Genomic DNA, 56,665 nt, shown 5'->3' on the forward strand with positions numbered 1-56,665 from the left:
TCCTGACGTACACCGGCTGGTCGTACTGGGTGTTCCGCGGCAAGGTGCGCGCCGGGGAGGGCTACCATTGAAATCGGACGCGCGGAAATCGAACGCGCCGGGCCCCTGGCTGCGCCGGCTGGCGTGGCTGCTGGCGCTGTGGGCCGGCGGCCTCGCCGCGTTCGCCGCGGCGGCCTGGCTGCTGCGCACGCTGGTGCGCGGGATCATGCCGCCATAATGGACAAGGGCTTACGACGTTTCCATCGTAAGCCCTTGATTTGTATGGCGCGGCTGGCAGGATTCGAACCCACGACCCCTTGGTTCGTAGCCAAGTACTCTATCCAACTGAGCTACAGCCGCTAAAGAAGCGAAATTATAACGTGCTTTTCAAGGCTTGTCATGCCGCTTCTTGCTGCGCTTTTCAGCGCATCTTTCAACGCGCTTTTCAGCGCATTTTCCAATCACCCCAGGCGGATCAGCGTGCCGGCATCCGGCGCCATCAGCCATGCCTGGACTGGAAAGCGCGAAATCATACCACGGATCGCGTCGGCGGGCATCTGGGCAAAGGCGGTGGACAGCGCGTCGGCGGTCGTCGCGTCGGCGGCGCGCACGGTGACGCTGCGCCAGCGCGGCGTCGCCGCGCCCGTGTGCGGGTCGAACAGGTGCGTGTAGCGTCCGGCGGGATCCAGCGGCGTGCCGTAGCCGCCCGAGGTGGCCAGCGCCAGGTCGCCCAGGTCGATGGTCTCCAGGACGCGGGAGGGTTCCCGGGGGTCGGCGATCCCGGCGCGCCAGGGGCGGTCCGGCGCGGGCGCGCCCAGGCCGCGGGCCTCGCCCAGGTCGATCATGGCGTGTTCCAGGCCGTTGGCCCGCAGTAGTTCGGTCACCCGGTCGGTGATGTAGCCCTGCGCGATGCCGTTCAGGGTCAGCGCCATGCCCGGGCGTTCCAGCACGATGGCGTCTTCCTCGAGGCGGATGGCGCGGTAGTCCACTTTGGCCAGCGCGGCGCGCAGTTCGGCGGGGTCCGGCGGCAGCGGCCGGCCGGCGAGCACGCGCGCGGCGTACAGGTCCCACAGCACCTGCACGCTGGGGTCGAAGAGCCCGCCGGTGCGTTCGCCGAAGGCGACGGCCTGCGACAGCAGGCGGCTCAGGTCCGGGGGCGGCGCGTCCAGGCGGCCGGCGCGGTTCAGGCGCGCCAGCGCGCTGTCCTCGCGGTACAGGCTGAAGACCTGTTCCAGGCGGTGGACTTCGGCGACGGCCATGCGCACCAGCCGTTCGGCGTGGGCGCGGTCGGGATGCAGCAGCTGCAGCTGCGCGTCGGCGCCCAGCGCGACGCCGTTCCAGACGACCGGCTCGGGCAGGGCGGCGGGATCGCGCAGGGCGGCGCGCAGGGGCCCCGGTCCGACCAGCGCGGCGCTGGCCGCCAGGATGCCGAGGAACCGCCGGCGGCGGGGAAGAAGAGGCGTGTTCATGAGGGGGCTCCGACGGGCTCCCGGCCCGTGGTGAGGGGAGAGAGTTCGGGGGCGCGCAGGACGTAGTCCTCCGGCATGTCCTTGAAGCCGACGATGCGGCCGCCGTAGCGCTCGGCGTAGGCGCGGGCGTCCTCCAGCCGGGCGAAGGGCAGGGCGTCGGGCGCGCCCATGCCGCCGACCGCGTTGCTTTCGATCAGGTAGTGGGCGGTGCGGGCGTCGATCCAGGCGTCGGCCGGCGGATTGCCGTCCGGGCCCGCGCGGCCCATGTCCTGCACGTAGAGGGCGAGGATGGCCTTGGGCTCCTCGGGCAGGATGGTGTAGGCGAAGAGCTCGCGGATGGTGGAGAACCAGACCGGGACGTCCCGGTCGCGCAGGAGGATCTGGCCCTTGGGGCCGATGTGTTCGTAGAGGTTCATGCCGCAATAGTGGCCCACGGCGTCGTCGGTCATGGCCACGGGTGAGGGAGGAAGGGAGGAGGTGACGCCGCCGTCGCCGCAGCCGGCCAGGGCGGCGGCCAGCAGGGCCGCGCCGAGCAGGCGCGCCGCGCGCGTCTTCATGGCGCTTCCCGGAAGCCGGGAATGGTCCGGCGCGTTCATAGCGACCTCCGGTTGAAGACCAGCGCCGCCAGGCCGAGGGGGACGGCGATCCAGAGGATCTGGGCGAGCAGCAGCACGCCGGTGGACAGCGAGGCCTGGTCGCTCAGGCCGGCCATGCCGGCGAACATGGCGATGTTCTCGTGGCCGGTCAGGTTCAGCAGGCGGTAGACGTCGGTCGGGTTGAACAGCAGGATGCCGTTGAGCAGCGGGGCCGTGATGATGCGGCCCTGGTCGGCCACCAGCACGCCCAGCAGCACCATGTCGTAGATCACCACCAGGAACAGCCAGACGCCGATGGCGACGCCGGCGGCCGTGGCGCGCTCCTGCACCAGGGCGCTGATCAGGTAGCCCAGCGACAGGAAGCTCGCGCCCAGCAGGATGCTGGCGGCGATCAGCAGGGCGAAGGGCGTCCAGGCCTCCAGGTCCAGCCCGCCATGCACCAGTTGCAGCGCCAGCCCGGCGATGCCGTAGCCCGCCACCGTGGCCAGCGCCAGGATGGCCAGGTGGCCGAGGAACTTGCCCGCCATGACCTGGCGCCGCGCGATGGGGTAGCTGAGCAGCAGGGCCATGGTGCCGCGGTCGATCTCGCCCACGATGGCGTCGTAGGACAGCAGCATGGCGATCAGCGGGATCAGGAAGATCGACAGGCTCGACAGGCTGACGACCGTGACGGTCAGGGGATCGACCTTGACGGTGCCGGTCGGCGCGCTGCCCAGGAAGCCCAGCGACAGGGCCAGCATGGCCAGCAGCGCGGTGATGGCCAGCACCCAGCGGTTGCGCAGGCCGTCGCGGATTTCCTTGCGGATCAGGATCAGGGTCGGATTCATGCGTCCTCCCGGCGCAGGAACTGCGCGTACATTTCGTCGAGGCCGGGGTGTTCCAGCTCGATGTCGCGGATGTCGGGCATGGCCTGGGCGTCGCGCAGCCGGCGCAGCTTGTCGGCCTCGGAGCAGGTCAGTTCGATGCGGCCGGCGCCGAGGCGCCGCCAGCCTTCGGGGACCTGGATGGGGTCCGTGTCCAGCGTCAGGCGGATGCGCACCGGCAGGTCGGCCTCGCGGCGCAGGTCGCCCAGGGTGCCGTCGGCGATCTTCTGGCCCTTGCACATGACGATGACGCGGTCGGCCAGGCCTTCGAGCTCGGCCAGGGCGTGGGTGGACAGCAGGATGGCGGCGCCGGCGTCGCGCAGTTCGCGGACGATGTCGTAGAACAGCAGCCGGGAGGCCGGATCCAGGCCGGTGGTGGGCTCGTCGAGCAGCAGCACCCGGGGCGAGCCGAGCAGCGCCTGGGCCAGGGCCAGGCGCTGGCGCATGCCCTTGGAATAGCCGCCCACCCGCCGCCGCGCGGCTTCGGCGATGCCCACGCGCGAGAGCAGGGCGGCGTTGCCGGCGGTGGACAGGCCCTTCAGGTGGGCGTAGAAGGCCAGCGTCTCGGTGCCCGTCAGCGAGGGGTGCAGGGCCACGGTTTCCGGCAGGTAGCCGATGTGGCGGCGGGCGCGGGCGGCGGCCGGCGTGCCGGCGATCTCGCCCAGCACGCGCACCGAGCCGGCCTCGGGGCGGATCAGGCCCAGGATCAGCTTGATCAGGGTGCTCTTGCCGGCGCCGTTGTGGCCGGCCAGGATCACGCATTCGCCCGGTTCGATGAACAGGCTGACGTTGTCCACGGCCCGCATCGCGGCGTAGCGTTTGGTGACGGATCGCAGTTCGATCGGGGGCGCTGTGACGGTCATTGCAGGGCCTCGAATTTTTTCAGGGTCGGCGTGGCCGGGATCGCCATGAGGGGGGCGCTGTCGATCACGCCGCCGGGCAGGATCGCGGGAAACTGGGACTGGGCCCAGCGGACGATGGTGACGGCCGGGCTGTTGAGCAGCAGCCGCGCGTTGGGCGCGCGCCAGACGACCTGGTCGATCAGGCCGTTGGGGCGGTAGGCGGTGTCGGCGATGCCGTCGCCGTCCAGGTCGAAGGCGGACAGGTCGGACCAGTAGTTGCCGCGTCCGGCCTGCGACCATTCCAGGTAGCGGGTGCCGACGTATTTCACCTGGTTCTGGTTGCCGACGAAGGCGTTGCCGTGGATGCGGTTGCCCTCGGAGCCCGTGTAGTGGACGCCGATGCCGCAGTCCTGGAAGTGGTTGTCGGCCAGCTCGTTCAGGTTGGCGTTGTAGACGAACACGCACTTCTCGGCCCGCACGATGACGTTGCCGTCGATGACGGAGTCGTCCGTGGCGTTGAGCATCAGGCCCTGGTGCGCGCTGTCGACGGCGATGTTGTCGCGCACGACCAGGCGGCGCGAGAACATGATGGCGTAGCCGATCTCGTTGCCGCGCGACACGTTGTCGCTGACCTCGCTGTCGTTGGTGTACATGTAGTGCACCGCGTAGCGCAGCTTGTGGAAGACGTTGCGGCTGAAGACGTTCTCGCGGCTGTTGTTGGAGAAGATGCCGTCGCGGCCTTCGGAGATGTCGTTGTCCAGCACCTTGGAGCCGGGGGCGTTCCAGACGGTCACGCCGTTGCCGCGCTCGTTCACGCGCAGCCCGGTGTTGCCGACGATGCGGTTGCGTTCCACCAGGGCGTCGCGCGCGCCCCACAGGTAGACGCCGACGGAATTGTCGATGATGTCGTTGTCCGCGACGTGGGCGCGGGTGGCGGTCTTGTCCAGGAAGATGCCCGCGTCCATGTCGGGCAGGCTCAGGCCCGAATGGCGGACGGTCAGGTGGCGCAGGACGACGTCCTCGGCCTGGACCCAGAGGGTGCGGCCGGTGCGTTCGCCCAGGATGCGGGCGCTGCGGTCGGCCGGCCCCTGGATCGTCAAGGGCTTGTCGATGACGAGGTTGCCGGGGTAGTCGCCCGGCGCCAGGTTCAGGATGTCGCCCGGCGCCGCCGCCGCGACGGCGGCCCGCAGGTCGGAACCCGCGGGCACGTCGATCACGGCGGCCGCCACCGTCCCGGGCATGGCGCACAGGACCGCCAGGGCGGCCAGGGCCGCCCGCAGGCCGGAGACGGTGAAGGAACGCATGGACATCAGGCCTTCTTCGGCTTGACGTACATCTGGCCGGACATTTCCATGTGCAGCGCGTGGCAGAACCACTGGCAGTAGTACCAGTGCACGCCGGGGCGCGAGGCCGTGAAGGTGACCGAGGAGGTCGCCTGCGGGCCGACTTCCATGGCGATGCCGTAGCCGCCCAGCGTGAAGCCGTGGGTCAGGTCCTCGATGCGCTCCATGTTGGTGACCACCACCGTGACTTCGTCGCCTTCGTTGACCTCGAAGTTCGACAGGCTGAACACCGGAGCGACCGCCGTCATGTAGACGCGCACCTTGTTGCCGTCGCGGATGACGTTCGCGGCGGATTCCAGGGTGACGCCATCCTTGGCGGCCATCTGGCGGGCCTCTTCCCACATCGGGTCGTTGCGGTCCCAGATGTGCTTGGGGCGCACCTTGGAGCGGTGCACCAGCAGCATGTCGTGCGGCTCGGCGAAGCTGGGGCCGTCGTGCACCAGCTTCATCTCGTCGCCGGAGATGTCGATCAGCTGGTCGTTTTCCGGCTTCAGGGGGCCGACGTTGAGGAAGCGGTCCTTGGAGAACTTGTTCAGCGACACCAGCCACTTGCCGTCGGCTTCCTTGGTCTCGCCCATCGTGGTGTGGTTGTGGCCGGGCTGGTAGTGCACGTCCAGCTTCTGGACGATGGGATCGACCTTCTCGCCCTGGTAGGCGCGCTTGGCCTTCTCGATGTTCCACTTGCACATCTGGCTGTCGATGAACAGCGTGGTGTAGGCGTTGCCGCGGCCGTCGAAGGCCGTGTGCAGGGGGCCCAGGCCCAGTTGCGGCTCGGCCACGACCACGTCGCGCTCCTTGATCTTGCCGTCGAACAGGTCGTCGAGCTTGCGCACGTCGATCACCGTGACGGTGGGCGAGAGCTTGCCGTTGAACACCACGTGGATGCCGTCGGGCGCGGCGTTGCAGCCGTGCGGCGAGTTGGGCACCGGGATGTAGCGCGTGTACTTGGAACCCTTGCGGCCGTCGATGACGGGCACGCCGTTCATTTCCTTGTAGTCGCCGTTCTTGACGGCTTCCTCGATGCGCTTGATGTTGAACACCACCGCCCAGTCCTGCTCGTTGGCCGACATCTCGGTGACGTTCAGGCCCTTTTCCGAGTTGTAGCACGTGGCGAAGGAATACTTGCCCTGGTAGTCGGCGTCGCCGTTGTCCAGGTTGCCGTCCACCAGCACCTGCCAGGCCACCTTCATGGTCTCGCCGTCCACGGCGGTGTAGATGGCCCAGAAGTTCTTCTTCGGGTCGTCCATCACGGAGCCGTCGTTGGGCAGCGGCACGATGTGCTCGCCGTTGCAGAAGACGTAGCCGGTCTTCGGATAGCGCTGCGGGCGCAGGCCGTGGATGCCGTCGGCGTTGGGGATCTCGACGATCTTGTCGGTCTTCATCACGTCGCAGCGGATGCGGGCCACGCGGGTGTTGGCCTTGTCGTTGATGTAGATGTAGCGGCCGTCGTAGGTGTTGTCCGTGAAGGACATGTGCGGGTGGTGCGCGTCGCCGTTGGGCAGCACCGGCATGTGGTTTTCCTCGAGGAACTTGCGCGTCTCGGGCGTCAGGCTTTCGTTGAGGATCTTGCGGCTTTCGTTGGTGCGGCCCCAGCCCGTGGCGCTGCACATGTTGAAGACCGGGATGCGCATCAGTTCGCGCATGGACGGCAGGCCCAGGATGCGCACTTCGCCCGACTGGCCGCCGGAATTGAAGGCGTAGTATTCGTCCAGCTCGCCGGGGGCGACCTCGACGCTCTGGTGGCCCTTCTTCTTGTCGTCCTTGGCATTGGCCGTCAGGTGGGTCGCGCCGACGGCGGCGGCCCCCGTCAGTGCGGCAGTGCCGAGGAATCCCCGCCGGCTCAGGCCGGGTTTGTCGCTGGTGTGGTCGGACATGATGTACTCCCTAGGGTTGCAGGCATAGCGTTCCGGCGGGATCGCCGGGGGTGGGCGCTATGGGTTCGACGAAATGGGTTGCGGCTCGGCGGACGGATCGCGTGGACGCACGGTCGGCTTGCGGCTGGCGACGACCTCGCCGGGGATGCCGGCGTCGGGCGGCGGCGCCTTGTGGCGCTTGAGCTTGGCGTTCTTCTGGATCAGGTGCGGGCAGCGCTTCTCGTTGTGGTAGAGCTGCTGGCAGTTCAGGCACTGGATGCATTCGTTCGGGTTGATGTCGCCTTCCGGATTGATGGCCTGCACCGGGCAGTCCACGGCGCACAGCTGGCAGGGGTTGCCGCAGGTCTTGTAGCGGCGCAGCCAGTCGAAGATGCGCAGCCGCGCGGGGATGGCCAGGGCCGCGCCCAGCGGGCACAGGTAGCGGCAGTAGAAGCGCTCGATGAACAGCCCGGCCAGCAGCAGCACGGCGGCGAAGATCACGAACGGCCAGTCGCGCACGAACTTGAGGATGATCGCGGTCTTGAAGGGCTCGACCTCGGCGAATTTTTCCGCCGTGCCCAGCTCGTACAGCGAGATGCCGAACAGGATCAGGAAGATCAGGTATTTCAGGCCGGCCAGGCGGGTGTTCAGGCCGTGCGGCACCTTGATCTGCGGCACGTGCAGCTTTTTGGCGACCTGGTTGGTCAGTTCCTGCAGGGCGCCGAAGGGGCACAGCCAGCCGCAGAACGCGCCGCGGTTCCAGAAGATCAGGGACATCGCCGTGGCGATCCACAGGATGAACACGATCGGGTCCATCAGGAAGTATTCCCAGCTGAAGTCCGTGCGCAGCGACGTGGTGAAGGTGAGCACGTTCACCACCGAGAGCTGCGCCTGGGCGTACCAGCCGATCCAGAACAGCGTGAAGATCAGGAACACCGTGCGGAAGCGCTTGTAGAAGACCTCGTGCTTGACGATCTGGTTCTGGAAGAAGAACACCGCGATCAGGGTCAGCAGCGCGATCGAGACGATGGCGATCTGCACGGTCTTGGCGAGCCAGATCTGCTTCCACAGCGCCGGGGCGGCTTCTTCCGCGCCCGCGCCCTCGTCCTGCTGCGCGTCCGGGGCGGCCGGCCCCGCGGCCGCGCCACCGGCTGCGCTCGCGGCCGCGCCGCCATCCGCCGCCGCGGCCTGCGCGGCCGGGGCCTCGACCTGGGTGTAGACCTTGGGCAGGTCGTAGTTCAGCACGAAGGCCGTGAAGGCCTTTTCCTTCACGCTGACCACGCGCTGCACGGTGAGCTGCAGGCGCCACGGCTCGACCGGGTCGAAGGCGGCGTCGGTGGGGACGGTGAACAGCGCCACTTCGCGGAAGCCGGGGGCGCCCGCCGCCATCAGGTCGGCGAGCCGCTGGTGGTCCAGGTCGGTGAAGCGGAAGCTGTTTTCTTCCTGGATGATCTCGATGCGGTCGAACACGCCGCCGCGCACGTAGCCCGAGCCCTTGAAGGAATAGCCGTTGCCGGCGATCAGGATGGCCTGCTGGCCGGGCGCGAGGCGGTCGCGCAGATAGCCGTACTCGGCCTCGCCCAGCAGGCTGCGGCCGATGGCCGGCGCGCTGACCAGGGCGGCGTACAGGTCGATGAAGGTGTCCTCGGGGTCGCCGGGCTCCGGGTGCTCGATGGCGCCCTGGCGGCCGGTCTCCTCGAAGGCCTTGTTGACGTCGGCCACGGTCAGGCGCAGGTGCCCGACGGCGCCGGACTGCAGCAGGGCGTCCCAGGATTGCGTGCCGGTCTGCGCCATGTCGAGGACGCGGTGCTCGGCGGCGGCGACCTGGGCCGGGCCTTCCCGGCCGATGCCGTAGTGCCGGGCCACGGCCAGCACCGAGCGGGTCAGGCTGTCGCCGATGACCATCAGGGTGACGGTGGCGCCGCTGATGATGTCCACGGGCGGCGGGGCGCCCGGGCGCGGGGGCTCCTTGACGTAGTTCTTGCCGACGTAGCCGTCGATGAAGGCCTGGACCTTGGATTCCGGGATGCCGATCAGCACGATGGGCTCGTGGTGCTCGACCAGCCTGGCGCCGACGATCTCGCCGTCCTGCGACAGGCCCACGAGGACGTCGATGGGCTTGCTGGAATAGCCCCGGGTGTTGACGATGTCGGTGGTCAGGTAGACGTAGCCGAGCATCTTGTCGCCCGCGTAGGCGCGGGCCACGGCGGGCTTGCCCTCCGGCGGCCCGATGCGGTCCGCGCCGGGAAAGATGTCGGCGGGCCGCATGTTCTTCAGGAAGGCGCCCAGCCGGGGACCGGCGCCCAGGGGCGTGCCGCTCTGGCCGAACTTGTAGGCCTGCTGCGCGCCGCCCGCCTGGGGGGTGGAGGCCGCCCCGGCCGGCGGGGCGATCAGACAGGCCCACAGCAGGAGCAGGGAGGCGATCCAGAGCAGGCTGGCGAAGCGGGACTGTCGGGGGAGGGCGAAGCGGCGCATGAAGGGGGACGGGATGGGTGGCTGAGGAATGTCACCATCCTAGCCGTGCGGGTTAACCCTGGTCTTGCGCCGGATCAAGGAAATCTTAAACGCGGCTGAATATGCGGCCCCGCGGGCCTTGCGCCGCCGTTCAGGCGGCGGTCGGGCCGGTTTTCTTCGGCGCGCGGCTGACGGCCGGATGGCCCGGCACGAAGAAGCGCAGCGGCTTGGCCGCCCATTCGCCCGCGTAGTCCACGCCGATGCGCGGGCCGGCGGCGATCTCGGCGGGCGGCGGGGCGTCGTCCCGCGCGAGCCACAGCGTGTCGCCGCACAGGTCGATGCCGTAGTGGTCGCGGGTGACGCCCATGGCGCGGCACAGCCGGCCGGGGCCACTGGTGGAGGCGTCCAGCCCCAGGACGGGCGCCAGGGCCCGCAGCAGCACGGCCGTGCCGCTGCCTTCGGGGCCGGTGACCACGTTCATGCAGTGGTGCATGCCGTAGATCAGGTAGACGTAGGCGTGGCCCGGCGGCCCGAACATGGCCCGGGTGCGCGCCGTGCGGCCGCGCGCGGTGTGGGCCGCCAGGTCGCCGGGGCCGAGGTAGGCTTCCACTTCGACGATGCGGCCGATCCGCGGACCGGCCGGCGTGGCGTGCACCAGCAGGCGCCCCAGCAGGTCGCGGGCGACGGTTTCGACGGGGCGGTCGTAGAAGGCGCGGTCGAGCCGCCGGCAGTCGCCCTGGAGCGGATCCGCCGGCGTGACGAGCCTGGACAGCGGGGCGGTTGCGGCCATCAGCTGCGGCCCGCCGCGGCCCACAGCCGGTCCAGCAGCGGGGCCTGTTCGGTGTGCGGCAGGAACGAGGCCTTCAGGCTGTTGGCGGCCAGGGTGACGAGCTCGTCGCGCGCCAGGTCCAGGGCTTCGGCGCTGGCGATGTAGTTGTCCAGCAGGTAGCCGCCGAAATAGGCCGGGTCGTCGGAATTGAGGGTCACGATGGCGCCCGCCCGCAGCAGCTTGGCGAGGTTGTGGTCGCGCAGGTCGCGCACCACGCCCAGCTTCAGGTTCGACAGCGGGCAGACCGTCAGGGGCACGCGGCGCCGGACCAGCTCCTGCACCAGTGCGGGATCCTCGCTGCTGCGCACGCCGTGGTCGATGCGGGCGACCTTGAGCGTGTCCAGCGCGCCGCGCACGTAGTCGGGCGGGCCTTCCTCGCCCGCGTGGGCCACCAGGCGAAAGCCCAGCGCCGCGCAGCGGGCGTAGACCCGGGCGAATTTTTCCGGCGGGTTGCCGCGTTCGGACGAGTCCAGGCCGATGCCGATCCACAGGTCGCCATAGGCTTCGCGCAGCGGCAGGGCGGCCTCCAGCGTGGCGAAGGCCTCGTCCTCGGACAGGTGGCGCAGGAAGCTGAGCAGCAGGTAGCCGCTGATGCCCAGGCCGCCGCGGGCCTCGCGCAGGGCGCGCGCCAGGCCGGCGAACACGGTCTCCAGCGCGACGCCGCGCGCGGTGTGGGTCTGCGGGTCGAACATCAGTTCCGCGTGGACGACCCCGTCGGCCTGGGCGCGGCGCAGGTAGGCCATGGCCAGTTCGTAGAAATCCCGCTCGGTGACGAGCACGCCGGCGCCGGCGTAGTACACGTCGAGGAAGGACTGCAGGTCGGTGAAGCGGTAGGCATCGCGCACGGCCTGGACGTCGGCGTAGGGCAGGGCGATGCCGTTGCGGCGGGCCAGCTCGAACATCAGTTCCGGTTCGAGCGTGCCTTCGATGTGCAGGTGCAGTTCGGCCTTGGGCAGGGCGCGCAGCCAGTCGCGCCATTCGTGATCGGGAGAGGCGGCCATCGGGATTCCAGTCGTGCTAGGCAGGCCTCCATTATAGGCGGGGGGCCACCTCGCGGCTTGCAAGGCGCTCGGATTCGATCGGCATGAAATGATCCGCAGGGATCATTTCATGTAAGCCGCCCAGGCGAGCGTTAGCCAGGACAGGATCATCAGCAGCCCGCCCACCGGCGTGATGGCGCCCAGGGCGCGCGCGCCCGTCAGCACCATCGCGTACAGGCTGCCGCTGAAGACGATCAGGCCGGCCAGCATCAGGCCGCCCGCCCAGGCGGCCGGGGCGGGCGCCAGGCGCGGCGCCAGGGCCGCCACCAGCAGCAGCCCGGCGCCGTGGATCAGCTGGTAGTGGGCGGCCGTGCGCCAGACCTCCAGCAGTTCGGGGGCGACCAGGCGTTTCAGCCCGTGCGCACCGAAGGCGCCGGCCGCCACGCCCAGCGCCAGGACCAGGGCGCCGCACAGGATCAGGAAACGGGGAGTCACGTCGGGTCTCCGGGATGAAGGACGGATCGATTGTATCCGCGCGACCTGTCCGCCGCAGGGAATCGCGGGTAGACTGGGGTCGAGCGCGTCGGGGACGTGCGCGCGGCCGGAGGACACGAACATGGATCGCGAAGACATGGCGCAGTCGGCGCCCGGGGCCGACAACCAGGTGCCGGACCTGCCCGATTGCAATCTGTATCTCACCGACGAGGCCCTGGTCGCGGGCGTGCGCCGCGAAGGCGCCGGCGGCCGCGAGGCCGAGCTGGAAACCTGGGGCGCCCGGCTGGGGCGCGCCGACCTGGCGCGGCTGGCGACCGAGGTCAACCGCCAGGGGCCGGCGCTGCGGGCCTACGACCGCCGGGGCGTGCGCATCGACGTGGTGGATTTTCATCCCGGCTGGACCGAATTCCTGTCGCTGGCCTTCGCCCAGGGCATGCACGGAGCCGCCTGGACCGAGCCGGGGCCGGGCGCCCACGTCGCCCGCGCGGCGCACTACCTGATGCACGGCCAGGTCGAGGCCGGTTCCCTGTGCCCGGTGACCATGACCAGCGCCGCGATTCCGCTGCTGGCGCGCGAATCCTGGTTCGCCACGGTCCGGCCGCTGCTCGCCAGCCGCGAATACGACGCGCACGACCGCCCGCTGGCGCAGAAGCGCGCGATGATGATCGGCATGGGCATGACCGAGCGCCAGGGCGGCTCGGACCTGCGCGCCAACCTCAGCCGCGCCGAGCCGCAGGGCGGGGGCTGGTTCCGCCTGACGGGCCACAAGTGGTTCTTCTCCTCGCCCATGTCGGATGCACACCTGGTGCTGGCGCGCGACGGCGACGGCCATTCCTGCTTCTACATGCCCCGCTGGCTGGACGGCGGCCGCCGCAATCCGGTGCGCATCCTGCGCCTCAAGGACAAGCTGGGCAACCGCTCCAACGCCAGCGCCGAGGTCGAGTTCGAGGACGCGCTGGCGCGCCGGATCGGCGAGCCGGGCCGGGGCATCGCCACCCTGGTGGAAATGGCTTCCTACACCCGCCTGGACTGCGTGCTGGGCAGCGCGGCGCTGATGCGCCAGGCGCTGGTCCAGGGTATCCACCATGCCCGCCATCGGCGCGCCTTCGGCCGCCTGCTGATCGACCAGCCGCTGATGCGGCAGGTGCTGGCGGACCTGGTCCTGGAAAGCGAGGCCGCCACCGCCCTGGCGCTGCGCCTGGCGGGCGCCTTCGACCGCGCCGACCAGCCGGCCGAACAGGCGCTGCGCCGCCTGCTGACGCCGGCGGCGAAGTTCTGGGTCTGCAAGCGCGCCATCGACGTCACGGCCGAATGCATGGAGGTCTGGGGCGGCAACGGCTACGTCGAGGACGGCCCCATGGCGCGCCTGTACCGCGAGGCCCCGGTCAATTCCATCTGGGAAGGCTCGGGCAACGTCATGTGCCTGGACGTGCTGCGCGCCGCCCGCCAGGAGCCCCAGCTTGCCGCCCAGACGGTGGACGGGCTGGCGCGCGCCCATGCGGGCGAGCCGGCCCTGCGGGCCGCGGCCGACCGCCTGCTGGCGGCCCTGGCGCTCGGCGCCGAGGAGCAGCAGGCGATGGGCCGGATGATCGCCCGCGATCTGGTGCTGCTGGTCCAGGCCGACCTGCTGCTGCGCCATGCGCCGGAGGCGCTGTCGCGGGCCTTCGTGGACAGCCGCCTGGGCGCGCCCGGCGGCGATGCGTTCGGCGTGCGGCCGGTGGCGCTGGCCACGGACGCCCTGCTGCGGCGGGCCTGGCCGGAGTGACGGGCGGCCCCATTACAATGGCCGGCAGCGGCCGCGCGTCCCGCGGAGGCCTCTCCTCGATCCGTCCTCGATCCGTCCTCGCTCCCCCATGCCGATCTGCCGTTTTTTCTTCTCGCGCCGCGCCCGGCCCGGCCGCGCGGCTCCGCCGGGCGTCTGCGCCCGTGCCGCCCCGCCGGCGCTGCTGGCCGCCGTGCTGTTCCTGGCCGTGCCAGCCCCGGCGGCGCAGGCGGGCGAGCCTTATGCCCTGTCCGGCCGGGTCGTGGACGTGTCCGACGGCGACACCCTGACGCTGCTGGCGGGCCGCACGCGCCATCGGGTGCGGCTGGCCAGCATCGACGCCCCCGAAACCGGCCATGGCCGCCGGCGGCCCGGCCAGCCGTTCGGCCAGGCCGCCCGCAAGGCCCTGGCCGAGCTGGTGGCCGGCCGCACGCTCACGCTGCATTGCTTCGAGCAGGACCGCTACGAGCGCGACGTCTGCGACGTGCCGCTGGCCGACGGCCGCACCGCCAACCGCGCCATGGTCGAGGCCGGCCTGGCCTGGGCCAACCGGCAGGGCGGCGGCAAGTACCTTCGCGACGAGGCCATCGCGGATCTGGAACGCCGGGCGCGCGAGCGGCGCCTGGGCCTGTGGCGCCAGGCCGGAGCCGTCGCCCCCTGGGACTGGCGCTGGCAATGCTGGGACGCCCTTGAAAACGGCCGCCCCACCTCCATCTGCTGACCATGGCACTCAAAGTATTCGACCTCTCGTGCGAGCATGACCATGTCTTTGAAGGCTGGTTCTCGTCCCAGGACAGCTACCAGGACCAGTTGGCCCGGGGGCTGGTGCGCTGTCCCGTCTGTCACAGCGGCCAGATCACGCGCCGGGTCTCGGCGCCGCATCTGAACGTCAGCCACCTGCGCGCAGAGCCGGCCCCGCGCGCCGAATCCGCGCCCCAGGCGCGGGCGGCGGTCGCGGCGCCGTCCGGCGACCAGATGGCCCGCCTGCAGGCCGAAGTCCTGCGCCAGATCCGCCGCATCGTGCGCCAGACCGACGACGTCGGCGCCCGCTTCGCCGACGAGGCCCGCCGCATGCACAGCGGCGAGATCGAGGAACGCCCCATCCGCGGCACGGCCTCGGCCGAGGAATGCCGCGAGCTGGTCGAGGAAGGCATTTCCATCATGCCGATCCCCGACATCCTGGACGACGACCGCCTGCAGTAGGCGCGGGCGATGGCGGGGCCGTCAGGCCCACGCGCGCATCAGTTCCGCGAAACGCTGCCCGGCCCAGCGCGCCGCCGCGCCCAGTTCCCGCCCTTGCGGCCAGATCATGCGGATCGAGAACAGGGGCAGGGCCAGCGACGGGCAGCAAACCTGGCGCAAAGGCTTGGGATAGCCGTCGTACGCGGCGACGTTGATCGGCAGGGTGGCCCAGCCGAGATCGTCGGCGACCATCTCCGCGATGGTATAGAAGCTGTCCGAACGCCAGACCTTCGGGCTGTAGATGATTTCCTCGACATCCTCGGCGCGCATCACGAGCTGGCGGTAGCGGGCCAGGTCCTCGCGCCTGACGGCCGGTTTTTCCGCCAGGGGATGGCCGCTGGCCACGAAGATTCCCTGGGCGAGCGTCCCGATGCGGCGTTGATCGAAGCCGTCCCGCAGCGGTCCCCGGTCGAACTGGAACGCGGCGTCGGCGCGCGCCTGGCCGACATAGTCCGCCACTTCGGTGGCGGTGCCGTTGAGCAGCGTCAGTTCCAGGTCGGGAAAGCGGCCGGAGAGCTCGCGCAGCAGGGCGCGGATCGCCGTATAGGGCAAGGCCTCGTCCAGGGCCAGCGCCAGCCTGGGTTCGTCGCCCGCGGCCAGCGATCGGGCGCGCTGGTCCAGCGCCTGCGCCTGCCGCAGCACTTCGCGGGCTTCCAGCAGCAGTACCCGGCCCGCATCGGACAAGGTGGCCCGATGCTTCGCGCGATCGAAAAGCGCCACGCCCAGATCGGCTTCCAGCAGGCCGATGGCCGTGCTCACGGCCGATTGCGCCTTGCCCAGCCGGCGGGCCGCGGCGCTGATGGAGCCGTGTTCCACGGTGGCGACGAACTGGCGCAATTGCTCGAGATTCCATTGCATGCCAGGATGCTATCAAATAAATAGATGGATTCAAACTTTTTGAATCCAGAATGCAGGTGGAAAATAAGGGTATCGACTTGGCTCGATCCTGAAAACCCTTTTCTGAAAGAAGGCCACCATGACATTGCGCCCTTGGCCGTACCTGCTGGCGGCCGTCGCGGTCGAAGTATCCGGCGTGACGCTCATGAAGCGCGTGGCCGATTCCGGCGCCCTTGCCCCGTTCCTGTTCATGTATGCCCTGATCGGGCTGTCGTTCTATTTCCTGGCGCTGGCCGTCAGGCGCCTGCCCATCGCCCTGGCCTATGCCGCCTGGGAAACGCTCGGCCTCGCCTGCGTCACCTTCATCGGCCTGCGCTATTTCGGCGAAGACCTGGGTCCGGCCAAGGCGCTCGGCCTGGCGGCGCTGCTCGTCGGCGTCGTCCTGGTCAGCATCGGCGCGCCCGAGGCGCAGGGGGAATGACGCCATGCGCAACGCCGAGCTCGTGCATTACGCCTTCATGGCCGCCGCCATCGTCCTGGAGGTCGCCGCCAACGTCTTCGTCAAATATTCCGACGGCTTTCGCCGGCGCACCGCCGGCGCCTTGGGGATCTTCTGCATCCTGGCCTCGTTCACCTCGCTGTCCCAGGCGGTCAGGGGCATCGACCTGTCCGTCGCCTATGCGCTGTGGGGCGGCATGGGCATCGTGCTGACCGCGTTCGCCGGCCGGGCGCTGTTCCGGCAGCGGCTCGGCCGCGTCGGCTGGCTGGGAGTCTGCGCCATCGTATCGGGCGTCCTGCTGCTCGAGCTGTCGTAGCAGGGGAACCGGACGGCATGAAAAAACCGGGCCTGAGCCCGGTTTTTTCATGCGCGCTGCGCGGGGATCACATCACCCGGCTGCGGTATTCGTTGGTGCGGGTGTCGATCTCGATCTTGTCGCCGATGTTGCAGAACAGCGGCACGGACAGTTCGTAGCCGGTGTTGATCTTGGCGGGCTTGAGGACCTTGCCGGACGTGTCGCCCTTGACGGCGGGTTCGGTGTAGGTGATCTCGCGCACGATGATGGTGGGCAGTTCCACCGAGATCGCGCGGCCGTCGTAGAACACGACTTCGACCGTCATGCCTTCTTCGAGGTAGTTCAGCGCGTCGCCCATGCTGTCGGCTTCGACTTCGTGCTGGTTGTATTCCTCGTCCATGAAGACGTACATCGGATCGGCGAAGTAGGAATAGGTGCATTCCTTGTGCTCGAGCACGACCTGCTCGAATTTTTCGTCGGCCTTGTAGACGGATTCGCTGGCGCTGCCGGTGAGCAGGTTCTTGAACTTGAGCTTGACGACGGCGGCGTTGCGGCCGGACTTGTTGTATTCGGCCTTCTGGACGACGAGGGGATCGCTGCCGACCATGACGACGTTGCCAACGCGCAGTTCCTGTGCGATTTTCATGGGGAAAACTCCGGGGATGTGTGCCCCGTGCCAAAACGCATTCCGAGGCAATGCTGAAAAAGTTAACTGTACATTCTAGCGCGTTTGGTGACGCCGCAGGCAAAAATCCAGCAAATCTTGACCCAGATCGGGTTGTCCAGCCAGTTCGGCGCACCAGGCGCGGCTGCGCGCCCGCCAGCGGGTCCAGGCCGGCTCGCGCAGGGCGGCCGGCAGCGTTTCGGCCACGGCCCGGTCGTCCGGCCGGTTCCAGGCGCGGATCAGCGCGGCGGCGGGGGCGGGCCAGCGGGTGCGGGCGAGCCAGGCCTCCAGCTTGTCGAGGTGGGCGTCCTGCGCCTGGCGGTAGATCTGCCACACCAGGGGCGCGCCGGCCCAGGTCGCCCGGACCAGGGAATCCTCGCCGCGCACGAAATTCAGGTCGCAGCACCACAGCAGTTCGTCGAAGCGGGACTGCGGCACGAAGGGGACGGGCACGACGCGCAGGCCGCCCTGGCCGCGCAGCGCGGCCGGCGGCGCGCCGCCGGGGACCAGCAGCCAGACGGGCCGGTCCAGGTCCGCCAGCGCCGCGCCCAGGCCGGCCAGCGGCGCATCGGGATAGCAGAACAGCAGCACGCACAGGGCATCGGCGGGCGGCGCCGCCGCCAGCCCGGTCAGGGCCCGCAGGCGCGGGCCGCGGTCGCGCGCCTGCTCCGCGTCGCGCCGCGCCAGCAGGCCCGGTTCGCGCAGCAGCCCGCCGGTGGCCGGCGTGAAGCCGGGAAAGAAAAAGAATTTCGGCACGCCGTTGGCCTGCGGCGAAGGCAGGCCGTGGCAGCCTTCCACCCAGGATTCGGCGCTGAGGTATTCCAGGTTGATCCAGAGGCAGTCCCGCCCGGCCATGGCGGCCTCGTAGGCGGGCGGCAGGGCGCAGGCGAAGGCCTCGACCACCACGCCGCCGCGCGGCGGCGCGGCGTGTTCCGCATGGCTCCAGGGGCCGATCCGCACGCCGTCCAGGACCTGTTCGTCCGCCTGCGCGTCCAGGGCCGGCAGCAGCCGCGCCAGGACCTCGGGCCGGTCGATCCACAGGCGCACGGACTGGCCCAGCGCCGCCAGCCGCCGCGCGAGGCGCCAGCACACGCCCGCGTCGCCGTAGTTGTCGACGACGCGGCAGAACAGGTCGAAAGACAGGAGGCTCATGGCGTCAGGCGGGGCGCGCCGCGGCGATGACGGCGGCCGTCACGCGGATCCGTGGCGCCGAGGGCGGGCCGGGTTCAGGGGTTCCCTAGTGGAACTGGACGGGCTCCGGATCGATTTCCTCCGGCAGCTCGGGGTGCTGCATGTCGCCCAGCATGTTGGGGAAGTACGGCGTGCCGCAGTCCTCGCAGAACTCCATGGGCTGCAGGCCGGGCAGGCGGCGGATGTCCTGGATGCCGCATTCGCGCAGCAGGGCGGCGATCGTGTCCCAGGTGTCCACCTGGCCCTCGGCGTCGGGCTCGGGCTGGGATTCCTCGCGGCTGAGCGCGGGCCAGACGCAGCCGTAGATCACGTCGTTGCTCTGGCGGGTGCAGAAGCCGATGCGGTATTCCTCGACGGACTGCTCGCCGCAGGCGACCAGCGCGGCGCGCAGGTCCGTGCCCGGGATGCGGGCGGCGGTCTGCAGCCAGGTGGCGGCTGCCTTCAGCGTCAGGGGGCGGATGCCCTGGTCGGCCTGGCGGGTGCTGGTGTAGTAGGCCTCCGGGCGCAGGTATTCGAGCTGGCAGCCGGTGAAGACGGGCTCCAGGATGCGCGCGCAGCCCTCGGCCCAGCGCCGGGTGACGGCTTCCTGGTCGGGGGCTTCGGCGGGCAGGGGGGATTGCCACTGGAACACGGCGCCGCCGCGCGGCACCACCACCGCGCCGACCAGGAAGAACACATCGGCGAGCAGGTCTTCCGGGGCCTCGGCGTCGCGCAGCGCGGGGCCGTCGCGGCGCAGTCCCAGGGCGCGCTGCGCCAGCGCCTGGGTCCAGCCGCGGGTTTCCTGGAAGGACTGCGGCAGGCGGTCGAAGCGGACCAGCGACGGCAGCAGGGCGACGCGGGCCTCGGGCCCCAGCACGGTTTCGGCCAGCAGGGTTTCGAGCGCCTGCGACTGGGCCGCGTCCAGCCGGCCGGGGGGCAGCCGGTAGCGGGACCAGGCCAGGACCGGCGCCGAGATCAGCAGCGTGTCGCAGTCCTGGCCGTCGGGCCCGGGCATCAGCGATTCGGAACGGGCTTCGGCCAGTTCGACCAGGATTTCATAGGCGGCCGAACGCTGCTCCAGCAGGACGTCCAGGGCGGATTCCACGGCGCGGCCGTGGCGCGCGCCCAGGGCCTTGTCCAGGGCTTCGCCCAGACGGCCTTCCCAGTAGACGTCTTCCAGGTGGCTGCCGGAGCGCGACAGCGCCTCGGCCAGGGAAATCAGGGTTTGCGACGTGCGCGACAGGGACGAGGAACGGGAACGAGGGGGCATGGTGGATCGGTAAACAGAGCAGACCCTAGTGTACCTGCACTGAAATGAAAAAAACCCGGGACCGAGGCCCCGGGTTCGTGCGTGCGATGCCTGCAATGCGCGGATCAGGCCTCGACCGTGCTGGCCACCGCCGTGAAGTCCTCGATCTGGTCGAAGTTCATGTAGCGGTAGATGGTTTCGCTGTCCTTGGCCAGCAGACCCATGGCCTCGAGGTATTCCTCGCGGGTGGGGATGCGGCCCAGGCCGGAGCAGATCGCCGCCATTTCGGCCGAGCCCAGGAACACGTTGGAGTTCTTGCCCAGGCGGTTGGGGAAGTTGCGCGTGCTGGTGGAGAACACCGTGGCGCCTTCGCGCACCTGGGCCTGGTTGCCCATGCACAGCGAGCAGCCCGGCATTTCCATGCGCGCGCCGGCCGTGCCGAAGGTGCCGTAGTGGCCTTCCTTGGTCAGCTCGCCGGCGTCCATCTTGGTGGGCGGGGCGACCCAGAGCTTGGAGGGCAGGTCGCGCTTGCCCTTGAGCAGCGTGGCGGCGGCGCGGAAATGGCCGATGTTGGTCATGCAGCTGCCGATGAAGACCTCGTCGATGGCCGTGCCGGCCACGTCGGACAGCGTCTTGACGTCGTCCGGGTCGTTCGGGCAGGCCACGATGGGTTCCTTGATGTCGGCCAGGTCGATGTCGATCACCGCCGCGTATTCGGCGTCGGCGTCGGGCTCGACCAGCTGCGGGTTGGCCAGCCAGGCTTCCATGTTCTTGATGCGGCGCGCCAGCGTGCGGGCGTCCTGGTAGCCGTTGGCGATCATCCACTTGAGCAGCGTGATGTTGCTGTTCAGGTATTCGATGATCGGCTCCTTGTTCAGGCGCACGGTGCAGGCGGCGGCGGAGCGCTCGGCCGAGGCGTCGGACAGCTCGAAGGCCTGTTCGATCTTCAGGTCGGGCAGCCCTTCGATTTCGAGGATGCGGCCGGAGAAGATGTTCTTCTTGCCCTTCTTTTCGACCGTCAGCAGGCCCTGCTTGATCGCGTACAGCGGGATCGCGTTGACCAGGTCGCGCAGCGTGACGCCGGGCTGCATTTCGCCCTTGAAGCGCACCAGCACGGATTCGGGCATGTCCAGCGGCATCACGCCGGTGGCCGCGGCGAAGGCGACCAGGCCGGAGCCGGCCGGGAAGCTGATGCCGATGGGGAAGCGGGTGTGCGAGTCGCCGCCGGTGCCGACCGTGTCGGGCAGCAGCATGCGGTTCAGCCAGGAGTGGATGATGCCGTCGCCCGGGCGCAGCGCCACGCCGCCGCGCGTGCTGATGAAGGCGGGCAGTTCGTGGTGGGTCTTGACGTCCACGGGCTTGGGATAGGCGGCGGTGTGGCAGAAGGACTGCATCACCAGGTCGGCCGAGAAGCCCACGCAGGCGAGATCCTTCAGTTCGTCGCGGGTCATGGGGCCGGTGGTGTCCTGGCTGCCGACCGAGGTCATGCGCGGCTCGCAGTAGGTGCCGGGGCGCACGCCCTGGCCTTCGGGCAGGCCGCAGGCGCGGCCGACCAGCTTCTGCGCCAGGGAATAGCCCTTGCCGCTGTCGGCCGGGGCCTCGGGCAGGCGGAACAGGGTCGTGGGCGGCAGGCCCAGCGCGGCGCGGGCCTTGGCCGTCAGGCCGCGGCCGATGATCAGCGGAATGCGGCCGCCGGCGCGCACTTCGTCCAGCAGCACGTCGGACTTCAACTGGAATTCGGAGATCACCTGGCCGTTCTTCAGGGCCTTGCCTTCGTAGGGGCGCAGTTCGATGACGTCGCCCATGTTCATGGCGGACACGTCCAGCTCGATGGGCAGCGCGCCGGAGTCTTCCATGGTGTTGTAGAAGATCGGGGCGATCTTGCCCCCCAGACAGACGCCGCCGAAGCGCTTGTTGGGCACGAAGGGGATGTCCTCGCCGGTATGCCAGATGACGGAGTTGGTGGCCGACTTGCGCGAGGAGCCGGTGCCGACCACATCGCCGACGTAGGCGACCAGGTGGCCCTTGGCCTTGAGCTCGTTCAGCAGCTTGATCGGGCCGACCTGGCCGGGGGCGTCGGGCACGATGCCGTCGCGCGGGTTCTTCAGCATGGCCAGCGCGTGCAGCGGGATGTCGGGGCGGCTCCAGGCGTCGGGGGCGGGCGACAGGTCGTCGGTGTTGGTCTCGCCGGTGACCTTGAACACGGTCAGGGTCATGCTCTGCGGGACTTCGGGACGGCTGGTGAACCATTCGGCGTCGGCCCAGCTCTGCAGCACGGCCTGGGCGTGGACGTTGCCGGCCTTGGCCTTTTCCTCGATGTCGTGGAAGGCGTCGAAGACCAGCAGGGTCTTCTTCAGGCCCTCGGCGGCGACCGGCGCCAGGTCGGCGTGGTCCAGCAGCTCGATCAGGGCGCTGATGTTGAAGCCGCCCAGCATGGTGCCCAGCAGCTCGGTGGCGCGGCGGGCGTCGATCAGGGGGCAGGACTCCTTGCCCAGCGCGACGGCGGCCAGGTAGGACGCCTTGACCTGGGCGGCATCGTCCACACCGGCGGGGACGCGGTGCGTGAACAGGTCCAGCAGGAATTCGGCTTCGCCGGCGGGCGGGTTTTTCAGCAGTTCGATCAGGTCGGCCGTCTGCTTGGCCGTCAGGGGAAGCGGCGGGATGCCGATCGCCTCGCGGGCGGCGGCTTCGGTGCGGTAGGAGTCCAGCATGGAGTGATGCCCCAGGAGAGAGGGTTGGAGAACGGCGCTATTTTACCGGCAAGCCCGGCCATCAGGCAATAGTCTTATATAAGATATAAGACCAAAGACCCGAGCGTCCGTTCTCCGTGTCTCCGGATTCCATGCGGGCCGGGCGGCGCCCGGCCCCGGGGAGCGTCGGCAGGTCGCTCAGAAGCGGTAGCCGACCCCGATGGTGGCGACCCAGGGATTGATCTTGGTCTTGCCGATGTCCGCGCCGTTCAGGTGGACGGTGGAGCGGATGTCGATGTAGCGCAGGTCGGCGTTCAGGAACCAGCGGTCGTTGAGCTTGTAGTCCACGCCGACCTGGGCGGCGACGCCCCAGGAATCGTCCAGGCTGAGGTCGTTGCCGGACAGCGCGCCGCTGGTCTTGGTGTCGAAGAAGGTCGTGTAGTTCAGGCCCACGCCCACGTAGGGCTGGAAGGTGGCGTCCGGCAGGAAGTGCCATTGCAGGCTGAGGGTGGGCGGCAGGTGCTGGGTCGAGCCGATCTTGCCCATGCCGTCGGCGTTGATGGTGTGCTTGAAGGGGTAGGCGCCCAGCAGTTCGATGCCGATGTTGCGCGTGGCCATGTAGGTCAGGCTGAAGCTGGGACGGGTGCTGCCGTCGATGTCCAGATTGACGGTGCCGCCGGCGACGGTGCCGTTGTCGGACTTGGGCTCGACGTGCGTGACGCCGACCTTCAGCAGGATGTCGCCCGCTTCGTGGGCCAGAACGGGGCCGGCGGCGATCGAGCCGGCTGCCAGTGCGCAGGCGAGGGCGGTGTGGCGAAGGCGGAATGCCATGAGGGATCTCCCTAGGTATGGTGTGGTTATGGGAGATCGTATTGTGTCGAAAGGCGGATTCCGGAGACTTAATCAGAATCAAGGAAACCGCATTTCTCACTGCTTTATTAGCGTTTCCGCCGTCCGCCCGCTTCCGCGCGGGCGGGCCGGCCCCGCACGCCGCGGCGCGCGGGGCCGACGCCCGGGCCGCTCAGGCGGCGAGATCCTGGTATTCCGGATGCCGCCGCATGTACGCCGCCACGTAGGAGCACAGCGGGCGCACCTTCCAGCCGCGCGCGCGGGCGGTCTCCAGCCCGCAGCGCACCAGGTCGGCGGCGATGCCGCGCCCGCCCACGGCGGCCGGCACCCCCGTGTGCGTGAACGACGCGACCGCGCCGTCGAGCGTGTAGTCCAGCACGCAGGCGTGGCCTTCCTCCGTCCATTCAAAACGGCGGGCGGCCTCGTCGTGGCGGATGGCCCGGGCAGGGCCGGGATGGGCGTCAGATGACATACAGATCCACGTATTCGTGCACCGGCATGGCTTCCAGCGTCGCCTGGTCCAGCGAGGCGTCCAGGATGCGCTGCTGCTGGCGGGCCGGGAACTGGCGCGCCAGGTTCCTGCGGAACTTGGCTTCCAGCAGCGGGATGCCGTCCTTGCGGCGGCGCTTGTGGCCGATCGGGTATTCGCAGACGATCTCGTCGAGCTTGGTGCCGTCGGTGAATTCGACCGTCAGCGCGTTGGCGATGGAGCGCTTGTCCGGGTCGTGGTAGTCGGCGGTGAAGGCCGGGTCTTCCACGCAGACCATCTTGTCGCGCAGCGCGTCGATGCGCGGGTCGGCGGCCACGCCGTCCTCGTAGTCGGCGGCGGTCAGGCGGCCGAACAGGATGGGCACGGCCACCATGTACTGGATGCAATGGTCGCGGTCGGCGGGGTTGTTCAGCGGACCCTTTTTGTCGATGATGCGGATGCAGGCCTCGTGCGTGCGGATCGTGATCTTCCTGATGTCGGCGTCGGTCTTGCCCAGGGACTTGAGCTTGTCGTGGATCTGCATGGCGCATTCCACCGCGGTCTGCGAGTGGAATTCGGCCGGGAAGGAGATCTTGAACAGCACGTTCTCCATCACGTAGCTGCCGTAGGGGCGCTGGAACTTGAAGGGCTGGCCCTTGAACAGCACGTCGTAGAAGCCCCACACCGGCGCGGTCAGCACCGAGGGATAGCCCATTTCGCCGGTGCGGGCCATCAGGGCCAGGCGCACGGCGCGGCTGGTGGCGTCGCCCGCCGCCCAGGACTTGCGGCTGCCGGTGTTGGGCGCGTGGCGGTAGGTGCGCAGGCTCTGGCCGTCCACCCAGGCCAGCGACACGGCGTTGATGGTTTCCTCGCGCGACAGGCCGAGCATCTGCGAGACCACGGCGGTGGAGGCGACCTTCACCAGCACCACGTGGTCCAGGCCGACCTTGTTGAAGGAGTTCTCCAGCGCGATGCAACCCTGGATCTCGTGCGCCTTGATCATGCCTTCGAGCACCGTGCGCATGGTCAGCGGCTGCTTGCCGGCGGCCACGGCGTTGCGCGACAGCCAGTCGGCCACGGCCAGGATGCCGCCGAGGTTGTCGGACGGGTGGCCCCATTCGGCGGCCAGCCAGGTGTCGTTGAAGTCCAGCCAGCGGATCATGCAGCCGATGTTGAAGGCGGCCTGGACCGGGTCCAGCTGGAACTGCGTGCCGGGGACCTTGGCGCCGTGGGGCACGATGGTGCCCGGCACGATCGGGCCCATGAGCTTGCGGCAGGCCGGGTATTCCAGGGCCTCGAGGCCGCAGCCCAGGGTGTCGATCAGGCAGTTGCGGGCGGTCTCCAGCGCCAGTGCGCTGTCGATCTTGTAGTCGAGGACGTAGTCGACGATGTCCACCAGCACCTGGTCGGGCTGGGGACGGACGTTGGAAATGGGAGCGGACATGGATGTTCCTGAAGAGAAGTGCGGTTTACTTGCGCTTGGCCAGGGGGACGAACTTGCGGTCTTCCGGGCCGACGTAGTTGGCCGTCGGGCGGATGATCTTGTTGTCGATGCGCTGCTCGATGATGTGCGCCGACCAGCCGGCCGTGCGGGCGATCACGAACAGGGGGGTGAACATGGCGGTGGGTACGCCCATCATGTGGTAGGACACGGCCGAGAACCAGTCCAGGTTGGGGAACATCTTCTTGGCGTCCCACATCACGGATTCCAGGCGCTCGGCGATGTCGAACATCTTCGTCGAGCCGGCGGACTTGGACAGGCGCTTGGCGACGGCCTTGATGACCTGGTTGCGCGGGTCGGACACGGTGTAGACCGGGTGGCCGAAGCCGATCACGACTTCCTTGGCCTCGACGCGGCGGCGGATGTCGGCCTCGGCCTCGTCGGGGGTGTCGTAGCGTTTCTGGATCTCGAAGGCGACCTCGTTGGCGCCGCCGTGCTTGGGGCCGCGCAGCGCGCCGATGGCGCCGGTGATGGCCGAGTACATGTCCGAGCCCGTGCCGGCGATCACGCGGCCGGTGAAGGTGGAGGCGTTGAATTCGTGTTCCGCATACAGGATCAGCGAGGTGTGCATCGCGCGGACCCATTCGTCGGACGGCGTCTCGCCGTGCAGCAGGTGCAGGAAATGGCCGCCGATGCTGTCGTCGTCGGTCTCGACGTCGATCTGCCGGCCGTTGTGGCTGTAGTGGTACCAGTAGAGCAGCGCCGAGCCCAGGCTGGCCATCAGGCGGTCGGCGATGTCGCGCGCGTCGGGCAGGTTGTGGTCGTCCTTTTCGGGCAGCACGCAGCCCAGCACCGAGGCGGCCGTGCGCATGACGTCCATGGGGTGGCTCGCGGCGGGCAGGGCCTCCAGGGCGATCTGCACCTGCACCGGCAGGCCGCGCAGGCGGCGCAGCTTTTCCTTGTAGGCCTTGAGCTCGGCCGGGGTCGGCAGCTTGCCGTGGATCAGCAGGTGGGCGACTTCCTCGAATTCGCAGGTGTCGGCGATGTCCAGGATGTCGTAGCCGCGGTAGTGCAGGTCGTTGCCGCTGCGGCCCACCGTGCACAGCGCGGTGTTGCCGGCGACGATGCCCGACAGGGCCACGGATTTCTTGGGCTTGGGGCCGGCGGGCGCGGCGGCGGGCGCGTCCGCCTGGACGGCGGGCACCTGGGGCGCGGCGGCCTTGCGGGCGGGGGTTTTCCGGGCTGCGGGGGTGTTCTTGGTCGCCATCGGGAGTCTCCTTGAGCGGGTGTGACGAAATTCGGTTCGGGGTCGGGTCCGGGTCAGGACGCCTTGTTCTTGCCCTGCTGGAACAGGGCGTCGAGCTGCTCTTCGTAGCGGTGGTAGCCGATCCGGTCGTAGAGCTCCTCGCGCGTCTGCATCAGGTCGAGCACCTGGTGCTGGTGGCCGTCGCGGCGGATGGCCTGGTAGACGGCCTCGGCGGCCTTGTTCATGGCGCGGAAGGCCGACAGGGGGTAGAGCACGATGCCCACGCCCGCGCTCCTGAGCTCGTCGACCGTGAACAGCGGCGTCTTGCCGAATTCGGTGATGTTGGCCAGCAGGGGGACGCCCAGGCTGTCGGAGAACCTGCGGTAGGTGTCCAGGTCGTAGGACGCCTCCGCGAAGATCGCGTCGGCGCCGGCCTCGACGCAGGCGTGCGCGCGCTCCAGGGCCGCGTCCACGCCGCTGACGGCGATCGCGTCGGTGCGCGCGATGACGTAGAAATCGGTGTCGGTGCGGGCATCGACGGCGGCCTTGACGCGGTCGGCCATTTCCTCGGTGCTGACGATTTCCTTGCCGGGCCGGTGGCCGCAGCGCTTGGCGCCGACCTGGTCCTCGATGTGGCAGCCGGCGGCGCCGGACTTGATCAGGGACTTGACGGTGCGGGCGATGTTGAAGGCCGAGGGCCCGAAGCCGGTGTCGATGTCCACCAGCAGCGGCAGGTCGCAGACGTCGGTGATGCGGCGCACGTCGGTCAGGACGTCGTCGAGCGTGTTGATGCCGAGGTCGGGCAGGCCGAGCGAGCCGGCGGCCACGCCGCCGCCCGACACGTAGATGGCGCGGTAGCCGGCGCGCTGGGCCAGCAGGGCGTGATTGGCGTTGATGGTCCCCACGATCTGCAGGGGGGATTCTTCGGTCAGCGCCTGGCGCAGCAGGGCGCCGGGGGAGGCGGGACGGGTCATGATGGACGCTCCGGTGGGCCGCCGGCGCCCGGCGTGCCCGGATTCGCGGCAGCATGCGCCCCGGACGCGGGGCGCGGTACCAGTCGATGGCAGGGGCATTCTGGCCACGGCGGGCCGGGCTGTCTGTCATCGGCCGGACATTCGGCGGCGGGCGCGGCGGCCTCGCGGCCGCGTACCCGCCGCCGGGGGGCTTACTTCAGCAGTTCGGCGATGCCGTCGCGCTCTTCGAGCAGTTCGTTCAGGGTGAAGTCCATGCGCTCGCGCGAGAAGGCGTCGATCTCCAGGCCGGCGACGCGGGTGTATTCGCCATTGGCCGTGGTGACCGGCACGCCGTAGATGATGCCTTCGGGGATGCCGTAGGAGCCGTCGGAGGGCACGCCCATGGTGACCCACTTGCCGTTGGAGCCCAGCACCCAGTCGCGGATGTGGTCGATGGCGGCGTTGGCGGCCGAGGCGGCCGAGGACAGGCCGCGCGCGGCGATGATGGCCGCGCCGCGCTTGCCCACGGTGGGGATGAAGGTGTCGCGGATCCAGGCGTCGTCGTTGACCAGGGCCTGGACGGACTGGCCGCCGATGGTGGCGAAGCGCGTGTCCGGGTACATGGTGGGCGAGTGGTTGCCCCACACGATGAGCTTCTCGATGTCGGCCACGGCCTTGCCGGTCTTCGTGGCGATCTGCGACAGCGCGCGGTTGTGGTCCAGGCGCAGCATGGCGGTGAAGTTCCTGGCCGGCAGGTCCGGGGCGGACTTCATGGCGATGTAGGCATTGGTGTTGGCCGGGTTGCCGACCACCAGCACCTTGACGTCGCGGCTGGCGACTTCGTTCAGGGCCTTGCCCTGGGCGGTGAAGATCTGCGCGTTGACGTGCAGCAGGTCCTTGCGCTCCATGCCGGGGCCGCGCGGACGGGCGCCGACCAGCAGGGCGACGTCCGCGTCCTTGAAGGCGGTGCGCGGGTCGCTGTGGGCGCTCATGCCGGCCAGCAGGGGGAAGGCGCAGTCTTCCAGCTCCATCATCACGCCCTGCAGGGCCTTCTGGGCCTTTTCGTCGGGGATCTCGAGCAGCTGCAGGATGACGGGCTGGTCCTTGCCGAGCATTTCGCCCGAGGCGATGCGGAACAGCAGGGCATAGCCGATCTGGCCGGCGGCGCCGGTGACCGCGACGCGCATGGCGGGTTTGGACATGGTGATTCTCCGATAGGGTGAGAGGATATCCGGTGGTATGCGAAATCGCCGAAAAGAGTAGTGTATTTCATCGGCCAGCGTCAAGGGTCTTATATCTTATATAAGACAGAAGAGTATTAGACATCCGGCCCCGGAAGTGCGAAAATGCGTTGTTTCATCCCGTAGCACGGCCGCCCCGCAGCACCCCTGACCGACATGTCCGATTCCCCCCCGATCGATCGCCCGCAGACGCCGAGCCGCGCGCCCCACAGCGCCGCGTTCAGTCCTCTGTACCAGCAGATCAAGGGTCTGATCCTGCAGGGCCTGGACCGGGGCGAATGGAAGCCGGGCGAATCCATCCCCAGCGAACTCGAACTGGCGGCCCGCTTCCAGGTCAGCCAGGGCACCGTGCGCAAGGCCATCGACGAACTGGCCGCCGAAAACCTGCTCATCCGCCGCCAGGGCAAGGGCACCTTCGTGGCCACGCACAACGAGGCCAAGGTGCGCTACCGCTTTCTGCGCCTGGCGCCCGACGACGGCCGCACCGGCGTGTCCAGCAGCCAGATCCTCGACTGCCGCCGCGCCAAGGCCTCGGCCGAGATCGCCGCCGCCCTGGACCTACGCGCCGGCGACGCGGTCGTGAACATGCGCCGCGTGCTGTCCTTCGACGACGTGCCCACCATCCTCGACGACATCTGGCTGCCGGGCAGCATCTTCAAGGGCCTGACCCTGGAATCGCTGCTGCGCTACCGCGGCCCCGTGTACGCCCTGTTTGAAACGGAATTCGGCGTCAGCATGGTGCGCGCCGAGGAAAAGCTCCGCGCCGTGGCCGCGACCGACGTCCAGGCCGAACTGCTGCGGATCCCGCCCGGCAGCCCGCTGCTGCAGGTTGAGCGCATCGCCTACACCTACGGCGACCGCCCCATGGAATTGCGCCGCGGCCATTACGTCACGGAGCGGTACCATTACCGGAACAGTTTGAATTGACCCGCGGATCGGCGAAAATGCCGGTTGAGTCCAGAATTCCTTCCATTTTCCAACTACGAGGCCATCATGTCTGAATCAGCCACAAAGCCGCGCCCGCAGTTCCGTAACCTGGGGTTGACCGACCTCATGAGTTACCGGCTGCCCCCGGCTGCCAAAGCGTCCATCATGCACCGGATCAGCGGCGCGCTGCTGTTCCTGGCGCTGCCGCTGGTGATCGTGCCGCTGTTCGCGCAAAGCGTGCAGTCGCCCGAGACCTTCGCCGCCATGAAGGAATGGGTGGCGAGCCCGGCCTGTAAGATCGTGCTGCTGGTGCTGATGTGGGGCTACTTCCACCATTTCTGCGCCGGGATCCGCTACCTGACGCTGGACCTGCACGTCGGCAATGCGCGCGAGCCCTCGCAGCGCTCCGGCGCCCTGGTGATCGGCGTGGCCCTGGCCCTGACCGTGATCTTCGGTCTGAAACTCTTTGGAGCATGGTAATGGCTCAAGAACGCATCGGTCGCAAGCGCCTGGTCGTGGGCGCGCACTATGGCACGCGCGATTTCATCGTCCAGCGCGCCACCGCCGTCATCATGGCGGTCTACACCCTGGTCCTGGTCCTGTACGCCGTCCTGGTCCCCAGCCTGGATTTCGAGTCCTGGCGCGCCTTCTTCGCCTTCACCGTCGGCACGCTGCCGGTCGGGCAGCTGCTCGCCACGCTGGCCTTCCTGTCGCTCGCCTGGCACGCCTGGGTCGGCGTGCGCGACATCTGGATGGATTACGCCCATTCCGACGGCCTGCGCCTGTTTCTGCAGGTCCTGACCATCCTCTGGCTGGTGGCCGCGGTGGTCTTCTTCGGTCAAATTCTCTGGAGTCTATAACGTGGCCGCTGTCAAAAAATCCCTTCCGCGCCGCCAGTTCGATGTGGTGGTCGTCGGTGCCGGCGGCGCCGGCCTGCGTTGTTCGCTGCAGCTGGCCCAGGCCGGCCTGTCCGTGGCCGTGCTCACCAAGGTCTTCCCCACGCGCTCGCACACCGTGGCCGCCCAGGGCGGCGTCAGCGCCTCGCTGGGCAACATGAGCGAAGACCACTGGCAATGGCACATGTACGACACCGTCAAGGGCTCCGACTGGCTCGGCGACCAGGACGCGATCGAATTCATGGTCCGCGAAGCGCCCAACGCCGTGTACGAGCTCGAACACTTCGGCATGCCCTTCGACCGCAACCCGGACGGCACCATCTATCAGCGCCCGTTCGGCGGCCACACCTCGCACTTCGGCGAAAAGCCCGTCCAGCGCGCCTGTGCCGCGGCCGACCGCACCGGCCACGCGATGCTGCACACGCTCTACCAGCGCAACGTCGCCGCCCGCACGCAGTTCTTCGTCGAATGGATGGCGCTCGACCTGCTGCGCAACAACGACGGCGACGTGCTGGGCGTGACCGCGATGGAAATGGAAACCGGCGAGATCTACGTCCTGGAAGCCAAGCACACCGTGCTGGCCACCGGCGGCGCCGGCCGGATCTGGGCCGCCACCACCAACGCCTTCATCAACACCGGCGACGGCCTGGGCATGGCCGCGCGCGCGGGCATCCCGCTGCAGGACATGGAGTTCTGGCAGTTCCACCCCACCGGCGTGGCCGGCGCGGGCGTGCTGATCACCGAGGGCGTGCGCGGCGAAGGCGGCTTCCTGCTGAACAAGGACGGCGAGCGCTTCATGGAACGCTACGCGCCCCAGCTCAAGGACCTGGCTCCGCGCGACTTCGTGTCGCGCTCGATGGACCAGGAAATCAAGGAAGGCCGCGGCTGCGGCGACGGCAGCTACGTGCTGCTCAAGCTCGACCACCTGGGCGCGGAAACCATCACCAAGCGCCTGCCCTCGATCCGCGAGATCGCCATCAAGTTCGCCAACATCGACCCGATCAAGGACCCGATCCCGGTCGTGCCGACGATCCACTACCAGATGGGCGGCATCCCGGCCAACTACCACGGCCAGGTCGTCACGCGCGTCAACGGCCAGGAAAAGATCGTCAACGGCCTGTACGCGATCGGCGAATGCGCGGCCACCTCGGTCCACGGCGCCAACCGCCTGGGCACCAATTCCCTGCTGGACCTGATCGTGTTCGGCCGCTCGGCGGGCAACTTCATCGTCTCCCAGCACCCGGAACGCGAGCACAGCCACAAGGTGCTGCCGGACACCGACATCGACGCTTCCCTGGACCGCGTCAACCGCCTGGAATCCCGCACCTCGGGCGAGAAGGCGCAGGACGTGGCCAACAAGATCCGCGTGGCCATGCAGGCCCATTGCGGCGTGTTCCGCAAGCTCGACCTGCTCAAGGAAGGCGCGGAAGTCATCGCCGGCCTGGTGCCGGAAGTGCAGGACATCTATTTCTCGGACAAGTCCAAGGTCTTCAACACCGCCCGCATCGAGGCCCTGGAAGTGGCCAACATGATCGAGGTCGCCCGCGCCACCACCAAGTCGGCGGCCAACCGGCTGGAATCGCGCGGCGCCCATGCGCTCGAGGAATACCCGGAACGCGACGACGTGAACTGGCTCAAGCACACCCTGTGGTTCGCCGAAGACGACCGCCTCGAATACACCCCGGTGCGCATGCAGCCCCTGACCATGGAAAGCATCCCGCCCAAGCCGCGCACCTTCTAATCTGGACATCGTCATGAGTGAAAAACGCATCGTGAAATTCGAGATCTACCGCTACGATCCGGACAAGGACGAGCGGCCGTACATGCAGAAGTTCGAGGTCGAGCTGCAGCCGACCGACAAGATGCTGCTGGACGCGATCCTGCGCATCAAGAACGAGCTCGACGACAGCCTGGCCCTGCGCCGGTCCTGCCGCGAGGGCGTGTGCGGGTCCGACGCCATGAACATCAACGGCAGGAACGGCCTGGCCTGCACGACCAACCTGCTGACGCTGAAGGAACCCATCGTCCTCAAGCCGCTGCCCGGCCTGCCCGTGGTGCGCGACCTGATCGTGGACATGACCTTCTTCTTCGACCAGTACCATTCGATCAAGCCCTACCTCATCAACGACACGCCGCCCCCCGAAAAGGAACGCCTGCAGTCGCCCGAGGAACGCGAGGAACTGAACGGCCTGTACGAGTGCATCCTGTGCGGCTGCTGCTCGACCGCCTGTCCGTCCTTCTGGTGGAATCCGGACAAGTTCGTCGGCCCGGCCGGCCTGCTGCAGGCCTACCGCTTCATCGCCGATTCGCGCGACGAGGCCACCGGCGAGCGCCTGGACAACCTGGAAGATCCCTATCGCCTGTTCCGCTGCCACACGATCATGAACTGCACGGACGTCTGCCCCAAGGGGCTGAACCCGTCGGCCGCGATCGGCAAGATCAAGGAAATGCTCGTGCGCCGCACGGTCTAGGAACGGTCATGTCTGGCGACCTGTCCGTCCTGGACCGCGCCCGCCTGCGCTGGCGGGCGCGCCGCGGCCTGCTCGAGAACGATCTCATCATCACGCGCTTCCTGGACGCCCACGAAGCGCGGCTGACCGAGACCGACGTCCGGGCACTGACGCGGCTTTTTGAAATGGGCGACAACGAATTGCTCGATGTGCTGCTGGGACGCGTGGACCTGTCCGGCTCCTACGACGACCCCGACATCCGCCGGCTCGTCGAGCAGATGAAAGCGATGTAATACTTAAAGGAAGATTCACATGCAGCTATCCGATAAAAAAGCCACGCTATCGTTCTCCGACGGCAGCCCCTCGGTCGAATTCCCCGTCTACCAGGGCACGGTCGGCCCGGATGTGATCGACATCCGCAAGCTGTACGGCCAGACCGGGATGTTCACCTACGACCCCGGCTTCATGGCGACGGCTTCCTGCGAATCCGCCATCACCTACATCGACGGCGACAAGGGCCAGCTGCTGTACCGCGGCTACCCGATCGACCAGTTGGCGACGAGCTGCGACTTCCTGTCGGTGGCCTACCTGATCATGAACGGCGAGCTGCCGACGGCCGACCAGAAGAAGGAATTCGACGACATCGTCACGCACCACACCCTGGTGCACGAGCAGATGCACACCTTCCTGCAGGGCTTCCGCCGCGACGCGCACCCCATGGCGGTGCTGACGGGCCTGGTGGGCGCGCTGTCGGCCTTCTACCACGACTCCACCGACATCACCAACCCGCACCACCGCGAGGTCTCCGCGATCCGCCTGATCGCCAAGATGCCGACCCTGGTCGCCATGGCGTACAAGCACTCGCTGGGCCAGCCCATCATCTACCCGAAGAACGACCTGTCCTACACGGGCAACTTCCTGCGCATGATGTTCGCCACGCCCTGCGACGACTACCAGGTCAACGACGTGGTCGAACGCGCGCTGGACCGCATCTTCATCCTGCACGCCGACCACGAGCAGAACGCCTCCACCTCCACCGTGCGCCTGTGCGGCTCCTCGGGCACCAACCCGTTCGCCGCCATCGCGGCCGGCGTGGCCTGCCTGTGGGGTCCGGCGCACGGCGGCGCCAACGAGGCCTGCCTGAACATGCTGGAAAGCATCCAGGCCCAGGGCGGCGTGGCCAAGGTCGGCGAGTTCATGGAAAAGGTCAAGGACAAGAACTCCGGCGTGCGCCTGATGGGCTTCGGCCACCGGGTCTACAAGAACTACGACCCGCGCGCCAAGCTGATGCAGGAAACCTGCCGCGAAGTCCTGGATTCCCTGGGCCTGCACAACGACCCGCTGTTCAAGCTGGCCATGGAACTGGAACGCATCGCCCTGGAAGACCCGTACTTCGTGGAACGCAAGCTCTACCCGAACGTGGACTTCTATTCGGGCATCGTGCAGCGCGCCATCGGCATCCCCACCTCGCTGTTCACGGCGATCTTCGCCCTGGCCCGCACGGTGGGCTGGATCGCCCAGTGGAACGAGATGCTGTCCGATCCCAACTACAAGATCGGCCGTCCGCGCCAGCTGTACACCGGCGCCGCGGTGCGCGACGTGAAGTAATCCTTCCGTTTCCCTTCCGTTTCGCCGCAGCAATGAAAACGGGCCGCAAGGCCCGTTTTTCCTGTCCGGCCCCGCCGCGCGGGCGGCCCGGCGGAGATCTTCCGAACTTCCGGACGGACGACTTCCCGGCCCGGACGACTTCCCGGCCCGGACGGCCGGGGCCTTCGATCAGACGGTCTCGCCCGCCTCCTGCTGGGCGTCCACCACGGCCAGGGCCGTCATGTTGACGATCCGGCGCACCGTGGAGCTGGTGGTCAGGATGTGCACCGGGCGCGCGGCGCCCAGCAGCACCGGGCCCATGGCCACGCCGTGGCTGCCGGTCATCTTCAGCATGTTGTAGGTGATGTTGCCGGCATCCAGATTGGGCGTGATCAGCAGGTTGGCCGGCCCCTTCAGGGTGGTGTCGGGATAGGCCTTGACGCGGATGGTCTCGGACAGGGCCGAGTCCGCGTGCATCTCGCCGTCGACTTCCAGCTCGGGCGCGCGCTGCGCGATCAGGCGCCGGGCCTCGGCCATCTTGCGCGACGAGGCCGTGGGGCGGCTGCCGAAGTTGGAGTGCGAGAGCAGGGCGATCTTGGGCACGATGCCGAAGCGGCGGACTTCCTCGGCGGCCAGGATGGTCATGTCGGCGATCTGCTCGGCGGTGGGGTCCTCGTTGACGTGCGTGTCGCAGATGAACAGGGTCTGGGTCGGCAGCATCAGCACGTTCATGGCCGCGTAGGTGCGGGCCGTGGGCTTGAGGCCGATGATTTCCTCGACGTATTTCAGCTGGTTGTCGAAGCGGCTGGCCACCCCGCAGAGCATGGCGTCGGCGTCGCCGCGCTGCAGCAGCATCACCCCGATCAGCGAGTTGTGCTTGCGCACCATGGCCTTGGCGATGTCGGGCGTGACGCCGTCGCGCCCGCGCAGCTTGTAGTAGGCGCTCCAGGTCTCGTTGAAGCGCGAGTCGTCCTCGGGGTTGACGATCTCGACGTTCTCGCCGGGCACCAGGCGCAGGCCGAACTTCTGGATGCGCATGTCGATCACGGCCGGGCGGCCGATCAGGATCGGGAAGGCGATCTTCTCGTCCAGCGCCGTCTGGGCGGCGCGCAGCACGCGCTCGTCCTCGCCGTCGGCGTAGATCACGCGCTTGGGCGCGGACTTGGCCTGGCGGAACAGCGGGCGCATCAGCTGGCCGGAGTGGTAGACGATGCTCATCAGGGACTGGCGGTAGGCGTCCATGTCCTCGATGGGGCGGCGCGCCACGCCGGAGGCCGCCGCCGCCTCGGCGATGGCCGGCGCGATCTGCACGATCAGGCGCGGGTCGAAGGGCTTGGGAATGATGTATTCCGGGCCGAAGGACAGGTCCTGGTCGGCGTAGGCGCCGGCGACCTCGGCGCTGCTCTCGGCCTGGGCCAGATCGGCGATGGCCTTGACGCAGGCGAGCTTCATCTCCTCGTTGATGACGGTGGCGCCGCAGTCCATCGCGCCGCGGAAGATGAAGGGGAAGCACAGCACGTTGTTGACCTGGTTCGGGTAGTCCGAACGGCCGGTGGCGATGATGCAGTCGGGACGGGCGGCCTTGGCGTCCTCGGGGCGGATCTCGGGATCGGGGTTGGCCAGGGCCAGGATCAGCGGGCGGTCGGCCATGGTGCGCACCATGTCCTGGGTCAGCACGCCGGGGGCCGAGCAGCCGAGGAACACGTCGGCGCCCTTGCAGACGTCGGCCAGGGTGCGGGCGTCGGTCTTCTGGGCGTAGCGGGCCTTGTTGGGCTCCATCTGCTCGTCGCGGCCTTCCCAGATCACGCCGCGCGAATCGACCACGTAGACGTTTTCCTGCGAGACGCCGAGCTTGACCATCAGGTCCAGGCAGGCGATGGCGGCCGCGCCCGCGCCCGAGCACACCAGCTTGATGCGGCCGATGTCCTTGCCCACGACCTTCAGGCCGTTCAGGACGGCGGCCGAGGAGATGATGGCGGTGCCGTGCTGGTCGTCGTGGAAGACGGGGATCTTCATGCGCTCGCGCAGCTTCTTTTCGATGTAGAAGCATTCCGGCGCCTTGATGTCCTCGAGGTTGACCCCGCCCAGGGTGGGCTCCAGCGCGGCGATGATGTCCACCAGCTTGTCCGGGTCGCGCTCGTTCAGCTCGATGTCGAAGACGTCGATGCCGGCGAATTTCTTGAACAGGCAGCCCTTGCCCTCCATCACGGGCTTGGCCGCCAGCGGGCCGATGTTGCCCAGGCCGAGCACGGCGGTGCCGTTGGTGACCACGCCCACCAGGTTGGCGCGCGAGGTGTATTTCGCCGCGGCCGCCTCGCCCTCGGCGTGGATGGCCATGCTGGCCGCCGCCACGCCGGGGGAATAGGCCAGGCTCAGGTCGTCCTGGTTGGCCAGCGGCTTGGTCGGGACCACGGAGATCTTCCCGGGCGTGGGGTAGGCGTGGTAGTCGAGCGCCATCTTGGCGCGGTCGTTCTTCAGGTCCATGGGTGCCTGTGCTCCTGCGAGGTTTTTATATCGTTCGTGTCGGTGAGGGAATGATTCGCCCGCATCGGATTTTCGCCGCCGGGCCGCCGGAGTGTTTGTTAATCCCAACGCCAGCCGGGCGAAAAGCGGCCTGGAACGGGCGTTTTCGGCCGACCAGTTTAAACCCGTGTCGTGGGGCGGGTATACTCTGGCCTTAATACGGCTTATGCAAGGCGTCGTACCACTGCCTTCTGCCCCTGCTATCCGCCCATCGGTCTGGCCGAGTCGCGGAAGGTTTTTCAATCTGCATCGTTCGGGTGAAGCACCCGTCAGGTGAAGCGCACAATGTCCACGGAACAAGAACTCCAGTCCAATTCCTATTTGTTCGGCGCCAATGCGCCCTACGTAGAAGACCTCTACGAAGCCTATCTAGACAACCCGGGTTCCGTTCCGGACCAGTGGCGTTCCTACTTCGATCAGCTGCAGCACCAGCCCGCCGCCGATGGCCGCGAAGCCACCCGCGACCAGGCCCACGCCCCGATCGTCGCCTCCTTCGCCCAGCGCGCCCGCGAGAACGCCTTCCAGATCCGCCCCGCGCAGGCCTCCGACCAGTCCCTGGCCATCGCCAGCAAGCAGGTCTACGTCCAGTCGATCATCGCCGCCTACCGCTCGCTGGGCTCGCGCATCGCCCAGCTCGACCCCCTGAAGCGCCGCGACCGTCCGGAAATCCCGGAACTGGATCCCGCCTTCTACGGCCTGTCCGAGGCCGACCTCGACCAGATTTATTCGGCCACGAACACGTATTTCACCAAGGCCGACACGATGACCATGCGGGACATCCTCAAGGCCCTGCGTGACACGTACTGCCGCAACGTCGGCGCCGAATTCATGCACATCTCCGATCCGGCGGTCAAGCGCTGGATCCAGGAGCGCCTGGAATCCACGCTGGGCGTGCCCGAGCTCTCCGTCGACGAAAAGCGCAACATCCTGCGCCAGGTGACCGAGGCCGAAGGCCTGGAACGCTTCCTGCACACCAAGTACGTCGGCCAGAAGCGCTTCTCCCTGGAAGGCGGCGAGAGCTTCATCGCCTCGATGGACGAGGTCGTGAACCACGCCGGCGAGAACGGCGTCCAGGAAATCGTCGTGGGCATGGCCCACCGCGGCCGCCTGAACATGCTGGTCAACATCATGGGCAAGATGCCCGGCGACCTGTTCGCCGAATTCGAGGGCAAGCACGCCCAGTCCCTGAGCGACGGCGACGTCAAGTACCACAACGGCTTCTCCAGCGACCTGTCCACGCGCGGCGGCCCGGTCCACCTGTCGCTGGCCTTCAACCCCTCGCACCTGGAAATCGTCAACCCGGTGGTCGAAGGCAGCGTGCGCGCCCGCCAGGACCGCCGCGGCGACGCGGCCGGCGACCAGGTCCTGCCGGTGCTGGTGCACGGCGACGCGGCCTTCGCCGGCCAGGGCGTGGTGATGGAAACCCTGAACCTGGCCCAGACGCGCGGCTACGGCACGGGCGGCACGCTGCACATCGTCATCAACAACCAGATCGGCTTCACGACCTCGGACCCGCGCGACACGCGCTCCACGCTGTACTGCACGGACGTGGTCAAGATGATCGAGGCCCCCGTCTTCCACGTCAACGGCGACGATCCCGAGGCCGTGGTCTTCGTCACCCGCCTGGCCCTGGACTACCGCCAGCAGTTCAAGCACGACGTGGTCGTGGACATCGTCTGCTTCCGCAAGCTGGGCCACAACGAGCAGGACACGCCGTCCCTGACCCAGCCGCTGATGTACAAGAGCATCGGCACGCACCCCGGCACGCGCAAGCTCTACGCCGACCGCCTGGTGGCGCAGGGCGTGCTGGCCGAGGACGAGCCCGACCAGATGGTCAAGGACTACCGCCAGCTCATGGAAGACGGCCAGCGCACGGTCGAGCCGGTGCTGACCGACTACAAGAACAAGTATTCCACCGACTGGTCGCCGTTCCTGGGCGCCAAATGGACGGACCACGCCGACACCGGCGTGCCCCTGGCCGAACTGACCCGCATCGGCGAACGGCTCACCCAGGTGCCGGACGGCTTCACCGTGCATCCGCTGGTCAAGAAGCTGCTGGCCGACCGCCTGGCCATGGCGCGCGGCGAGCATCCCGTGGACTGGGGCATGGGCGAGCACCTGGCCTTCGCCACCCTGGTGGCCAACGGCTACGCCATCCGCATCACCGGCCAGGATTCCGGCCGCGGCACCTTCACCCACCGCCACGCCGTGCTGCACGACCAGAAGCGCGAGCGCTGGGACGACGGCACCTACGTGCCGCTGCAGAACGTCTCCGAGAACCAGGCGCCGTTCACGGTGATCGACTCCGTGCTGTCCGAAGCCGCGGTGCTGGGCTTTGAATACGGCTACGCCACCGCCGAGCCCAACGTGCTGACCATCTGGGAAGCCCAGTTCGGCGACTTCGCCAACGGCGCCCAGGTCGTGATCGACCAGTTCATCACCTCCGGCGAGGCCAAGTGGGGCCGCCAGTGCGGCCTGGTGCTGATGCTGCCGCACGGCTACGAAGGCCAGGGTCCCGAGCACTCCTCGGCGCGCATCGAGCGCTTCCTGCAGCTGTGCGCGGACAACAACATCCAGGCCGTGCAGCCGACCACCGGCGCGCAGATCTTCCACGTGCTGCGCCGCCAGATGATCCGGCCCTTCCGCAAGCCGCTGGTCCTCTTCACGCCCAAGTCGCTGCTGCGCAACAAGAACGCCACCTCGCCCCTGGAGGACCTGGCCACCGGCACCTTCCAGCCCGTGATCGGCGAGACCGACGCGGAGATCGTGCCGGCCGACGTGAAGCGCGTGCAGGTGTGCTCCGGCAAGGTCTACTACGACCTGGTCCACGCGCGGGCCGAACAGGGCCGCAAGGACGTGGCCATCCTGCGCATCGAGCAGCTCTATCCCTTCGCCCACAAGTCCTTCCAGGCCGAACTGCAGAAATATCCCAACGCCAAGGAGCTGGTCTGGGTCCAGGACGAGCCGCAGAACCAGGGGCCGTGGTTCTACGTGCAGCACCACCTGTACGAGAACATGAGCGACGGCCAGAAGCTCGGCTACGCCGGCCGCCCGGCCTCGGCCTCGCCCGCCGTGGGTTACCTGGCCAAGCACCAGGAGCAGCAGCGCGCCCTGATCGAGCAGGCCTTTTCGCCCAAGCTCAAGAGCTTCTCGCTGATCAAGTAATCCGACCTCCTTCAAATACAGACAAAACGGAAGAATCATCATGGCCATTACCGAAGTCCTCGTCCCGCAGCTTTCCGAATCGGTGTCGGAAGCCACCCTGCTCAACTGGAAGAAGCAGCCCGGCGAAGCCGTGCAGGCCGACGAGATCCTGATCGAGGTCGAAACCGACAAGGTCGTGCTGGAAGTCCCGGCGCCGGCCTCGGGCGTGCTCTCCGAGATCGTCAAGGGCGATGGCAGCACCGTCACCTCGGGCGAAGTCCTGGCCCGCATCGACACCGACGCCAAGGCGGCGGCCGCTCCGGCCGCCGCGGCGCCCGCGCCCGCTCCGGCCGCGTCCGCCGAGGCCGCCAAGCCGGCGGCCAAGTCCGCCGTGGCCTCGCCCGCCGCCGGCAAGATCCTGTCCGAAAAAGGCATCGATCCCGCCACCGTCGAGGGCACGGGCCGCGCCGGCCGCGTGACCAAGGCCGACGCGCTGAACGCCGCGCCCCAGGCGCCGCAGGCCCCGTCGGCGCCCGCCACGCCGGCCGCCCCGGTGCCGGTCGGCCTGGACGGCCGTCCCGAGCAGCGCGTGCCCATGAGCCGCCTGCGCGCCCGCGTGGCCGAGCGCCTGATCCAGTCGCAATCCGAGAACGCCATCCTGACGACCTTCAACGAGGTCAACATGCAGGCCATCATGGACCTGCGCAAGAAGTACAAGGACTTCTTTGAAAAGGAACACGGCGTCAAGCTCGGCTTCACCTCCTTCTTCGTCAAGGCGGCCGTCGCGGCGCTCAAGCGCTACCCGGTCGTCAACGCCTCGGTGGACGGCAAGGACATCATCTACCACGGCTACTTCGACATCGGCGTGGCGGTCGGCAGCCCGCGCGGCCTGGTGGTGCCCATCCTGCGCAACGCCGACCAGCTCTCGCTGGCCGACATCGAAAAGCAGATCGCCGACTTCGGCCGGCGCGCGCAGGACGGCAAGCTCACGCTCGACGAACTGACCGGCGGCACCTTCTCCATTTCCAATGGCGGCGTGTTCGGCTCGATGCTGTCCACCCCGATCATCAATCCGCCGCAGTCCGCCATCCTGGGCATCCACGCCACCAAGGACCGCCCGGTGGTGGAAAACGGCCAGATCGTGATCCGTCCGATGAACTACCTGGCCCTGTCCTACGACCACCGCATCATCGACGGCCGCGAGGCCGTGCTGGCCCTGGTGGCCATGAAGGACGCGCTGGAAGATCCGCAGCGCCTGCTGCTGGGCGTCTGATTCCGGACAGTGCTTCGCTTCGCGCGCCCGTCCGGGGCGCGCCCGGCGGGCATGCGCCTGAGCCGTGCCCGCCGGATCCCCCGATGCAGGGGATCCCCAACCCATTCGAGAATTCATCATGGCAAAACAATTCGATGTGATCGTGATCGGCGCCGGCCCCGGCGGCTATATCGCCGCCATCCGCGCCGCCCAGCTGGGCCTGGCCGTGGCCTGCGTGGACGCCTGGACCAGCCCGGCCGGCAAGCCCGCGCCCGGCGGCACCTGCACCAACGTCGGCTGCATCCCGTCCAAGGCCCTGCTGCAGTCGTCCGAGCACTACGAGCAGCTCAACCACCACTTCGCCGAGCACGGCATCACGGCCAAGGGCGTCAGCCTGGACCTGGCCAAGCTGATCGGCCGCAAGGACACGGTGGTCAGGCAGAACAACGAAGGCATCCTGTTCCTCTTCAAGAAGAACAAGGTGTCGTTCTTCCACGGCACCGGCTCGCTGGCCGCCAAGACCGACTTCGGCTGGTCGGTGAAGGTCTCCGGCAAGACCGACGAAGACCTCGAAGGCCGCCACGTGATCGTCGCCACCGGCTCCAGCGCGCGCGCGCTGCCGGGCGTGCCCTTCGACGAGGAACTGATCCTGTCGAACGACGGCGCGCTGCGGATCCCCGCCGTGCCCAAGAAGCTCGGCATCGTCGGCGCGGGCGTCATCGGCCTGGAAATGGGCAGCGTCTGGCGCCGCCTGGGCGCCGAGGTCACCATCCTGGAAGCCCTGCCCGAGTTCCTCGGCGCGGTGGACCGCGACGTCGCCAAGGAAGCCCAGAAGGCGCTGACCAAGCAGGGCCTGGACATCCAGACCGGCGTGCGCATCGGCGAGGTCAAGACCTCCGCCAAGGGCGTCAGCGTGCAGTACACGGACGCGGCCGGCGCCGAGCAGAAGCTGTCGGTCAACCACCTGATCGTGTCCATCGGCCGCGTGCCCAACACCGCCGGCCTGGGCGCCGATGTGGTGGGCCTGAAGCTCGACGAGCGCGGCTTCGTGGTCGTGGACGAGGACTGCCGCAGCAACCTGGCCAACGTCTGGGCGGTGGGCGACGTGGTGCGCGGCCCGATGCTGGCGCACAAGGCCGAGGAAGAGGGCGTGGCGGTGGCCGAGCGCATCGCCGGCCAGCACGGGCACGTCAATTTCGACACCATTCCCTGGGTCATCTACACCTCGCCCGAGGTCGCCTGGGTCGGCAAGACCGAGCAGGCGCTGAAGGCCGAGGGCCGCGACTACAAGGCGGGCAGCTTCCCCTTCATGGCCAACGGCCGTGCCCGCGCGCTGGGCGACACCACCGGCTTCGTCAAGATCCTGGCCGACGCCAAGACCGACGAGGTCCTGGGGGTGCACATCGTCGGCCCGATGGCCTCCGAACTCATCGCCGAAGCCGTGACCATCATGGAGTTCCGCGGCGCCGCCGAGGACATCGCGCGCATCTGCCATGCGCACCCGACCCTGTCCGAAGCCGTCAAGGAAGCCGCCCTGGCCGTCGACAAGCGCACGCTGAACCTGTAAGCCGCTGACGATGGATGTCAGCGCGTATTACGCGCAGGCCCTGCGCGAGCGGGGCTTCGTCGCCGACGAGGCCCAGCGCGCGGCGGTCGCGCGCCTGCAGCGGTACTATGACGACTGGATCGAGTTCAAGCGCCAGCGCTCCAACGGCCTGAAAAAGCTGTTCCTGCGCCCGGCCGTGCCCCGCGGGGTCTACCTGTGGGGCGGCGTCGGGCGCGGCAAGAGCTTCCTGATGGACGCGTTCTACCTGACCGTGCCCGTCAAGCGCAAGGTGCGCCTGCATTTCCACGAGTTCATGCGCGGGGTGCACCGCGAGATCCGCGCCGTCAGCGGCGAGGCCGATCCGCTGGACCACGTGGCGCGCAGGATCGCCGCGCGCTACCGCCTGATCTGCTTCGACGAGTTCCACGTGTCGGACGTGGCCGACGCCATGATCCTGTACCGGCTGCTGCTGCGCCTGTTCGAGCATGGCACCTCCTTCGTCATGACCTCGAACTACGAGCCCTCCACGCTCTACCCGGACGGCCTGCACCGCGACCGCATCCTGCCGGCCATCGCCCTGATCCAGGAAAAGATGGACGTGCTGAACGTGGACGCGGGCGTGGACTACCGGCGCCGCACCCTGGCGCAGCTGCGCACCTACATCACGCCCATCGTGGCCGCGACGCACGACGAACTGCGCTCGGCCTTCGAGCGCCTGGCCGACACCGCCGGGCAGAAGCCCGTCCTGACCATCGAGAACCGCGAGATCCGCGCGGTGGCGCTGGCCGGCACCGTGGTCTGGTTCGACTTCATGGCGCTGTGCGGCACGCCGCGCTCGCAGAACGACTACCTGGAGCTGGCCGACCGCTTCCAGACCGTGATCGTGTCCGACGTGCCGCGCATGAGCCCGCGCCAGGCCTCCGAGGCGCGCCGCTTCACCTGGCTGGTGGACGTGCTGTACGACCACAAGGTCAAGCTGATCCTGTCGGCCCAGTGCCCGGCCGATGAGCTATATACTCAAGGCCCGATGGCGAACGAGTTTTCCCGCACCGTGTCGCGCCTGATGGAGATGCAGTCGCGCGAATACCTGGCCGAGACGCGCCGGGCCTCGGTCGTCCTGTAGGGGCGCGGCGCGCCCCGCCGTCGGCAATGTCTGGCAATTCCCCTGGAAACCCCATGAGCACACCCGTCACCCGCGTCCTGACCGGCATCACCCCCTCGGGCACCCCCCACCTGGGCAATTACGCCGGCGCCATCCGCCCGGCGATCCAGGCGAGCGCCCAGCCGGGCGTGGACGCCTTCTTCTTCCTGGCCGACTATCACGCGCTGATCAAGTGCGACGACCCGGCGCGCATCGCGCGCTCGCGGCTGGAGATCGCCGCGACCTGGATCGCCGCGGGCCTGGACACCGAGCGCACGACCTTCTACCGCCAGTCGGACGTCCCGGAAATCCCGGAACTGTGCTGGATGCTGAACTGCGTCACGGCCAAGGGCCTGATGAACCGTGCGCACGCCTACAAGGCCTCGGTGGACGCCAACGTCGCCAAGGGCGTCGAGCCTGACGACGGCGTCACCATGGGGCTGTTTTCCTATCCGGTGCTGATGGCCGCCGACATCCTGATGTTCAACGCCCACCGCGTGCCGGTGGGGCGCGACCAGATCCAGCACCTGGAGATGGCGCGCGACATCGCCCAGCGCTTCAACCACCTGTACGGCGGCGGCGAGGACCTGTTCGTGCTGCCGGAAGTCCAGATCGACGAGGCCGTCGCCACGCTGCCGGGCCTGGACGGGCGCAAGATGTCCAAGAGCTACGACAACACCATCCCCCTGTTCGAGGGCGGCGCCAAGGCGCTGAAAGCGGCCGTGGCGCGGATCGTCACCGATTCGCGCCTGCCCGGCGAGCCCAAGGACGCCGAGGGCTCGCACCTGTACACGCTGTACCAGGCCTTCGCCACGCCGGCGCAGGCGGCGGACTTCCGCGCCGCCCTGGAAGGCGGGCTGGGCTGGGGCGAGGCCAAGCAGGCGCTGTGCGAGCGGATCGAGGCCCAGATCGGGCCGATGCGCGCGCGCTACGCGGAGCTGATGGCCCATCCGCAGCGGATCGAGGACATCCTGCAGGCCGGCGCGGCCAAGGCGCGGCGCATCGCCACCCCCATGATGGCCCGCCTGCGCGAGGCCGTGGGCCTGCGCATGGTCGCCGGCGCGGCCGCGCCGCACGCGGCGTCCGGGGCCGCCGGCGCGGCGCGCGCGGGACGCGCGCGGATCGTGTCGTTCCGGGACGAGGACGGCCGGTTCCGCCAGCGCCTGTTCGGCGCCGACGGCGCCGAGCTGCTGCTGTCCGAGCCCTTCGGCGACCCCAAGGTGCTGAACAGCCTGGGCCGCTCCTTCGCCGAGCGCGACCTGTCGGGCCTGGCGCCCGGGGTCGACGGCCACGTCGAGCTGGAGGCCGACGGCCTGCGCTGGGCGCGCGTGCCGGCCGACCGCCTGGCGGCGGTCCTGGAGGCCCTGGCGCAGGTCTGACAGCCCGGGTCCGACAGCCCGGGTCTGACAGGGCAAGCGGTCCGCCGCGCGCCGCCGGCGCGGCGCGTGTGGCGTCCGGGCCGTCCGGCCGTTCAGCCGCCCGGTCCTCCAGCCATTCAGCCGCCCGGTCCTTCAGCCGTTCAGCCGCACGGTCTTGGCCTCGACGCGGCCGCGCAGCCATTCGAGGGCCAGCAGCAGGGCGGTGGAGAACAGGATCAGGATGGTGGCCACGGCGGCGATGACGGGGCTGATGTTCTCGCGGATGCCGGTGAACATCTGGCGCGGCAGGGTGGTCTGCTCGGGGCCGGCCAGGAACAGGGTGATGACGATCTCGTCGAAGGCGGTGGCGAAGGCGAACAGGGCGCCTGCGATCACGCCCGGGGCGATGATGGGCAGGGTCACGCGCAAGAAGGTCTGGACGGGGCCGGCGCCCAGGCTGTAGCTGGCGCGCAGCAGGTTGGGGTCGAAGCCCTGCAGCGTGGCCGAGACGGTGGTGACCACGAAGGGCGCGCCGATGGCGGCCAGCGCCAGGATCAGGCCGCTGTAGCTGTTGACCAGGCCGTAGGGGGCGAAGAACAGGTAGATGCCCAGGCCGGTGACCACCAGCGGCACGATCATGGGCGAGATGAGCACGGCCATGAGCAGCCCCTTGCCGCGGAACTGCGCCCGGTGCAGGCCGGCGGCGGCCAGCGTGCCCAGGACGGTGGCCAGCAGGGTGGCGGCGGGGGCGACGATGAAGCTGTTGGCCGTGGCGCGGGCCCACTCGTCGGAGTGGAACAGGGTCTGGTACCAGCGCAGCGAGAACGACTCGATGGGGTAGAGCAGCAGCGAGCTCTGGTTGAACGACAGCGGCACGATCACCAGGATGGGCAGCAGCAGGAACAGCAGGATCAGCGCGCACAGGATGCGCAGGGCGTAATGCCAGGCACGCTCGGTGGCGGACAGGTAGGGCGGGAAATCGGTCTTGAACATGGTCGTGTCCTTTGCGGGGCCTGCCTGGGTCAGTTCAGGGCCAGTTCCTTGCCGGAGATGCGGCGGTACAGGGTGTAGAGCAGGAGGGTGGCGGCCAGCAGGATCAGGCCCAGGGCGCTGGCCATGCCCCAGTTGATGGTCTGGTTGGTGAAGTAGGCGACGTAGTAGCTGATCATCTGGTCGCCGGCGCCGCCCAGCAGGGCGGGGGTGATGTAGTAGCCGATGGCGATGATGAACACCAGCAGCGAGCCGGCGGCCACGCCGGGGTAGGTCTGGGGCACGTAGACGCGCCAGAAGGCGGCGAAGGGGTGGCTGCCCAGGGAGACGGCGGCGCGCTGGTAGGTGGGGGGCACGGACTGCATGACGCTGTACAGGGGCAGGACCATGAAGGGCAGCAGGATGTGGACCATGGCGATGTAGACGCCCAGGCGGTTGAACAGCAGCGGCAGGGGCTCGGCGATCAGGCCCAGGCTGCCCAGGGCGCTGTTGATCAGGCCTTCGCGCTGCAGCAGCACGACCCAGGCGGCGATGCGCACCAGCACCGAGGTCCAGAAGGGGATGAGGATGCAGATGAGCACCAGGTTGGCCTGGCGCTTGGGCAGGCGGGTGATCCAGTAGGCCAGGGGATAGCCCAGGACGAGGGTGACGAGGGTGACCACCAGGCTGATGACGAAGGTGCGCGAGAAGATTTCCTGGAAGGCGGAGGTGTCGGGGGGCGCGGCCACGATGCGGCCGTCGGCGTCGAGCTTGAGGTCCAGGGAGGCGAGCAGGTAGTAGGGCGTCCAGGCGCGGTCGTTGCTGGCGATGACGGCCCAGTAGGCGGGATCGGCCCAGCGCTTGTCCAGGGTGGTGAGTTGCGCGCGGGCGTCGGCCGCGTCGGCCGCGTCGAGCGGCATGCGCCGCAGGGTCTTGAAGATCAGCGAGCGGTAGCCGGAGATCTCGTAGTTCAGGCGCCGGGCGAGTTCGCCGGCGGCGGGGGAGTTCTTGGCGTGGGCCAGGTCCTGGGCGAGGGCGGCGAAGGCGGCGTCCGGCGGCTGGGAGCGCCCGTCCCAGCGGGTCAGCGCCTGCAGGGTGTGGGGCAGGGTGTCGATGACTTCGGGGTTGTCGGCGGCGCGGGTGAGCAGGGCGGCGATGGGGATGACGAAGATCGCCAGCAGGAACAGGGCCAGCGGCCCGACCAGCAGCAGGGCGCGCCAGGTGCGGCGCCGCTGCGCGGCTTGCATGGCGCGCCGGATGGCGCCGGGATCGTCGAGGGTCGTGTCCATGGCGGAATTCCTGTAGAGTCCGTCCGCACCGGTCGCGGAGACGGCGTGGATTCGCGCGAATTCGTGTGGATCCGTGCGAACGGGCCCGGGTGGTCGGAAGGGGCCGGCGCGCGGCCGGCCCCGCGTCGGATCAGCGTGCGGCCCAGGCGGTGAAGCGCTGCTCGAGCTCTTCGCCGTGGTCGGTCCAGAACTCCAGGTCGTTGAACAGGGCGTTGCGCGCATTGGCCGGGGAATTGGGCACGTTGGCCAGGATCTCCGGCTTGAGCATGCCGATGGCTTCCTTGCTGATCGGGCCGTAGGCGATGTGCTGGGAATAGGCCGCCTGCGCCTTGGGCGAGCTGGCATAGCGGATGAACTCGATCGCCTGGTCCTTGTTGGGCGAGCCGGCGGGGATCACCCAGTAGTCGAAGTCGTAGACGCTCTGGTTCCAGACGACCTTCAGCGGCCGGCCTTCGCGCTGCGCGGCGTCGATGCGGCCGTTGTAGGCGGCGGACATGACGACGTCGCCGGCGCTCAGCATCTGCGGCGGCTGGGCGCCCGCCTCCCACCACTGCACGTAGGGCTTGATCTCGTCGAGCTTCTTGAAGGCGCGGTCCACGCCTTCGGGCGTGGCCAGGACCTTGTAGACGTCCTGCGGCGGCACGCCGTCGGCCATCAGGGCGAATTCGACGTTGTAGTGCGCGCCCTTGCGCAGGCCGCGCTTGCCGGGGAATTTCTTCACGTCCCAGAAGTCGGCCCAGCCGGTGGGCGGGGTCTTGAGCGTCTCGGCGTTGTAGGCCAGGACGGTGGACCACACGAAGGTGCCCACGCCGCAGTATTTCAGCGCGCCGCGCACCAGGTCGCCCTTGTTCAGGATGGTGCCCCAGTCGATGTTCTCGTACAGGCCCTCGTCGCAGCCCCGGCCCAGGTCGCCGGTCTCGACCTCGACGGCGTCCCAGACGACGTTCTTGGCCTGGACCATGGCCTTGACCTTGGCCTGCTCGCCGTTGTAGGCCACGGGGATGACCTTCTTGCCGGTCTCCTTCTCGAAGGGCTGGATGAAGGCCGCGTTCTGCGCATCGCCGTTGGCGCCGCCGAAGTTCACGACCGTCAGGTCGCGCGCCTGGGCGGGCGCCTGGGCCAGCGCCAGAGGGAGCGCGAGCGCCAGGGCCGTCAGCATGGGTTGGGTTTTCATGGCATGTCTCCTGTGTCTTGGTGGGGGTGTGTCAGGGGAGAAAAACGCGGACGTGCCCGGGGTCGATCCGCAGGGGGATGCGCGTGCCCGGAGCGTGCGCCCCGGCGTCCGCGGCCAGGGGCATCTTGACGAAGAAGGTGTCGCCGCCGTCCAGGCGGCAGCGCAGGCGGACGTGGTCGCCGAAGTAGACCTCGTCGACCGCGTGGGCCCGGAAGGCGTTGGCGCCGCCCTCGGGGGCCGCCTGGATGCGTTCGGGGCGCATGGCCACGACGCAGGCGGCGCCGGCCGCCAGGCCCTGGACGTTCAGGCCGCGCAGCTGGATGCCGCCGGCCAGCTCGACCAGGCACCGCTCGCCTTCGAGGGCGCGCACGGTGCCGGGGAACTGGTTGCTGTCGCCCACGAAGCCGGCCACGAAGCGGTTGCAGGGAGTTTCGTACAGGGTGTCGGCGGCGCAGACCTGCTGGATGACGCCCTGGTTGAACACCGCGATGCGGTTGCTCATGGTCAGCGCCTCGCTCTGGTCGTGGGTGACGTAGACGAAGGTGATGCCCAGCTGGCGGTGCAGCGCCTTGAGCTCGAGCTGCATGTGCTCGCGCAGCTGCTTGTCCAGCGCGCCCAGCGGTTCGTCCATGAGGACGATCTTGGGCTGGAAGACCAGGGCGCGCGCCAGGGCGATGCGCTGCTGCTGGCCGCCCGAGAGCTGGGCGGGGTAGCGCTTGGCGAAGTCCTGCATCTGCACCATGGACAGGGCCTCGTGGATGCGCCGCGCGCGTTGCGCGGCGGGCATCTTGCGCACCTTCAGGGGGTATTCCAGGTTGCGCTCGACGGTCATGTGGGGAAACAGCGCGTAGTTCTGGAACACCATGCCCAGGTTGCGGTGGTGGGGCGGGACGTCGTTCAGGCGCCGGCCTTCGAGGAAGATGTCGCCGCGGGTGGGGGACTCGAAGCCGGCGAGCATCATCAGACAGGTGGTCTTGCCCGAGCCGGAGGGTCCGAGCAGCGAGAGGAACTCGCCGGGATGGATGTCCAGGTTGAGGTCGCGCACCACCAGGTGGCTGCCGTCGTAGGATTTCTGGACGCCCTGGAACCGGACCAGGGGCTCGGGAGGGAGAACTGCGGACATTGGGAGTGTCTCCGGATGCGGATGGACGGGATACGGCCGGAACGGACTTCAGCCGGCCATGGATTCCCGGAGGATAGCCAGTCCTTCCTCCAGCAGGCCATCGGGGATTGTCAGGGGAAAGAGGAACCGGATGACCTGGCCGTAGGCGCCGCAGGTCAGCAGGACCAGCCCGCGCTCCAGGGCGCGGCGCTGGATGCGGGCGGCGGTGTCGGGGTCGGGCCGGCCGTCGGGCTGGCGGAATTCGGCGGCCACCATGGCGCCCAGGCCGCGGATCTCGGCCACGCGCGGGTGCCCGAACCCGGCCAGCGCCTGGCGCAGGCGCTGGCCCAGGGCCTCGGCGCGCGCGATCAGGCCCTCTGCGTCGATCACGTCCAGCACGGCCAGGGCGGCGGCGATGGCCAGCGGATTGCCCGCGTAGGTGCCGCCCAGCGAACCGCGCGGCGCGGCATCCATCAGTTCGGCGCGGCCGCAGACGCCGGACAGCGGCATGCCGCCCGCCAGGCTCTTGGCCATGGTGATCAGGTCGGGCGTCACGCCCGAATGCTCGATGGCGAACATCCGGCCCGTGCGGGCGAAGCCGGTCTGGACCTCGTCGGCGATGAGCAGGATGCCGTGGGCGTCGCAGCGTTCGCGCAGCGCCCGCAGGAGTTCCGGCGGGGCGACGTTGAATCCGCCTTCGCCCTGGACCGGCTCGATGACGATGGCCGCCACTCGCTGCGGGCTGATGTCGGCCTTGAACAGCAGGTCCAGCGCCCGCAGCGAATCCTGCGTGGTGACGCCGTCCAGCGGAGTGGGGAAGGGGATGTGGTAGACCTCGGCCGGCAGCGGGCCGAAGTCCTGCTTGTAGGGGGCGACCTTGCCGGTCAGGGCCATGCCCATGAAGGTGCGGCCATGGAAGGCCCCGGAGAAGGCCACGATTCCGGTGCGGCCGGTGGCGGCGCGCGCGATCTTGACGGCGTTTTCCAGGGCCTCGGCGCCGGTCGTGAAGAAGGCGGTCTTCTTGGAGTGCGCGCCGGGCGCCAGGCGGTTGATGCGCTCGGCCAATTCCACGTAGGAGCCGTAGGGCGCGACCTGAAAGGCGGTGTGGGTGAAGGCGTCCAGCTGCGCGCGGATGGCCTGTACGATGCGCGGGTGGCGGTGGCCGGTGTTGGCCACGGCGATGCCGGCCGCGAAGTCGATGTAGCGCCGGCCTTCCACGTCCCACAGTTCGGCGTTCAGCGCGCGGCTGGCATAGAAATCGCAGGCGATGCCGATGCCGTCGGGGATGGCCGCGTTCTTGCGGACCTGCCAGTCCTGGTTGTGTTGCGTCATGCTTGTCTCCGCTGGGTGATGCGTGGTTCTGTTTTTTCGGCCAATATACTTTTATTTTGGTTTGTCAAATAGACCCATTTAATTATTATTGAAGGAACCAATTGGCGGAAAATACCGATTTCACTGCGGAAGCAGAGGGAAATCAGGATGGCGGCCTGTGGACCTGGGATTTTCCCTTATCCATTCTGGTCTGCGGGAGCCAATCGGCCCGATCCCACAGGGTCCGCAAGCGCGGAAGCGGCTGCATCGGCGCGCCGTTCACTGGACGTGCGCCGGATTCGACGGCGAGGACCGGCCAGGCGGCCCGCTAGCGCGCCGGATTGCGCGCCTCGCCGGGTGTCATGCCGAAGCGGGCCTTGAACTGGTTGCAGAACTTGGATTGGTCCGTGAACCCGAGCTGGTAGGCGATGGTGCCGATCTGGGTGCTGGCGGGGCGGTACCGCAGTTGCGCATGGGCTTCCTGCAGGCGCAATTCACGGACCCAATCCGACACGCTGCAACCTGTTTCGCGGCACAGCATGTGCAGGTAGCGAGTGGACAGATGACAGGCCTGGGCGATCAGGTCGGGCTTCAGGTTGGGGTTGTCGAGGTGTGTGCGGATATAGGTTTCCACCCGCTTGAGGTGCGCGTTGCGGACCGCCGAGTCTTCCGAATGCAGGACCTTGGGGTTGCGTTCGAGCGTGGCGGCGAGCAGATCGACCGTGTGCATTCCCATCAGCGCCTGTGTCGTTTCGGGCAGATCCTGGCGGTGCTCGATGAGCAGCTTGAGATAGTTGACGAACAAAGAGCCCGCGCCATCGCGGGCATCGAACAATGTGGCGCAATAGGCGCGTGGATTGCGCAGCCGCGAGCGCAGCAGGTCGCCAGGGATCTTCAGCACCCACATGGCGTTTGCCTTGGGATGCTGGAAGAGGAAGGGTTCGCGGCTGTCTTCCAGGATGAAGCCGCCTGGTGCGCACCAGGTGCTGCGTCCCATCTGCTCGAAGTGGATTTCGCTGAGTTCGGGCACATTGACCAGGAAACTGTCGCTTTCATTGGTGCAATGCTGGCCCAGGCGCTGATATTGCAGCGCCTGGGAATACAGGCGCGAAAGGGACAGGCGGCCGATTTCCCAGAAATCCAGTGTGGCATCGAACGTGCGGGTTTCCTGGAAGGTGAGCTTCAGATCGAAGTAGGCATCGTTGACCGCGGCCTCCCAGTAGCGGGACTTGTCCTGGTCGGCAATGTCGCGAGTGGAGTATCGGCTGTACATGCTCGTCCCTCCGGGATCTGTCGGATTCGTCGCCCGCTTCATTCTAGGCCTGCCTGGCGCAATCCGGAACCACGGCGCGCAGCGGCCGCGTACACGATCGAGGAGACGATGAAGGTGGCGGGAGCCGAGAACGAGGCCATGCCGGCATCGTGCATCAGGAGCAGGCCGCTGGCCGTGCCCGTGAACCAGGCCAGCAGGCCGTGCGGGTTGAACGTCCGATGCGCCGCGGCGCCGGCCGTGAGCGCCCGCGCGGCATCGGTGCCGGCCGGGTGCAGCAGGATATGCACCAGGGCGACGCCCACCCACGCGACCACGAAGACCCCCTGGTAGGCCAGGGCCTGCAGGATGTAGCTGAACACGTCCGCCAGCATGATCACGTAGGCGAGCGCGCCCACCAGGATCGCCCATGTCCAGTGCGGCAGCCGCAGGCGCAGCAGACGCTCGAAGAAGGCATGCATGTTGGTGGTGGCCAGGTGGAAATTGGCGGTATTGATCCGTGTCTGCGTCACCCAGGCGAATACCAGGCCGCCGAAACCCATGAGCTGCACCAGACTGATCACCACGCCCGCTTCGCCCGTGGTGCCGAGCGCGGACGCCAGAAAGATGCCGGCCAGGCCGCTCAGCAGGAAGGTGACCAGGTAAAAGGGAATGCCGAAGTTGAAGCGGGCATGGTAGGACTCGTCCTCCTTGCGGCCATAGCGCGCGTAGTCGAACGTGTACATCATCAGGATCCAGACACCCATGTAATAGGTGTAGCAGTGCCACCAGCCGCGTTCGACCGGCCCTCCCCCGGGCTGCAGGAACAGCCAGTCGTTGCTGTAGCCGCGGCTCGTGATCGTGAGCAGCACGGCGACCGCCAGTCCGGCCAGGTAGATCGGCAGCAGGACGCCGTTCAGCTTGTCGAGCCAGGTCTGGATGCTGCCGAAGACGAGGACGATGCCGTAGACGATGACGATCAGGTAGGCCAGGTTCAGGGGCACGGACGGAAAGTAGGCCTGCAGGGCCACGGCCATCACCGAACTCTCGAACACGCCGTAGTACAGCGCGGTGGCGAAGAAGATCAGGGTGGCGAGCGAGGCCCCGAAGTCTCCGAAGAGCACCCGGGAAAAGAGCGCGACCGACAGTCCGGTGCGGATGGCGTAGCGCGCCATGATGCCGTTGATCACGCCATAGGTCAGCACCGAGAGCGCCATGCCGATGATGGCGTTCAGGGTGCCGAACTGGTGTGCCAGCGATGCGGCCACGACGAGGTAGAACATGGCGCTGCACACGCCCCACCAGGCCATGGTCAATCCCAGCTTGCCCATGCGGGCGCGGGCCGGGATCGCCCCGGCGATTTCCTCGGCGGCGGCCTGCGCCCCGCCTTGCGCTTGCGTTGTCATTTTGTCTCCTCCTGTTCCGCTGGTCTTGTGGTGTGCGGAAGGTCTGTTTCAATGGCGCGCGTTCATGGCGTTCGTTGGTCGCGCAGGATGTAGGTGCCGCTCGCATCCAGGCGGATGTGCCAGTCGGGGTCGACGACGATGGTGGTGGTGACCTCTTCGATGACGGCCGGGCCGGCCAGTTCGTCGTTCTCGCCCAGCTTGGCGCCGTCGTAGACCGGCGCGTCGATGGCCGAGCCGTCCGCGCTGAAGATCATCGGACGGCGCGTGAGCAGCGCGTCGGCCACCCGGCCTCCCGGCGGGATCTTCTGCCGCACGGCATGATCGCTGCGCAGAAGCGCGATGCTCTCGATGTTGACGATCTCGACTTCGCTCTCGGGCTCCGAGTACGTGAAGAGCTGCTCGTGCATGGCGTCGAAGGCGCGGCGGATTTCGCCGATCGTGTCGGCGTTCACGGGCAGGGAGCCGATGCTGACCGAGCATTCATGGATCTGGCCGACGTAGCGCATGTCGATGCCGCGGCTGAAGGACACGCGGTCGCGGTGGATGCCTTCCTCTTTTTCCAGCAGGGTCAGGGCCTGGTCACGCAGCTCCTGGAATCTCCGTTCGATGCGGTCCAGCGAGGCATGGCCGTCCAGGCGCATCGGGCAGGCCGCCATGAGGTTGTACTTGATGTCCGACAGGATCTGGCCGAAGGCGCACAGGCCCGAGGCGAGCTTGGGGATCAGCACCGTGCGGATGCCGATTTCGCGCGCGAGCGCGGTGATTGCAGGCTGGTGGCGCCGCCCGCGCCCACCAGCACGAAGTCGCGCGGATCATGGCCGCGTTCGATGGTCACCCGGCGGATGCCGCTCACCATGTTGTGGTTGACGATGCTGTGGATGCCATAGGCGGCTTTTTCCGGCGAGATGCCCAGCGGCCGGGCGATGACCCTGTCGATCGCGTCGTAGGCGGCCTGGCGATCGATCTTCAGCCGCCCGCCCAGGAGGTATTCCGGATTCAGATAGCCCAGCACCACGTTCGAGTCGGTGACGGTGGGCTCGGTGCCTCCGCGGCCATAGGCTGCCGGCCCGGGATTCGCGCCGGCGCTGCCGGGACCGACGTTGAGCACGCCCATGGCATCGATCCAGGCAAGAGAGCCGCCGCCCGCGCCCAGCGTCTCCACCTGCACCATGGGGGTGCCGATGCGATAGCGCAGGAAATCGATGTCCTTGCTGACGTTGGTGACGCCGCCGTGCGTGAGCGTCATGTCGAACGACGTGCCGCCCATGTCGACGGTGATCAGGTTCTCATGGCCGAAGGGCTTGCCGATGTGCATGGCCGCCTGGGGCGCCGAGGCGGGACCGGAGTTGATGGCGTTGACCGCGCGCGAGGCCATGACTTCGAGCGAGGCCATGCCGCCGTTGGACTGGTAGTAGCGCACGGGTGTCACGGCGCCCTGGTCCCGGAAATACTGGTCGATGCGCGTCACGTAGCGGCGCAGGACCGGTCCCAGGTAGGCATTGGTGACGGCAGTGGAGGTCCGTGTGTATTCACGCATCTGCGGGTAGACCTCGGTGCCGACCGACACGTAGACGTCGGGCAGCATTTCACGCACGATTTCCGCCGCGCGGCGCTCGTTGCCGTCGTTCAGCACCGACCACAGGAAGGAAATGGCGACCGCCTCCACGCCTTCCCGGCAGAAGAATTCGCAGGCCGCGCGCACGTCGTCCTCGTTCAGCGGCTCGCGCACCGATCCGTCGCTCAGGGTGCGTTCGCGGATGGGGCGGCGCAGGTGGCGTTCGACCAGCATCTTCGCCGGAGGATACTGGCCGTCGTAGCGGTGGCCTTCTTCCTTGTGGCCCAGGCGGATTTCAATGGAATCTTCGTGGCCCGCGGTGCAGATCAGGCCGGTTTTCACACCCTTGTGCTGGATGAGCGCGTTCAGGGCCACCGTCGTGCCGTGCACGCACAGTTCCGTGTTCGCCAGGATGGCGGAGACCGGCTGGCCCAGCGCCTCCGAGATCTGGCCCAGGCCGTCCGAGATCGCGTGCGTGCCGTCCTCGGGAGTGGACAGTGCCTTGAACAGTCGCACGTTGCCGGTCTGGTCCGCCAGGATGAAGTCCGTGAAGGTGCCGCCGGCATCCACGCCCAGTCGATAAGTCGTCATGATGTCTTCCTCTGTGTTGTGTCGGGCTGGGGCGGCTCAGGCAACGAGCGCATCGGATTGCGGGGTGTTCGCGCGCAGGTCCCGGGTGCGTTTGCCGTCCAGTTCCAGGGTGTCGGGGTCGATGACCACGCCGTATTCGTCGCGCGCGGCTTCGATCGACACCAGGCCGTTGCGCACGTCGCGCAGCACGGCGGCGGGATCGCGCTCCCGCGCCGGCCCCCAGCCGCCGCCGCCGGGGTTGTAGCTGGCGATCCGCTGGCCTTCCTTCAGGGTGAAGATCGCGTTCTCCTTCACGGTGCGCACCCGTCCGGCACCCTCGCGGATCTCGATGCGGCCCACCTTCAGTCCAGGTCGGGCATTGACCGCACCGCGCGCGCCCAGGGCGGGCTGGAAGCGGCCTTCGCCGAAGCTCACCGCCGTCATGGTGTGGTCCAGGGGTTCGACTTCCCAGACCGTGCCGCAGCCGCCGCGGTGTTTGCCGGCGCCGCCGCTGTCGGGAATCAGGCCGTAGCGGTGGATCAGGATCGGGTAGGAATGTTCCAGCATTTCAATGTCGCCGGAATACAGGGCGCCGAAGCAGCATTGCGGGCCGCAGGCATTCCAGCCATCCATGTACGCGGTGGCGCCCGCGCCCGAAATGAGCGAGGCGAGCACCATGGTCACGTATTCTTCCTGGTTGCGCGTATCGATGCCGGCGATGTTCAGGCCGCTCGAATGGCCCCAGGACCCCACGGCGCGCGACGGGTCCGCCTGCTCCAGGGCGAGGCGCACGGCATCGGCCAGGGTTTCCATGGGGGTCGTGGTGCTGTTGACGTGTGGCGCTGGCTCGGCGGCGTTGCATAGCGTGCCTTCGGGGCCCAGGTCCACGTGGATGCAGCGATACAG

At 68.4% G+C, this 56,665-nt stretch carries 51 protein-coding genes and 1 tRNA gene (2 of these 52 running past the window's edge); 19 read left to right on the plus strand and 33 right to left on the minus strand.

What is annotated here, in order from left to right; all coding sequences use genetic code 11:
• Both HNR28_RS05455 and HNR28_RS05460 read left to right on the plus strand, forming a co-directional pair.
• Nucleotides 1–71 carry the 3' portion of a cytochrome d ubiquinol oxidase subunit II gene (locus HNR28_RS05455; RefSeq protein ID WP_043683685.1) on the plus strand. It extends 934 nt beyond the left edge of the window, so 71 of the gene's 1,005 nt are visible here — the last part of the coding sequence; its start codon lies off the left edge, out of view; the stop codon is at nt 69–71.
• Entirely contained in the window at nt 68–217 is a 150-nt protein-coding gene (locus HNR28_RS05460) for a DUF2474 family protein (protein ID WP_148304962.1), read from the plus strand. Before HNR28_RS05455 ends, HNR28_RS05460 begins: the two co-directional genes overlap by 4 nt.
• 45 nt (nt 218–262) lie before the next feature.
• Here HNR28_RS05460 and HNR28_RS05465 read toward each other — a convergent pair.
• The 11 genes from HNR28_RS05465 to HNR28_RS05515 all read right to left on the minus strand — a co-directional run bounded on the left by HNR28_RS05465 (nt 263) and on the right by HNR28_RS05515 (nt 11,703).
• Nucleotides 263–339, minus strand: a tRNA-Arg gene (locus HNR28_RS05465).
• 101 nt (nt 340–440) lie between these two features.
• A complete protein-coding gene (locus HNR28_RS05470; RefSeq protein ID WP_151024777.1) occupies nt 441–1,448 on the minus strand; it encodes an FAD:protein FMN transferase in 1,008 nt (335 codons plus the stop codon).
• Complete coding sequence (locus tag HNR28_RS05475) at nt 1,445–2,005, minus strand: nitrous oxide reductase accessory protein NosL (RefSeq protein ID WP_043683679.1); 561 nt, start codon at nt 2,003–2,005, stop codon at nt 1,445–1,447. The genes HNR28_RS05470 and HNR28_RS05475 overlap by 4 nt, the downstream gene beginning before the upstream one ends.
• Before the next feature lie 35 nt (nt 2,006–2,040).
• Nucleotides 2,041–2,871: an ABC transporter permease gene (locus tag HNR28_RS05480; RefSeq protein WP_043683676.1), complete on the minus strand. Its 831-nt coding sequence runs from the start codon at nt 2,869–2,871 to the stop codon at nt 2,041–2,043.
• On the minus strand, nt 2,868–3,770 hold the full coding sequence (locus tag HNR28_RS05485) for an ABC transporter ATP-binding protein (RefSeq protein ID WP_043683673.1): 903 nt from the start codon (nt 3,768–3,770) through the stop codon (nt 2,868–2,870). The genes HNR28_RS05480 and HNR28_RS05485 overlap by 4 nt, the downstream gene beginning before the upstream one ends.
• Nucleotides 3,767–5,059 (minus strand): nitrous oxide reductase family maturation protein NosD, encoded by a 1,293-nt coding sequence (locus tag HNR28_RS05490; RefSeq protein WP_242404194.1) that lies wholly within the window; start codon nt 5,057–5,059, stop codon nt 3,767–3,769. The genes HNR28_RS05485 and HNR28_RS05490 overlap by 4 nt, the downstream gene beginning before the upstream one ends.
• On the minus strand, nt 5,059–6,966 hold the full coding sequence (gene nosZ / locus HNR28_RS05495; RefSeq protein ID WP_043683670.1) for a TAT-dependent nitrous-oxide reductase: 1,908 nt from the start codon (nt 6,964–6,966) through the stop codon (nt 5,059–5,061). Before nosZ ends, HNR28_RS05490 begins: the two co-directional genes overlap by 1 nt.
• A gap of 57 nt (nt 6,967–7,023) precedes the next feature.
• On the minus strand, nt 7,024–9,420 hold the full coding sequence (locus HNR28_RS05500; protein ID WP_151024778.1) for a NosR/NirI family protein: 2,397 nt from the start codon (nt 9,418–9,420) through the stop codon (nt 7,024–7,026).
• Between the two features lie 130 nt (nt 9,421–9,550).
• On the minus strand, nt 9,551–10,189 hold the full coding sequence (locus tag HNR28_RS05505; RefSeq protein ID WP_084330854.1) for a DNA-3-methyladenine glycosylase: 639 nt from the start codon (nt 10,187–10,189) through the stop codon (nt 9,551–9,553).
• Entirely contained in the window at nt 10,189–11,229 is a 1,041-nt protein-coding gene (locus HNR28_RS05510) for an adenosine deaminase (RefSeq protein WP_151024779.1), read from the minus strand. The genes HNR28_RS05505 and HNR28_RS05510 overlap by 1 nt, the downstream gene beginning before the upstream one ends.
• 102 nt (nt 11,230–11,331) lie before the next feature.
• Entirely contained in the window at nt 11,332–11,703 is a 372-nt protein-coding gene (locus HNR28_RS05515) for a DUF423 domain-containing protein (protein ID WP_043683665.1), read from the minus strand.
• 121 nt (nt 11,704–11,824) lie between these two features.
• Here HNR28_RS05515 and HNR28_RS05520 point away from each other — a divergent pair, with 121 nt between their 5' ends.
• The 3 genes from HNR28_RS05520 (at nt 11,825) to HNR28_RS05530 (ending at nt 14,668) form a co-directional block, all read left to right on the plus strand.
• Nucleotides 11,825–13,468, plus strand: coding sequence for an acyl-CoA dehydrogenase family protein (locus tag HNR28_RS05520; RefSeq protein ID WP_244978189.1), 1,644 nt, complete (start codon nt 11,825–11,827; stop codon nt 13,466–13,468).
• Nucleotides 13,469–13,556: 88 nt separating this feature from the next.
• Nucleotides 13,557–14,186, plus strand: coding sequence for a thermonuclease family protein (locus HNR28_RS05525; RefSeq protein ID WP_170288470.1), 630 nt, complete (start codon nt 13,557–13,559; stop codon nt 14,184–14,186).
• A gap of 2 nt (nt 14,187–14,188) precedes the next feature.
• Entirely contained in the window at nt 14,189–14,668 is a 480-nt protein-coding gene (locus HNR28_RS05530; protein ID WP_043683662.1) for a DUF1178 family protein, read from the plus strand.
• Between the two features lie 21 nt (nt 14,669–14,689).
• Here HNR28_RS05530 and HNR28_RS05535 read toward each other — a convergent pair whose 3' ends face one another.
• Entirely contained in the window at nt 14,690–15,565 is an 876-nt protein-coding gene (locus tag HNR28_RS05535; protein WP_043683659.1) for a LysR family transcriptional regulator, read from the minus strand.
• A gap of 118 nt (nt 15,566–15,683) precedes the next feature.
• Between HNR28_RS05535 and HNR28_RS18315 the strand changes: the two genes are divergently transcribed.
• Both HNR28_RS18315 and mdtI read left to right on the plus strand, forming a co-directional pair.
• Nucleotides 15,684–16,025 (plus strand): DMT family transporter, encoded by a 342-nt coding sequence (locus HNR28_RS18315; RefSeq protein WP_151024781.1) that lies wholly within the window; start codon nt 15,684–15,686, stop codon nt 16,023–16,025.
• Nucleotides 16,026–16,029: 4 nt separating this feature from the next.
• Nucleotides 16,030–16,359, plus strand: coding sequence for a multidrug/spermidine efflux SMR transporter subunit MdtI (gene mdtI / locus HNR28_RS05540; RefSeq protein WP_043683654.1), 330 nt, complete (start codon nt 16,030–16,032; stop codon nt 16,357–16,359).
• Nucleotides 16,360–16,426: 67 nt separating this feature from the next.
• Here the strand turns inward: mdtI and efp are convergent, their stop codons facing one another.
• From efp to HNR28_RS05590, 10 genes are all read right to left on the minus strand, one after another.
• Entirely contained in the window at nt 16,427–16,984 is a 558-nt protein-coding gene (gene efp, locus HNR28_RS05545) for an elongation factor P (RefSeq protein WP_043683651.1), read from the minus strand.
• 75 nt (nt 16,985–17,059) lie between these two features.
• Nucleotides 17,060–18,145 carry an elongation factor P maturation arginine rhamnosyltransferase EarP gene (earP, locus tag HNR28_RS05550; protein WP_184142579.1) on the minus strand — a complete coding sequence of 362 codons (1,086 nt, stop codon included), beginning with the start codon at nt 18,143–18,145 and terminating at the stop codon, nt 17,060–17,062.
• Nucleotides 18,146–18,239: 94 nt separating this feature from the next.
• Nucleotides 18,240–19,442, minus strand: coding sequence for a DUF2863 family protein (locus tag HNR28_RS05555; protein WP_043683647.1), 1,203 nt, complete (start codon nt 19,440–19,442; stop codon nt 18,240–18,242).
• A 104-nt stretch (nt 19,443–19,546) separates the two neighbouring features.
• On the minus strand, nt 19,547–22,132 hold the full coding sequence (gene acnB / locus HNR28_RS05560; protein ID WP_043683645.1) for a bifunctional aconitate hydratase 2/2-methylisocitrate dehydratase: 2,586 nt from the start codon (nt 22,130–22,132) through the stop codon (nt 19,547–19,549).
• Between the two features lie 177 nt (nt 22,133–22,309).
• A complete protein-coding gene (locus HNR28_RS05565; RefSeq protein ID WP_043683643.1) occupies nt 22,310–22,942 on the minus strand; it encodes an OmpW/AlkL family protein in 633 nt (210 codons plus the stop codon).
• Between the two features lie 190 nt (nt 22,943–23,132).
• On the minus strand, nt 23,133–23,432 hold the full coding sequence (locus HNR28_RS05570) for a GNAT family N-acetyltransferase (protein WP_052355835.1): 300 nt from the start codon (nt 23,430–23,432) through the stop codon (nt 23,133–23,135).
• Nucleotides 23,422–24,873, minus strand: coding sequence for a bifunctional 2-methylcitrate dehydratase/aconitate hydratase (locus HNR28_RS05575; RefSeq protein ID WP_151024755.1), 1,452 nt, complete (start codon nt 24,871–24,873; stop codon nt 23,422–23,424). The genes HNR28_RS05570 and HNR28_RS05575 overlap by 11 nt, the downstream gene beginning before the upstream one ends.
• A gap of 25 nt (nt 24,874–24,898) precedes the next feature.
• On the minus strand, nt 24,899–26,137 hold the full coding sequence (gene prpC / locus HNR28_RS05580; protein WP_084330675.1) for a bifunctional 2-methylcitrate synthase/citrate synthase: 1,239 nt from the start codon (nt 26,135–26,137) through the stop codon (nt 24,899–24,901).
• Nucleotides 26,138–26,190: 53 nt separating this feature from the next.
• On the minus strand, nt 26,191–27,090 hold the full coding sequence (gene prpB, locus HNR28_RS05585) for a methylisocitrate lyase (protein WP_151024756.1): 900 nt from the start codon (nt 27,088–27,090) through the stop codon (nt 26,191–26,193).
• A 191-nt stretch (nt 27,091–27,281) separates the two neighbouring features.
• Nucleotides 27,282–28,271 (minus strand): malate dehydrogenase, encoded by a 990-nt coding sequence (locus HNR28_RS05590; protein ID WP_043683636.1) that lies wholly within the window; start codon nt 28,269–28,271, stop codon nt 27,282–27,284.
• A gap of 195 nt (nt 28,272–28,466) precedes the next feature.
• Here HNR28_RS05590 and HNR28_RS05595 point away from each other — a divergent pair, with 195 nt between their 5' ends.
• The 7 genes from HNR28_RS05595 (at nt 28,467) to gltA (ending at nt 34,191) form a co-directional block, all read left to right on the plus strand.
• Nucleotides 28,467–29,237 carry a GntR family transcriptional regulator gene (locus tag HNR28_RS05595; protein ID WP_043683633.1) on the plus strand — a complete coding sequence of 257 codons (771 nt, stop codon included), beginning with the start codon at nt 28,467–28,469 and terminating at the stop codon, nt 29,235–29,237.
• A gap of 66 nt (nt 29,238–29,303) precedes the next feature.
• Nucleotides 29,304–29,717, plus strand: a complete 414-nt coding sequence (gene sdhC, locus HNR28_RS05600; RefSeq protein WP_043687125.1) for a succinate dehydrogenase, cytochrome b556 subunit — start codon at nt 29,304–29,306, stop codon at nt 29,715–29,717.
• On the plus strand, nt 29,717–30,097 hold the full coding sequence (gene sdhD / locus HNR28_RS05605) for a succinate dehydrogenase, hydrophobic membrane anchor protein (RefSeq protein ID WP_043683631.1): 381 nt from the start codon (nt 29,717–29,719) through the stop codon (nt 30,095–30,097). The genes sdhC and sdhD overlap by 1 nt, the downstream gene beginning before the upstream one ends.
• A 1-nt stretch (nt 30,098) precedes the next feature.
• Nucleotides 30,099–31,874, plus strand: coding sequence for a succinate dehydrogenase flavoprotein subunit (gene sdhA / locus HNR28_RS05610; protein ID WP_043683628.1), 1,776 nt, complete (start codon nt 30,099–30,101; stop codon nt 31,872–31,874).
• Nucleotides 31,875–31,887: 13 nt separating this feature from the next.
• Entirely contained in the window at nt 31,888–32,604 is a 717-nt protein-coding gene (locus tag HNR28_RS05615) for a succinate dehydrogenase iron-sulfur subunit (RefSeq protein WP_043683625.1), read from the plus strand.
• 8 nt (nt 32,605–32,612) lie between these two features.
• The gene (locus HNR28_RS05620; protein ID WP_043683623.1) at nt 32,613–32,876 is read left to right on the plus strand and encodes an FAD assembly factor SdhE; all 264 of its coding nucleotides are present in this window, start codon (nt 32,613–32,615) and stop codon (nt 32,874–32,876) included.
• Between the two features lie 19 nt (nt 32,877–32,895).
• Nucleotides 32,896–34,191 (plus strand): citrate synthase, encoded by a 1,296-nt coding sequence (gltA, locus tag HNR28_RS05625; protein ID WP_043683620.1) that lies wholly within the window; start codon nt 32,896–32,898, stop codon nt 34,189–34,191.
• A 168-nt stretch (nt 34,192–34,359) separates the two neighbouring features.
• On the opposite strand, the gene HNR28_RS05630 is transcribed toward gltA, so the two are convergent.
• Nucleotides 34,360–36,654: an NADP-dependent malic enzyme gene (locus HNR28_RS05630; RefSeq protein WP_151024757.1), complete on the minus strand. Its 2,295-nt coding sequence runs from the start codon at nt 36,652–36,654 to the stop codon at nt 34,360–34,362.
• 324 nt (nt 36,655–36,978) lie between these two features.
• Here HNR28_RS05630 and HNR28_RS05635 point away from each other — a divergent pair, with 324 nt between their 5' ends.
• From HNR28_RS05635 to HNR28_RS05655, 5 genes are all read left to right on the plus strand, one after another.
• Nucleotides 36,979–39,858 carry a 2-oxoglutarate dehydrogenase E1 component gene (locus HNR28_RS05635; protein WP_151024758.1) on the plus strand — a complete coding sequence of 960 codons (2,880 nt, stop codon included), beginning with the start codon at nt 36,979–36,981 and terminating at the stop codon, nt 39,856–39,858.
• A gap of 40 nt (nt 39,859–39,898) precedes the next feature.
• Entirely contained in the window at nt 39,899–41,110 is a 1,212-nt protein-coding gene (gene odhB / locus HNR28_RS05640) for a 2-oxoglutarate dehydrogenase complex dihydrolipoyllysine-residue succinyltransferase (RefSeq protein ID WP_184142567.1), read from the plus strand.
• 118 nt (nt 41,111–41,228) lie between these two features.
• Nucleotides 41,229–42,656, plus strand: coding sequence for a dihydrolipoyl dehydrogenase (gene lpdA / locus HNR28_RS05645; protein ID WP_043683609.1), 1,428 nt, complete (start codon nt 41,229–41,231; stop codon nt 42,654–42,656).
• 10 nt (nt 42,657–42,666) lie between these two features.
• A complete protein-coding gene (zapE, locus tag HNR28_RS05650; protein WP_151025557.1) occupies nt 42,667–43,758 on the plus strand; it encodes a cell division protein ZapE in 1,092 nt (363 codons plus the stop codon).
• A 53-nt stretch (nt 43,759–43,811) separates the two neighbouring features.
• Nucleotides 43,812–45,155, plus strand: a complete 1,344-nt coding sequence (locus HNR28_RS05655) for a tryptophan--tRNA ligase (protein ID WP_184142570.1) — start codon at nt 43,812–43,814, stop codon at nt 45,153–45,155.
• Nucleotides 45,156–45,287: 132 nt separating this feature from the next.
• On the opposite strand, the gene HNR28_RS05660 is transcribed toward HNR28_RS05655, so the two are convergent.
• The 10 genes from HNR28_RS05660 to capB all read right to left on the minus strand — a co-directional run.
• Nucleotides 45,288–46,127, minus strand: coding sequence for an ABC transporter permease (locus tag HNR28_RS05660; RefSeq protein ID WP_043683601.1), 840 nt, complete (start codon nt 46,125–46,127; stop codon nt 45,288–45,290).
• A gap of 29 nt (nt 46,128–46,156) precedes the next feature.
• The gene (locus HNR28_RS05665; protein ID WP_151024264.1) at nt 46,157–47,392 is read right to left on the minus strand and encodes an ABC transporter permease; all 1,236 of its coding nucleotides are present in this window, start codon (nt 47,390–47,392) and stop codon (nt 46,157–46,159) included.
• A gap of 130 nt (nt 47,393–47,522) precedes the next feature.
• Complete coding sequence (locus HNR28_RS05670) at nt 47,523–48,566, minus strand: ABC transporter substrate-binding protein (protein WP_043683595.1); 1,044 nt, start codon at nt 48,564–48,566, stop codon at nt 47,523–47,525.
• A 31-nt stretch (nt 48,567–48,597) separates the two neighbouring features.
• On the minus strand, nt 48,598–49,689 hold the full coding sequence (locus HNR28_RS05675; RefSeq protein WP_151024265.1) for an ABC transporter ATP-binding protein: 1,092 nt from the start codon (nt 49,687–49,689) through the stop codon (nt 48,598–48,600).
• Between the two features lie 48 nt (nt 49,690–49,737).
• The gene (gene gabT / locus HNR28_RS05680; RefSeq protein ID WP_043683590.1) at nt 49,738–51,000 is read right to left on the minus strand and encodes a 4-aminobutyrate--2-oxoglutarate transaminase; all 1,263 of its coding nucleotides are present in this window, start codon (nt 50,998–51,000) and stop codon (nt 49,738–49,740) included.
• 307 nt (nt 51,001–51,307) lie between these two features.
• On the minus strand, nt 51,308–52,252 hold the full coding sequence (locus HNR28_RS05685) for an AraC family transcriptional regulator (protein WP_151024266.1): 945 nt from the start codon (nt 52,250–52,252) through the stop codon (nt 51,308–51,310).
• A gap of 38 nt (nt 52,253–52,290) precedes the next feature.
• Complete coding sequence (locus tag HNR28_RS05690; protein WP_151024267.1) at nt 52,291–53,634, minus strand: purine-cytosine permease family protein; 1,344 nt, start codon at nt 53,632–53,634, stop codon at nt 52,291–52,293.
• A 62-nt stretch (nt 53,635–53,696) separates the two neighbouring features.
• Entirely contained in the window at nt 53,697–54,362 is a 666-nt protein-coding gene (locus HNR28_RS18320) for a hydantoinase/oxoprolinase family protein (RefSeq protein WP_249043884.1), read from the minus strand.
• A complete protein-coding gene (locus HNR28_RS05695) occupies nt 54,356–55,780 on the minus strand; it encodes a hydantoinase/oxoprolinase family protein (protein WP_244978190.1) in 1,425 nt (474 codons plus the stop codon). Before HNR28_RS05695 ends, HNR28_RS18320 begins: the two co-directional genes overlap by 7 nt.
• A 36-nt stretch (nt 55,781–55,816) precedes the next feature.
• A protein-coding gene (gene capB, locus HNR28_RS05700; protein WP_151024268.1) for a caprolactamase subunit beta crosses the window boundary here: on the minus strand, nt 55,817–56,665 show its final stretch. The gene runs 924 nt beyond the window's last position; the window shows 849 of its 1,773 coding nt (coding positions 925–1,773); its start codon lies beyond the right edge, outside the window; its stop codon occupies nt 55,817–55,819.

This window comes from Castellaniella defragrans (assembly GCF_014203015.1).
GTDB classification, from domain to species: Bacteria; Pseudomonadota; Gammaproteobacteria; order Burkholderiales; family Burkholderiaceae_B; genus Castellaniella; species Castellaniella defragrans.

Coding starts and splice junctions, on each gene's coding strand:
- HNR28_RS05470 (WP_151024777.1), bottom strand. CDS start 1,448: ATGAACACGCCTCTTCTTCCCCGCCGCCGGCGGTTCCTCGGCATCCTG.
- HNR28_RS05475 (WP_043683679.1), bottom strand. CDS start 2,005: ATGAAGACGCGCGCGGCGCGCCTGCTCGGCGCGGCCCTGCTGGCCGCC.
- HNR28_RS05480 (WP_043683676.1), bottom strand. CDS start 2,871: ATGAATCCGACCCTGATCCTGATCCGCAAGGAAATCCGCGACGGCCTG.
- HNR28_RS05485 (WP_043683673.1), bottom strand. CDS start 3,770: ATGACCGTCACAGCGCCCCCGATCGAACTGCGATCCGTCACCAAACGC.
- HNR28_RS05490 (WP_242404194.1), bottom strand. CDS start 5,059: ATGTCCATGCGTTCCTTCACCGTCTCCGGCCTGCGGGCGGCCCTGGCC.
- nosZ (WP_043683670.1), bottom strand. CDS start 6,966: ATGTCCGACCACACCAGCGACAAACCCGGCCTGAGCCGGCGGGGATTC.
- HNR28_RS05500 (WP_151024778.1), bottom strand. CDS start 9,420: ATGCGCCGCTTCGCCCTCCCCCGACAGTCCCGCTTCGCCAGCCTGCTC.
- HNR28_RS05505 (WP_084330854.1), bottom strand. CDS start 10,189: ATGGCCGCAACCGCCCCGCTGTCCAGGCTCGTCACGCCGGCGGATCCG.
- HNR28_RS05510 (WP_151024779.1), bottom strand. CDS start 11,229: ATGGCCGCCTCTCCCGATCACGAATGGCGCGACTGGCTGCGCGCCCTG.
- HNR28_RS05520 (WP_244978189.1), top strand. CDS start 11,825: ATGGATCGCGAAGACATGGCGCAGTCGGCGCCCGGGGCCGACAACCAG.
- HNR28_RS05525 (WP_170288470.1), top strand. CDS start 13,557: ATGCCGATCTGCCGTTTTTTCTTCTCGCGCCGCGCCCGGCCCGGCCGC.
- HNR28_RS05530 (WP_043683662.1), top strand. CDS start 14,189: ATGGCACTCAAAGTATTCGACCTCTCGTGCGAGCATGACCATGTCTTT.
- HNR28_RS05535 (WP_043683659.1), bottom strand. CDS start 15,565: ATGCAATGGAATCTCGAGCAATTGCGCCAGTTCGTCGCCACCGTGGAA.
- HNR28_RS18315 (WP_151024781.1), top strand. CDS start 15,684: ATGACATTGCGCCCTTGGCCGTACCTGCTGGCGGCCGTCGCGGTCGAA.
- mdtI (WP_043683654.1), top strand. CDS start 16,030: ATGCGCAACGCCGAGCTCGTGCATTACGCCTTCATGGCCGCCGCCATC.
- efp (WP_043683651.1), bottom strand. CDS start 16,984: ATGAAAATCGCACAGGAACTGCGCGTTGGCAACGTCGTCATGGTCGGC.
- HNR28_RS05555 (WP_043683647.1), bottom strand. CDS start 19,442: ATGCCCCCTCGTTCCCGTTCCTCGTCCCTGTCGCGCACGTCGCAAACC.
- acnB (WP_043683645.1), bottom strand. CDS start 22,132: ATGCTGGACTCCTACCGCACCGAAGCCGCCGCCCGCGAGGCGATCGGC.
- HNR28_RS05565 (WP_043683643.1), bottom strand. CDS start 22,942: ATGGCATTCCGCCTTCGCCACACCGCCCTCGCCTGCGCACTGGCAGCC.
- HNR28_RS05570 (WP_052355835.1), bottom strand. CDS start 23,432: ATGTCATCTGACGCCCATCCCGGCCCTGCCCGGGCCATCCGCCACGAC.
- HNR28_RS05575 (WP_151024755.1), bottom strand. CDS start 24,873: ATGTCCGCTCCCATTTCCAACGTCCGTCCCCAGCCCGACCAGGTGCTG.
- prpC (WP_084330675.1), bottom strand. CDS start 26,137: ATGGCGACCAAGAACACCCCCGCAGCCCGGAAAACCCCCGCCCGCAAG.
- prpB (WP_151024756.1), bottom strand. CDS start 27,090: ATGACCCGTCCCGCCTCCCCCGGCGCCCTGCTGCGCCAGGCGCTGACC.
- HNR28_RS05590 (WP_043683636.1), bottom strand. CDS start 28,271: ATGTCCAAACCCGCCATGCGCGTCGCGGTCACCGGCGCCGCCGGCCAG.
- HNR28_RS05595 (WP_043683633.1), top strand. CDS start 28,467: ATGTCCGATTCCCCCCCGATCGATCGCCCGCAGACGCCGAGCCGCGCG.
- sdhC (WP_043687125.1), top strand. CDS start 29,304: ATGTCTGAATCAGCCACAAAGCCGCGCCCGCAGTTCCGTAACCTGGGG.
- sdhD (WP_043683631.1), top strand. CDS start 29,717: ATGGCTCAAGAACGCATCGGTCGCAAGCGCCTGGTCGTGGGCGCGCAC.
- HNR28_RS05615 (WP_043683625.1), top strand. CDS start 31,888: ATGAGTGAAAAACGCATCGTGAAATTCGAGATCTACCGCTACGATCCG.
- HNR28_RS05620 (WP_043683623.1), top strand. CDS start 32,613: ATGTCTGGCGACCTGTCCGTCCTGGACCGCGCCCGCCTGCGCTGGCGG.
- gltA (WP_043683620.1), top strand. CDS start 32,896: ATGCAGCTATCCGATAAAAAAGCCACGCTATCGTTCTCCGACGGCAGC.
- HNR28_RS05630 (WP_151024757.1), bottom strand. CDS start 36,654: ATGGACCTGAAGAACGACCGCGCCAAGATGGCGCTCGACTACCACGCC.
- HNR28_RS05635 (WP_151024758.1), top strand. CDS start 36,979: ATGTCCACGGAACAAGAACTCCAGTCCAATTCCTATTTGTTCGGCGCC.
- odhB (WP_184142567.1), top strand. CDS start 39,899: ATGGCCATTACCGAAGTCCTCGTCCCGCAGCTTTCCGAATCGGTGTCG.
- lpdA (WP_043683609.1), top strand. CDS start 41,229: ATGGCAAAACAATTCGATGTGATCGTGATCGGCGCCGGCCCCGGCGGC.
- zapE (WP_151025557.1), top strand. CDS start 42,667: ATGGATGTCAGCGCGTATTACGCGCAGGCCCTGCGCGAGCGGGGCTTC.
- HNR28_RS05655 (WP_184142570.1), top strand. CDS start 43,812: ATGAGCACACCCGTCACCCGCGTCCTGACCGGCATCACCCCCTCGGGC.
- HNR28_RS05660 (WP_043683601.1), bottom strand. CDS start 46,127: ATGTTCAAGACCGATTTCCCGCCCTACCTGTCCGCCACCGAGCGTGCC.
- HNR28_RS05665 (WP_151024264.1), bottom strand. CDS start 47,392: ATGGACACGACCCTCGACGATCCCGGCGCCATCCGGCGCGCCATGCAA.
- HNR28_RS05670 (WP_043683595.1), bottom strand. CDS start 48,566: ATGAAAACCCAACCCATGCTGACGGCCCTGGCGCTCGCGCTCCCTCTG.
- HNR28_RS05675 (WP_151024265.1), bottom strand. CDS start 49,689: ATGTCCGCAGTTCTCCCTCCCGAGCCCCTGGTCCGGTTCCAGGGCGTC.
- gabT (WP_043683590.1), bottom strand. CDS start 51,000: ATGACGCAACACAACCAGGACTGGCAGGTCCGCAAGAACGCGGCCATC.
- HNR28_RS05685 (WP_151024266.1), bottom strand. CDS start 52,252: ATGTACAGCCGATACTCCACTCGCGACATTGCCGACCAGGACAAGTCC.
- HNR28_RS05690 (WP_151024267.1), bottom strand. CDS start 53,634: ATGACAACGCAAGCGCAAGGCGGGGCGCAGGCCGCCGCCGAGGAAATC.
- HNR28_RS05695 (WP_244978190.1), bottom strand. CDS start 55,780: ATGACGACTTATCGACTGGGCGTGGATGCCGGCGGCACCTTCACGGAC.